General features: G+C 72.5%; 56 protein-coding genes, 4 tRNA genes and 3 pseudogenes (1 of these 63 running past the window's edge). 23 read left to right on the top strand and 40 right to left on the bottom strand.

What is annotated here, in order from left to right; all coding sequences use genetic code 11:
- Together DRB89_RS28730 and DRB89_RS28725 are read right to left on the bottom strand one after the other, a co-directional pair.
- Positions 1-2,257 carry the 5' portion of a DEAD/DEAH box helicase gene (locus DRB89_RS28730; protein WP_239516374.1) on the bottom strand. It extends 185 nt beyond the left edge of the window, so the window shows 2,257 of its 2,442 coding nt (coding positions 1-2,257); the start codon lies at positions 2,255-2,257; its stop codon lies off the left edge, out of view.
- A 123-nt stretch (positions 2,258-2,380) separates the two neighbouring features.
- Positions 2,381-2,767 (bottom strand): annotated as a pseudogene (locus DRB89_RS28725) (CAP domain-containing protein); the annotation flags it as partial.
- 92 nt (positions 2,768-2,859) lie between these two features.
- Here DRB89_RS28725 and DRB89_RS28720 point away from each other — a divergent pair.
- Positions 2,860-4,098, top strand: a pseudogene (locus tag DRB89_RS28720) (export associated protein); the annotation flags it as partial.
- 277 nt (positions 4,099-4,375) lie between these two features.
- Positions 4,376-5,359 carry a TerC/Alx family metal homeostasis membrane protein gene (locus DRB89_RS28715; RefSeq protein ID WP_112451225.1) on the top strand — a complete coding sequence of 328 codons (984 nt, stop codon included), beginning with the start codon at positions 4,376-4,378 and terminating at the stop codon, positions 5,357-5,359.
- 22 nt (positions 5,360-5,381) lie between these two features.
- On the opposite strand, the gene DRB89_RS28710 is transcribed toward DRB89_RS28715, so the two are convergent.
- From DRB89_RS28710 to DRB89_RS28700, 3 genes are all read right to left on the bottom strand, one after another.
- Positions 5,382-6,692: an MFS transporter gene (locus DRB89_RS28710; RefSeq protein ID WP_112451226.1), complete on the bottom strand. Its 1,311-nt coding sequence runs from the start codon at positions 6,690-6,692 to the stop codon at positions 5,382-5,384.
- Positions 6,693-6,856: 164 nt separating this feature from the next.
- Positions 6,857-7,513 carry an MBL fold metallo-hydrolase gene (locus DRB89_RS28705; protein ID WP_112451227.1) on the bottom strand — a complete coding sequence of 219 codons (657 nt, stop codon included), beginning with the start codon at positions 7,511-7,513 and terminating at the stop codon, positions 6,857-6,859.
- A 10-nt stretch (positions 7,514-7,523) separates the two neighbouring features.
- The gene (locus DRB89_RS28700; RefSeq protein ID WP_112451228.1) at positions 7,524-8,225 is read right to left on the bottom strand and encodes a maleylpyruvate isomerase family mycothiol-dependent enzyme; all 702 of its coding nucleotides are present in this window, start codon (positions 8,223-8,225) and stop codon (positions 7,524-7,526) included.
- 188 nt (positions 8,226-8,413) lie between these two features.
- Between DRB89_RS28700 and uvrA the strand changes: the two genes are divergently transcribed.
- Complete coding sequence (uvrA, locus tag DRB89_RS28695) at positions 8,414-11,407, top strand: excinuclease ABC subunit UvrA (protein ID WP_112451229.1); 2,994 nt, start codon at positions 8,414-8,416, stop codon at positions 11,405-11,407.
- A gap of 79 nt (positions 11,408-11,486) precedes the next feature.
- Here the strand turns inward: uvrA and DRB89_RS28690 are convergent, their stop codons facing one another.
- On the bottom strand, positions 11,487-12,134 hold the full coding sequence (locus DRB89_RS28690; RefSeq protein ID WP_112451230.1) for an NAD(P)H-binding protein: 648 nt from the start codon (positions 12,132-12,134) through the stop codon (positions 11,487-11,489).
- 70 nt (positions 12,135-12,204) lie between these two features.
- Here DRB89_RS28690 and DRB89_RS28685 point away from each other — a divergent pair, with 70 nt between their 5' ends.
- Entirely contained in the window at positions 12,205-12,810 is a 606-nt protein-coding gene (locus DRB89_RS28685) for a TetR/AcrR family transcriptional regulator (RefSeq protein ID WP_112451231.1), read from the top strand.
- On the opposite strand, the gene DRB89_RS28680 is transcribed toward DRB89_RS28685, so the two are convergent.
- A complete protein-coding gene (locus DRB89_RS28680; protein WP_112451232.1) occupies positions 12,800-13,708 on the bottom strand; it encodes a carbohydrate kinase in 909 nt (302 codons plus the stop codon). The genes DRB89_RS28685 and DRB89_RS28680 overlap by 11 nt on opposite strands.
- 75 nt (positions 13,709-13,783) lie before the next feature.
- Between DRB89_RS28680 and DRB89_RS28675 the strand changes: the two genes are divergently transcribed.
- Positions 13,784-14,218: a Rieske (2Fe-2S) protein gene (locus DRB89_RS28675; RefSeq protein ID WP_112451233.1), complete on the top strand. Its 435-nt coding sequence runs from the start codon at positions 13,784-13,786 to the stop codon at positions 14,216-14,218.
- Between the two features lie 99 nt (positions 14,219-14,317).
- Here DRB89_RS28675 and DRB89_RS28670 read toward each other — a convergent pair whose 3' ends face one another.
- Positions 14,318-15,271 (bottom strand): hypothetical protein, encoded by a 954-nt coding sequence (locus DRB89_RS28670; protein WP_112451234.1) that lies wholly within the window; start codon positions 15,269-15,271, stop codon positions 14,318-14,320.
- Between the two features lie 239 nt (positions 15,272-15,510).
- On the opposite strand from DRB89_RS28670, the gene DRB89_RS28665 reads away from it, so the two are divergent.
- Together DRB89_RS28665 and DRB89_RS28660 are read left to right on the top strand one after the other, a co-directional pair.
- Complete coding sequence (locus DRB89_RS28665) at positions 15,511-16,176, top strand: papain-like cysteine protease family protein (RefSeq protein ID WP_112451235.1); 666 nt, start codon at positions 15,511-15,513, stop codon at positions 16,174-16,176.
- A gap of 4 nt (positions 16,177-16,180) precedes the next feature.
- The gene (locus DRB89_RS28660) at positions 16,181-16,984 is read left to right on the top strand and encodes a hypothetical protein (protein ID WP_112451236.1); all 804 of its coding nucleotides are present in this window, start codon (positions 16,181-16,183) and stop codon (positions 16,982-16,984) included.
- A 202-nt stretch (positions 16,985-17,186) separates the two neighbouring features.
- Here the strand turns inward: DRB89_RS28660 and DRB89_RS28655 are convergent, their stop codons facing one another.
- The 5 genes from DRB89_RS28655 to DRB89_RS28635 all read right to left on the bottom strand — a co-directional run bounded on the left by DRB89_RS28655 (position 17,187) and on the right by DRB89_RS28635 (position 24,074).
- Positions 17,187-18,470 (bottom strand): arginine deiminase, encoded by a 1,284-nt coding sequence (locus tag DRB89_RS28655; protein ID WP_239516373.1) that lies wholly within the window; start codon positions 18,468-18,470, stop codon positions 17,187-17,189.
- Positions 18,471-18,563: 93 nt separating this feature from the next.
- Positions 18,564-19,031, bottom strand: coding sequence for a hypothetical protein (locus DRB89_RS28650; RefSeq protein ID WP_239516372.1), 468 nt, complete (start codon positions 19,029-19,031; stop codon positions 18,564-18,566).
- A 178-nt stretch (positions 19,032-19,209) separates the two neighbouring features.
- Positions 19,210-21,843: a polynucleotide kinase-phosphatase gene (locus DRB89_RS28645; RefSeq protein WP_112450548.1), complete on the bottom strand. Its 2,634-nt coding sequence runs from the start codon at positions 21,841-21,843 to the stop codon at positions 19,210-19,212.
- On the bottom strand, positions 21,840-23,336 hold the full coding sequence (locus DRB89_RS28640; RefSeq protein ID WP_162688766.1) for a 3' terminal RNA ribose 2'-O-methyltransferase Hen1: 1,497 nt from the start codon (positions 23,334-23,336) through the stop codon (positions 21,840-21,842). Before DRB89_RS28640 ends, DRB89_RS28645 begins: the two co-directional genes overlap by 4 nt.
- Positions 23,337-23,432: 96 nt before the next feature.
- Entirely contained in the window at positions 23,433-24,074 is a 642-nt protein-coding gene (locus DRB89_RS28635; RefSeq protein WP_112450546.1) for a MerR family transcriptional regulator, read from the bottom strand.
- A gap of 83 nt (positions 24,075-24,157) precedes the next feature.
- Between DRB89_RS28635 and DRB89_RS28630 the strand changes: the two genes are divergently transcribed.
- Positions 24,158-24,664, top strand: a complete 507-nt coding sequence (locus tag DRB89_RS28630) for a DUF4188 domain-containing protein (protein ID WP_112450545.1) — start codon at positions 24,158-24,160, stop codon at positions 24,662-24,664.
- A gap of 67 nt (positions 24,665-24,731) precedes the next feature.
- Here DRB89_RS28630 and mmuM read toward each other — a convergent pair whose 3' ends face one another.
- Together mmuM and DRB89_RS28620 are read right to left on the bottom strand one after the other, a co-directional pair.
- On the bottom strand, positions 24,732-25,685 hold the full coding sequence (mmuM, locus tag DRB89_RS28625; protein ID WP_112450544.1) for a homocysteine S-methyltransferase: 954 nt from the start codon (positions 25,683-25,685) through the stop codon (positions 24,732-24,734).
- Between the two features lie 16 nt (positions 25,686-25,701).
- A pseudogene (locus DRB89_RS28620) lies at positions 25,702-26,380 on the bottom strand (LLM class flavin-dependent oxidoreductase); the annotation flags it as partial.
- Between the two features lie 170 nt (positions 26,381-26,550).
- Here DRB89_RS28620 and DRB89_RS43220 point away from each other — a divergent pair.
- Positions 26,551-26,706 (top strand): hypothetical protein, encoded by a 156-nt coding sequence (locus DRB89_RS43220; RefSeq protein ID WP_162688765.1) that lies wholly within the window; start codon positions 26,551-26,553, stop codon positions 26,704-26,706.
- A 658-nt stretch (positions 26,707-27,364) separates the two neighbouring features.
- Here DRB89_RS43220 and DRB89_RS43215 read toward each other — a convergent pair.
- Positions 27,365-27,517, bottom strand: a complete 153-nt coding sequence (locus tag DRB89_RS43215) for a hypothetical protein (RefSeq protein ID WP_162688409.1) — start codon at positions 27,515-27,517, stop codon at positions 27,365-27,367.
- Positions 27,518-27,718: 201 nt separating this feature from the next.
- Between DRB89_RS43215 and DRB89_RS28605 the strand changes: the two genes are divergently transcribed.
- A complete protein-coding gene (locus DRB89_RS28605; protein ID WP_112450543.1) occupies positions 27,719-27,907 on the top strand; it encodes a hypothetical protein in 189 nt (62 codons plus the stop codon).
- 203 nt (positions 27,908-28,110) lie between these two features.
- On the opposite strand, the gene DRB89_RS28600 is transcribed toward DRB89_RS28605, so the two are convergent.
- The 4 genes from DRB89_RS28600 to DRB89_RS28585 form a co-directional block, all read right to left on the bottom strand.
- The gene (locus tag DRB89_RS28600; RefSeq protein ID WP_112450542.1) at positions 28,111-28,596 is read right to left on the bottom strand and encodes a DUF6099 family protein; all 486 of its coding nucleotides are present in this window, start codon (positions 28,594-28,596) and stop codon (positions 28,111-28,113) included.
- A 123-nt stretch (positions 28,597-28,719) separates the two neighbouring features.
- Positions 28,720-29,061, bottom strand: coding sequence for a nucleotide pyrophosphohydrolase (locus tag DRB89_RS28595; protein ID WP_239516878.1), 342 nt, complete (start codon positions 29,059-29,061; stop codon positions 28,720-28,722).
- 140 nt (positions 29,062-29,201) lie between these two features.
- Positions 29,202-30,395, bottom strand: a complete 1,194-nt coding sequence (locus DRB89_RS28590; protein WP_239516877.1) for an ATP-binding protein — start codon at positions 30,393-30,395, stop codon at positions 29,202-29,204.
- 124 nt (positions 30,396-30,519) lie between these two features.
- Positions 30,520-30,915 (bottom strand): cell division protein SepF, encoded by a 396-nt coding sequence (locus DRB89_RS28585; protein ID WP_030154409.1) that lies wholly within the window; start codon positions 30,913-30,915, stop codon positions 30,520-30,522.
- Positions 30,916-31,120: 205 nt separating this feature from the next.
- On the opposite strand from DRB89_RS28585, the gene DRB89_RS28580 reads away from it, so the two are divergent.
- Positions 31,121-31,864: a DUF2470 domain-containing protein gene (locus DRB89_RS28580; protein WP_112450539.1), complete on the top strand. Its 744-nt coding sequence runs from the start codon at positions 31,121-31,123 to the stop codon at positions 31,862-31,864.
- Positions 31,865-32,028: 164 nt separating this feature from the next.
- On the opposite strand, the gene DRB89_RS28575 is transcribed toward DRB89_RS28580, so the two are convergent.
- The gene (locus DRB89_RS28575; RefSeq protein ID WP_112453767.1) at positions 32,029-32,223 is read right to left on the bottom strand and encodes a hypothetical protein; all 195 of its coding nucleotides are present in this window, start codon (positions 32,221-32,223) and stop codon (positions 32,029-32,031) included.
- 129 nt (positions 32,224-32,352) lie between these two features.
- Between DRB89_RS28575 and DRB89_RS28570 the strand changes: the two genes are divergently transcribed.
- Both DRB89_RS28570 and DRB89_RS28565 read left to right on the top strand, forming a co-directional pair.
- Complete coding sequence (locus tag DRB89_RS28570) at positions 32,353-33,024, top strand: helix-turn-helix transcriptional regulator (protein WP_112451001.1); 672 nt, start codon at positions 32,353-32,355, stop codon at positions 33,022-33,024.
- Entirely contained in the window at positions 33,021-34,559 is a 1,539-nt protein-coding gene (locus DRB89_RS28565) for a site-specific integrase (RefSeq protein ID WP_112451002.1), read from the top strand. The genes DRB89_RS28570 and DRB89_RS28565 overlap by 4 nt, the downstream gene beginning before the upstream one ends.
- A 432-nt stretch (positions 34,560-34,991) precedes the next feature.
- Here the strand turns inward: DRB89_RS28565 and DRB89_RS43210 are convergent, their stop codons facing one another.
- Positions 34,992-35,249 carry a hypothetical protein gene (locus DRB89_RS43210; RefSeq protein WP_162688764.1) on the bottom strand — a complete coding sequence of 86 codons (258 nt, stop codon included), beginning with the start codon at positions 35,247-35,249 and terminating at the stop codon, positions 34,992-34,994.
- Positions 35,250-35,557: 308 nt separating this feature from the next.
- On the opposite strand from DRB89_RS43210, the gene DRB89_RS28555 reads away from it, so the two are divergent.
- A complete protein-coding gene (locus tag DRB89_RS28555; RefSeq protein WP_112451004.1) occupies positions 35,558-36,436 on the top strand; it encodes a helix-turn-helix transcriptional regulator in 879 nt (292 codons plus the stop codon).
- Here DRB89_RS28555 and DRB89_RS44990 read toward each other — a convergent pair whose 3' ends face one another.
- The 7 genes from DRB89_RS44990 to DRB89_RS28525 form a co-directional block, all read right to left on the bottom strand.
- Positions 36,437-36,607 carry a helix-turn-helix domain-containing protein gene (locus tag DRB89_RS44990; protein WP_239516371.1) on the bottom strand — a complete coding sequence of 57 codons (171 nt, stop codon included), beginning with the start codon at positions 36,605-36,607 and terminating at the stop codon, positions 36,437-36,439.
- 314 nt (positions 36,608-36,921) lie between these two features.
- Positions 36,922-36,994 (bottom strand) — tRNA-Lys (locus DRB89_RS28545).
- 93 nt (positions 36,995-37,087) lie between these two features.
- Positions 37,088-39,247, bottom strand: coding sequence for a hypothetical protein (locus DRB89_RS28540; protein WP_112451005.1), 2,160 nt, complete (start codon positions 39,245-39,247; stop codon positions 37,088-37,090).
- Positions 39,248-39,592: 345 nt separating this feature from the next.
- Positions 39,593-42,013, bottom strand: a complete 2,421-nt coding sequence (locus DRB89_RS28535) for a DEAD/DEAH box helicase (protein ID WP_112451006.1) — start codon at positions 42,011-42,013, stop codon at positions 39,593-39,595.
- A gap of 259 nt (positions 42,014-42,272) precedes the next feature.
- Positions 42,273-42,836 carry a hypothetical protein gene (locus DRB89_RS43205; RefSeq protein WP_162688763.1) on the bottom strand — a complete coding sequence of 188 codons (564 nt, stop codon included), beginning with the start codon at positions 42,834-42,836 and terminating at the stop codon, positions 42,273-42,275.
- A 191-nt stretch (positions 42,837-43,027) separates the two neighbouring features.
- Positions 43,028-43,402: a CrcB family protein gene (locus DRB89_RS28530; protein ID WP_112451007.1), complete on the bottom strand. Its 375-nt coding sequence runs from the start codon at positions 43,400-43,402 to the stop codon at positions 43,028-43,030.
- Positions 43,399-43,890, bottom strand: a complete 492-nt coding sequence (locus DRB89_RS28525) for a CrcB family protein (protein ID WP_112451008.1) — start codon at positions 43,888-43,890, stop codon at positions 43,399-43,401. The genes DRB89_RS28530 and DRB89_RS28525 overlap by 4 nt, the downstream gene beginning before the upstream one ends.
- Positions 43,891-43,982: 92 nt before the next feature.
- Between DRB89_RS28525 and DRB89_RS28520 the strand changes: the two genes are divergently transcribed.
- From DRB89_RS28520 to DRB89_RS28505, 4 genes are all read left to right on the top strand, one after another.
- Positions 43,983-44,333: a metallopeptidase family protein gene (locus DRB89_RS28520; RefSeq protein ID WP_112451009.1), complete on the top strand. Its 351-nt coding sequence runs from the start codon at positions 43,983-43,985 to the stop codon at positions 44,331-44,333.
- A gap of 109 nt (positions 44,334-44,442) precedes the next feature.
- Positions 44,443-44,515: transfer RNA gene (locus DRB89_RS28515), tRNA-Glu, on the top strand.
- Positions 44,516-44,554: 39 nt separating this feature from the next.
- A tRNA-Asp gene (locus DRB89_RS28510) sits at positions 44,555-44,628 on the top strand.
- Positions 44,629-44,650: 22 nt separating this feature from the next.
- Positions 44,651-44,724, top strand: a tRNA-Phe gene (locus DRB89_RS28505).
- 48 nt (positions 44,725-44,772) lie between these two features.
- On the opposite strand, the gene DRB89_RS28500 is transcribed toward DRB89_RS28505, so the two are convergent.
- The 3 genes from DRB89_RS28500 to DRB89_RS28490 form a co-directional block, all read right to left on the bottom strand.
- The gene (locus DRB89_RS28500; protein WP_112451010.1) at positions 44,773-45,612 is read right to left on the bottom strand and encodes a cytochrome c biogenesis CcdA family protein; all 840 of its coding nucleotides are present in this window, start codon (positions 45,610-45,612) and stop codon (positions 44,773-44,775) included.
- Complete coding sequence (locus DRB89_RS28495) at positions 45,609-46,367, bottom strand: DsbA family protein (RefSeq protein WP_112451011.1); 759 nt, start codon at positions 46,365-46,367, stop codon at positions 45,609-45,611. The genes DRB89_RS28500 and DRB89_RS28495 overlap by 4 nt, the downstream gene beginning before the upstream one ends.
- A gap of 64 nt (positions 46,368-46,431) precedes the next feature.
- On the bottom strand, positions 46,432-46,884 hold the full coding sequence (locus tag DRB89_RS28490) for an ATP-binding protein (RefSeq protein ID WP_239516370.1): 453 nt from the start codon (positions 46,882-46,884) through the stop codon (positions 46,432-46,434).
- Between the two features lie 299 nt (positions 46,885-47,183).
- Between DRB89_RS28490 and DRB89_RS28485 the strand changes: the two genes are divergently transcribed.
- Complete coding sequence (locus tag DRB89_RS28485; protein ID WP_204357836.1) at positions 47,184-48,128, top strand: YhjD/YihY/BrkB family envelope integrity protein; 945 nt, start codon at positions 47,184-47,186, stop codon at positions 48,126-48,128.
- Here DRB89_RS28485 and DRB89_RS28480 read toward each other — a convergent pair.
- Complete coding sequence (locus DRB89_RS28480) at positions 48,092-48,457, bottom strand: PRC-barrel domain-containing protein (protein ID WP_112451091.1); 366 nt, start codon at positions 48,455-48,457, stop codon at positions 48,092-48,094. The genes DRB89_RS28485 and DRB89_RS28480 overlap by 37 nt on opposite strands.
- Positions 48,458-48,579: 122 nt before the next feature.
- Positions 48,580-49,095 carry a hemerythrin domain-containing protein gene (locus tag DRB89_RS28475; RefSeq protein WP_112451090.1) on the bottom strand — a complete coding sequence of 172 codons (516 nt, stop codon included), beginning with the start codon at positions 49,093-49,095 and terminating at the stop codon, positions 48,580-48,582.
- Between the two features lie 162 nt (positions 49,096-49,257).
- Between DRB89_RS28475 and DRB89_RS28470 the strand changes: the two genes are divergently transcribed.
- Positions 49,258-49,800 carry a hypothetical protein gene (locus tag DRB89_RS28470; protein WP_112451089.1) on the top strand — a complete coding sequence of 181 codons (543 nt, stop codon included), beginning with the start codon at positions 49,258-49,260 and terminating at the stop codon, positions 49,798-49,800.
- A 1-nt stretch (position 49,801) separates the two neighbouring features.
- The gene (locus DRB89_RS28465) at positions 49,802-50,368 is read left to right on the top strand and encodes a hypothetical protein (protein WP_112451088.1); all 567 of its coding nucleotides are present in this window, start codon (positions 49,802-49,804) and stop codon (positions 50,366-50,368) included.
- A gap of 96 nt (positions 50,369-50,464) precedes the next feature.
- On the opposite strand, the gene DRB89_RS28460 is transcribed toward DRB89_RS28465, so the two are convergent.
- Entirely contained in the window at positions 50,465-50,644 is a 180-nt protein-coding gene (locus tag DRB89_RS28460; protein WP_112451087.1) for a CsbD family protein, read from the bottom strand.
- 237 nt (positions 50,645-50,881) lie between these two features.
- Here DRB89_RS28460 and DRB89_RS28455 point away from each other — a divergent pair, with 237 nt between their 5' ends.
- Complete coding sequence (locus DRB89_RS28455; RefSeq protein WP_112451086.1) at positions 50,882-51,223, top strand: SH3 domain-containing protein; 342 nt, start codon at positions 50,882-50,884, stop codon at positions 51,221-51,223.
- 99 nt (positions 51,224-51,322) lie between these two features.
- Here DRB89_RS28455 and DRB89_RS28450 read toward each other — a convergent pair whose 3' ends face one another.
- From DRB89_RS28450 to DRB89_RS28435, 5 genes are all read right to left on the bottom strand, one after another.
- Positions 51,323-51,619: a WhiB family transcriptional regulator gene (locus DRB89_RS28450; RefSeq protein ID WP_275432030.1), complete on the bottom strand. Its 297-nt coding sequence runs from the start codon at positions 51,617-51,619 to the stop codon at positions 51,323-51,325.
- Between the two features lie 115 nt (positions 51,620-51,734).
- Positions 51,735-52,664, bottom strand: a complete 930-nt coding sequence (locus DRB89_RS28445; protein ID WP_112451084.1) for a SigB/SigF/SigG family RNA polymerase sigma factor — start codon at positions 52,662-52,664, stop codon at positions 51,735-51,737.
- Positions 52,665-52,833: 169 nt separating this feature from the next.
- The gene (locus DRB89_RS28440) at positions 52,834-53,058 is read right to left on the bottom strand and encodes a hypothetical protein (protein WP_112451083.1); all 225 of its coding nucleotides are present in this window, start codon (positions 53,056-53,058) and stop codon (positions 52,834-52,836) included.
- Between the two features lie 184 nt (positions 53,059-53,242).
- Complete coding sequence (locus tag DRB89_RS44985) at positions 53,243-53,470, bottom strand: hypothetical protein (protein ID WP_239516369.1); 228 nt, start codon at positions 53,468-53,470, stop codon at positions 53,243-53,245.
- Entirely contained in the window at positions 53,445-53,915 is a 471-nt protein-coding gene (locus DRB89_RS28435) for an FAD-dependent oxidoreductase (protein WP_239516368.1), read from the bottom strand. The genes DRB89_RS44985 and DRB89_RS28435 overlap by 26 nt, the downstream gene beginning before the upstream one ends.
- Positions 53,916-54,075: 160 nt before the next feature.
- On the opposite strand from DRB89_RS28435, the gene DRB89_RS28430 reads away from it, so the two are divergent.
- Entirely contained in the window at positions 54,076-54,258 is a 183-nt protein-coding gene (locus DRB89_RS28430) for a hypothetical protein (protein ID WP_112451082.1), read from the top strand.
- Positions 54,259-54,311 lie beyond the last annotated feature (53 nt).

Below are 54,311 nucleotides of genomic sequence, written 5' to 3'. Positions count from 1 at the left end.
CCGCCTCCAGGTGGGCCGCCCACGCGGCTCCATGGCCGACGCGCTTCCTCGGCCGGTCCGCACCCTCGGCCGGGACCACCCCGAGCGTGTGCTCCAGCAGCCAGCGCTGGGTCCACGCGAGGCGTTCCCACGCGTGGCGCTGCCCGCGCAGCCACACCCCGAGGTCCTCGCCCTGGACGACGGCCTCCCCGGGACCCGACGGGAGCCGGCCGCCCGCGTCCAGGTGGACCCGGGCCAGGTGGAAGGCCCGCTGCCAGGAGATCGGCCAGGCCGGGCACCAGGACGCGTCGATGGCCTCCAAGGCCTCCCGGCGCTCCTCGGGCAGGGTGCCCGGCCCCTCCCGGCGTGCCGCCGCACGCTGGTTCTTGACCCACACCCCGACCGGGGCGCCGTGCCAGACGGCGTCCACCGGGGGCAGCAGGTGCCCGTGTTCGGCCGCCCAGCCGCCCGCCGCCGCGAGCCCCTCCTCGAAGGCCACGTCGAAGTGGCTCCACACCATGCCCAGCGCGTCGAGCTGCGCCGTCCGCTCCCTGCCCAGCGCCCCGCGCCGGTACGTGCGCCGCACGTCCGCGATCCACTGGCCGAGCGGGAACCGGGCGAGCCCGGGCGGCCACGGCTCGCCGCCCTCCCCGGCCTCCGCCCCCGCGGGGACCTTGAACACGAACGGCACCTTCAGGTCCCCGGCCCGGCCGGCGTAGATCCGGGCCGCCTCCACCCCCCGGCGCCAGTGTTCGTGCTCCGGGTGCAGCACCCGCAGCCGGATGAAGGCCGCCAGCAGCGCCGGGTCGCGCGGGGTGGAGAAGCTCAGCAGGGACTCCGCGCCGCTGCGCAGCCCGGAGCCGAGCGTCTGGCCCGCGGCTCCCCGCGCCCCGGGCCGGCTCGGCGCCTGCGGCTGCGCCAGGGACTCGACGAGCCGGGTGTCGTGCGCCCGCAGCGCCTCCAGCAGCCGCGCGAGGTCCCCGTACGCCCGTGAGGTCAGCATCGTCTCGGGGGACTCGCCCGGCCCCAGCAGCACCGGCACCACCAGGGAGGCGATCTTGCCCTCCCCGGGCCGGATGCGCAGCGCCCGGCCGACGGCCTGGACCAGATCGGGCATCGAGCCCCGTACGTCCGCCCAGTAGACCGAGTCGCACTCCTTGGTGTCCACGCCCTCGCCCAGCACCCGGACACTGCCGAGGAACGCCTTGTCCGCGACCCGGTCGTCCGCGAAGGCGCCCAGCACCCGCCGCCGGTGCGCCGCCGTGTGCTGCCCGCACAGCCAGTCCGCCCAGACGGTACGGGGGTACACCGGCCGCGGGTCCCAGCTCGTGGCGCGCAGCCGCGCGGCCACCGCCGGGAGCCCCGCCGCGAACGCCTCGGCCTCCTTGGTCAGGTGGTGGAAGACGAGCGTGCGCCGGAAGCCCTGCTCCACGGCCGCCTTGACCAGCGCCGTCTGCAGCGCGGCGAGCCGTACCCCGCGCACCGCGTCGGAGCGCCCGTCCGGGCCGAGCAGGACCGCCGCCTGGAAATCCGGATCGCTGACGTCCACGCAGACCACCCGGTACGGCGCGCAGATCCCCCGGTCGATGGCCTCCGCCAGGGTCAGGGTGTGGCAGCGCGCGCCGAAGGGGCCGTCGGCGTCGTCCTCCATCGAGGCCACGAGATCGCCGCGGCCGCGCGCCTTGTCCTCGTCCGCCTCCTCGCCGTCCTGCCAGACCCGGGGCGTGGCCGTCATGTACAGCCGGCGCACGGCCGGGATCCGGGTGTTGTCGTGCACCACCGCCCACGGCTTGCCGATCCGCCCGGACGTCCGGTGCGCCTCGTCGACGACGATCAGGTCCCAGCCCGGCAGCCCCTCCCGGTGCGCGCGCTCCACGGTGCCGAGGCCCAGGGAGGCGTACGTGGCGAACACCGTCACCCGGTCGAAGGACGGGCCCGCCCAGTCGGCGAGTTCGGCCGGATCCGTGGTGGTCGGCACCCCCGCGTCCTCGCCGCGCAGCGAGCACACGGCCAGGGCGCGCCCGGTCCGGCCGCCCTCGCGCCAGGCCGCCGCGGTCTGTACGAGCAGGTCGAGGGAGGGCACCAGTACGAGGACCCGGCCGGCCCGCAGTTCCTCGGCCGTGTGCACGGCCACCAGCGACTTGCCGGAGCCCGTCGCCATGATGACCTGGGTCCGCAGCCCCGTGTGCGGCACCCGGCGCCCGGCCGGCAGGTCGAGCGCCCGCACTGCGGCGTCGACGGCCTCGCGCTGGTGCGGACGGAGCTTCTGCCTGGCCACGCGCATCACCTCCCCCGTGATCTGCCCGTTCGCTTCCAGCACCTATCTTGCCCCGATTTTGAACCAGGTTGGGGAGATCGCGTACGTGGTGTGCGGACGGGCGGGGGAGCCTCGGCCCAGGTGCTACATCCGGGCTCCGAAGTTCTGCGTCCACCACGGTCCGCCGGGGCCCTGGTGGATGCCCACGCCGATGTCCTTGAAGGAGCAGTTGAGGATGTTCTCGCGGTGCCCCTGGCTCTTCATCCAGGAGTCCATGACCTGCGCCGGGGTCTGCTGGCCCTTGGCTATGTTCTCCCCGTAGGTGGACCAGCGGTATCCGGCGGCGGTCGTCCGCTTGCCCGGGTCGGCCCCGTCCGGGTTGGAGTGCGAGAAGAAGTTCCGCCGGGCCATGTCGTCGGAGTGGCCCTGCGCGGCCGCGCGCAGCTGCGGGTCGTCCTTGAGGGGGCCGCAGCCGGCCGCCGCGCGCTCGGAGTTGACCAGCGCGATGACCTGGGCGGCGGTGCCGCTCGGCGGGGCCGGGGCGGGGGCCTTGGGCTGGGCTGTCTCTGGGCTCGGAGATGTGTATAAGAACCAGGCACTACGCGGGCCCGCCCGACGACACCGCGGGCGGCCCGCCCACCATCAGCTACGCCCACCCGCGCCGCCGCACCAGCACCGAACCGCCCGAGCCCGCGCCGCGCCCGGCGGCGCCGCCCGCGCCCGGCGAGCGGCCGCGCCCCGTCGCCGGGGACGCGAGCGGCTGGTCCATGGAGGAGCGGTTCTACAACCAGGTCTGGGGCATGTTCGAGGACCTGGCGCGCTCGGTCGCCGCCTACCGGGGCGCCGTCGAGTTCGCCGACTCCCGGATGGACCGCGAGCTCGACGAGGCGCTGTCCGACCCCCGCCACCGCCTCGGCGGCTCCGGCAACGCCGCCCGGGACGCCGCCCGGGCCCGCCGCGAGGAGCTGGTCGCCCAGGCGCAGGCCGTCCTCGACCGGGACCTCGTCCAGCTCACCGCCGAGACCGAGGTGGTCGAGCCCGCGCTGCCGGCCGCGTACGCCCGCTGGGACAACCCGGTCTGGCACGCCCACGCCGTGCCCTCCGAGAGCCCGCTGGCCCTGCGCCTCGGCGACCTCCACCTGCCCGAGCGGCCCGACCTGCGCATTCCCATGCTGGTCCGGGTCCCGCTGGAGCGCGGCCTGTGGATCGACAACGGGCGCACCGGCTCCGAGGCCGCCATGACCATGGACACCGACCGGCTGCGCCGGGCCGCCATGGACATGGCCGTCGCGCACGCGGCGCGGCTGCTCGCCGCCCATCCCGCCGACCGGTTCGCCGTCCACGTCATCGACGCGGCCGGGGCCGGAGCGGCCTCGCTGGCTCCGCTGGTGCGCGCCGGGGTGCTGGCCGGCCCGCCGGCCGCCGGGGCCGCCGGGGTCACCGAGACCCTGGAGCGGCTGACCCGGCGCGTGGACCTCGTACAGATGGCGGTGCGGGCCGGGGCTCCGGAGGACCTGCCGCCCGATGTGGACACGTCCGACCAGCTGCTGGTCGTGCACGACTTCCCGCACGGGTTCGACGACCGGGCCGTCACCCGTTTGCGCTACCTTGCCGATGAGGGTCCGGCGGTCGGCGTGCACCTGCTGATGGTCGCGGACCGTGACGAGGCCTCGGCCTACGGGCCGCTGCTCGATCCGCTGTGGCGCTCGCTGATGCGGCTGTCGCCGGTGCCGGACAACCACCTCGCCGATCCGTGGGTCCACCACGCCTGGACCTTCGAGCCGGACCTGCCCCCGCAGGGCAGCAGGGTCCTTGACCAGGCACTGGAGCGGGTCGCGGCGGCCAGGCGGGCCGCCCGGTAGCGGCCGGGGAGGCCGTGCGGCGGCCCGCCGCACGGCCCCGGATGACCGGCAGCTGACCAGTTCTTGGCGTTCCCTTTACCTTGTGGGTCCATCCCGGGTACCCTGGTGACTGCGGAGGGGAGTATTCCTGCTTTCCTGCTACGGCGTGCCCGTCAATACGGACAGCAATCAGTCCCGGGGCGCCGGCCCGTGGCCTCCTGGCCGTCCGGGTGGAAGAGACCTCCGGCAGCGATGACGCTGACAAAGTGCTGAGCCATCTGCCGGAGGCGTGTAAGTAGTGGATGTTTCGTTGAACCTCTGGGTGCTGACCATTCTCGGTCTGTGCATCCTCATCGGCGCCGATTTCTTCATCGGCCGCAAGCCCCACGACGTTTCCATGAAGGAAGCCGGCATCTGGACGGTCGTCTGGATCGCCCTCGCCGGACTCTTCGGTCTCGGCCTGCTCTTCTTCGGTCACGGCCAGGCCTCTCAGGAGTTCTTCGCCGGCTTCATCACCGAGAAGTCCCTGAGCGTGGACAACCTGTTCGTCTTCGTCCTGATCATGGCGAAGTTCGCGGTCCCCTCGCAGCTCCAGCAGCGCGTTCTGCTGGTGGGCGTACTGATCGCCCTCGTCCTGCGCGCGATCTTCATCGCCGCCGGCGCCGCGATCATCACCAACTTCTCGTGGGTCTTCTACATCTTCGGCGCGTTCCTCATCTACACCGCGTGGAAGCTGATCCAGGAAGCCCGCAAGGACGAGGAGGAGGAAGAGTTCGAGGAGAACCGCCTCCTCAAGTCGATCGAGAAGAAGTTCGGCGTCGCCGACCGCTACCACGGCACGAAGCTCTTCATCCGGAACAACGGCAAGCGCATCCTGACCCCGCTGATGGTCGTCATGCTCGCCATCGGCACGACCGACGTGCTGTTCGCCCTGGACTCGATCCCCGCGATCTTCGGCCTCACCCAGGACCCGTACATCGTCTTCACCGCCAACGCCTTCGCCCTGATGGGTCTGCGCCAGCTGTACTTCCTCATCGGCGGCCTGCTCAAGAAGCTGGTCCACCTCAGCTACGGCCTGTCCGTCATCCTCGGCTTCATCGGCATCAAGCTCGTGCTGCACGCCCTGCACGAGTCGGGCCTGCACGTCCCGCAGATCTCCATCCCGGTCTCCCTGGGCGTCATCTGCGGAGTGCTGGTGATCACCACGATCACCAGCCTGATCGCCTCGAAGAAGCAGGCGGCGGCCGAGGCCGCCGCCGACTCGCAGAGCATCGACGCCTAAGGGCGCCGGAAGGGCCCGAGGGCTACACGGGGGCGGCCGCTTCGGCCGCCCCCGCTGGTGTTTTCGCGCCCGCCCGCCGGCGCACGACCAAGGGGTTCGTCTCCGGCAGCAGCGCGAAGCAGACCAGCGAGACCGAGGCGATCGCCGTCAGGTACACCGCGACGGCCCACGGCGGGCCCGAGCCGTCCGCCAGGGCCGTCGCCGCGATCGGGGTCAGCGCGCCGCCCAGGACCCCGCCCAGGTTGTAGCCGACGGCCGCGCCCGTGCAGCGGATCCGCGGGGGGTACAGCTCCGGCAGGTACGCGCCCACCACGGCGAACATCGTCACCATGCCGAGCAGGGCGCCGAGCAGCCCCAGCGTCATCAGCAGCGGGTCCGCCGTGCGCAGCAGCGCCACGAACGGGAACATCCACAGCACGCAGGCCGTGCAGCCCGCCAGGCACAGGGGCCGCCGGCCGTAGCGGTCGCCGAGCAGCGCCACCGCCGGGGTGGCCAGGCCCTTGACCGCGACGGCCGCCATGATGCAGGCCAGCATCACCGTGCGGTGCACCCCGAGGTGCTCGGTGGCGTAGGCGAGGGACCAGGTGGTGACCGCGTAGAAGACGGCGTACCCCACGGCCAGCGCCCCGCCGGTCAGCAGGAGCAGCCGCCAGTGGCCCCGTACGACCTCGGCCAGCGGGGCGTCCGCCCGGTGGCCGGTCTCGGCGAGGGCGCGGAACTGCGGGGTCTCCTCCACCGAGCGGCGCAGCCACAGCCCGGCCAGCGCCAGCACCCCCGCGCCCCAGAAGGGCACCCGCCAGCCCCAGGCGGCGAACTGCGCGTCGCTCAGCGTGCCCGACAGGGTCAGCATCAGGCCGTTGGCCAGCAGGAACCCCACCGCCGGGCCCATCTGCGGGAAGCTCGACCACAGCCCGCGCCGCCCCTCGGGGGCGTGCTCGGCGGTCAGCAGGACCGCGCCTCCCCACTCGCCGCCGAGGCCGAAGCCCTGGAGGAAGCGCAGGACGACCAGCAGGATCGGTGCGGCCACCCCGATCGAGGCGTACGAGGGCACGCAGCCCACCGCCACCGTGGCGAGGCCGGTCAGCAGCAGGGAGCCGAGCAGCACCGGGCGGCGGCCGTGGCGGTCGCCGATGTGGCCGAAGACGGCGGATCCCAGGGGGCGGGCGAGGAAGCCGACGCCGAAGGTGCCGAAGGCGGCGAGGGTGGCGGCGAGCGGCGAGAAGGACGGGAAGAAGAGCGGGCCGAGCACCAGGGCGGCGGCGGTGCCGTAGACGAAGAAGTCGTAGAACTCGATGGCGGTGCCGGCCAGGGAGGCCGAGGCGAGCCGGAGCATCGAGGGGCGCGGGGGCGGGGAGGGGTCCTGTTGCATGGTGCAGCAATTACCCCGCCCCGCGACCTCAGGACGTACGTTCGGCCATCATCGACCGGAAGGAGTGCCGTGCGGCGTGAGGTTGACGGATTCGGCGCTGGCCGCCGGATCTCCGCCGGGCGCCCGTGCTACCAGCCGCGCTCGCGCCATTCGGCGAGGTGCGGCCGCTCCGCGCCGATCGTGGTGTCGTTCCCGTGGCCCGGGTAGACCCACGCCTCGTCCGGCAGCTCAGCGAAGAGCTTGTGCTCCACGTCGTCGACGAGCTGGACGAAGGCCTTCGGGTCGCCCCAGGTGTTGCCGACACCGCCCGGGAAGAGGCAGTCGCCGGTGAACACGTGCGGGTGCCCGTGCGGGTCGTCGTAGACCAGCGCGATCGATCCGGGAGTGTGGCCGACCAGGTGGCGGGCGGTCAGCGTGACCCGTCCGACCGTGATCGTGTCCCCGTCGGCGACGAGCACGTCGGTCGCCACCGGGATGCCCTCCGCGTCGAGGGCGCCCGCGTACGTCCGCGCGCCGGTCGCCCCGACCACCTCCGCGAGCGCGCCCCAGTGGTCGCCGTGCTGGTGCGTGGTGACCACGGAGGCGATGCCGCCGTCGCCGATCAGGCTGAGCAGGGTCTGCGGCTCCGCGGCCGCGTCGATCAGCAGCTGCTCGTCCGTGGCCCGGCAGCGCAGCAGGTAGGCGTTGTTGCTCATGCCGCCCACCGCGACTTTGGAAATCATCAGGTCCGAGAGTTCGTGCACGTCGGCCGGACCGCCGACCTTGACCGCTCCGCTGTACGTCATGCAGGCAATCCTAGAGCGGAGGGAGTTCGGGCAGGCCGTCGCCGGCCAGGACGGCGAGGTGGGCGCCCTGCAGGCCGCGCCCGGCGAGCCAGCCGAGCAGTTCGGCGCGGGGGCCGGCCAGGGTGACGGGCGAGCCCTCGGTGCCGCCGGTGTGCCAGACGGGTCCCGTGCCCTCGTACCCGAGCCACAGGGTGACCGGCGGGACGTCCGGGCGTCCCGACCAGCGGTCGGCGAGGAAGGCGATCTCGCGCTCGGCGAACTCGTCCGGAAGATCGTGCAGCTCGTAGCCGATGTTCAGGTCCACGTGGTGCAGCTCGACCTCGATCAGGCGGCGGAAGGGGACGCGGGCCGCGGTGTCGGTGACGCCGTTGCGCAGCTCCACCGTGCGGGTCCAGTCCTGCGGGAGCTCGGCGACGGCCTCCCAGGCGGCGGCGGAATTCCGGACGTCCTCGAGCTGTTCAAGGAGGGGCCGGCCGAAGTCGCGCTCGATGTCGGCCTCGCGGCTCTCGGCGCTCTCGTACATCGGGCGGCCCTCGAAGACGTTCACCAGGGCGTCGGCGTTGCGGGCGAGGTGGGCCAGGATGTGGCCGCGGGTCCAGCCGGGGAGATGTGACTCTTCGGCCAGGGCGGCGTTGTCCAGCTTCGCGGCCGCGGTCAGCAGCCGGTCCGTGGCCTCACGTACAGATCGCAGGTCGTGCACATGATCAATCATGCGGACGAGCCTAGTCCTTCGAGGGTCTCAGCCACACGATCGGGTGAAGCGGTTGGCGGAGTGCCGGAAATCGAATGCACGTGCTATACGCTCGGAGTCCAGTCTCCAAGTCCATCGCAGAGGCGCCCCCCAATACCCTGGGACGGGGGCCCCGTGCCCCCGCTCTCTCAAGAAAGGTGCGGACCGGCGTGACCGACCGTCTCATCGTTCGTGGCGCTCGCGAGCACAACCTCAAGAACGTCTCGCTCGACCTGCCCCGCGACTCACTCATCGTCTTCACCGGCCTCTCCGGTTCGGGCAAGTCCTCCCTGGCCTTCGACACGATCTTCGCCGAGGGCCAGCGCCGCTACGTCGAGTCGCTCTCCTCGTACGCCCGCCAGTTCCTCGGGCAGATGGACAAGCCCGATGTCGACTTCATCGAGGGCCTCTCCCCGGCCGTCTCCATCGACCAGAAGTCCACCTCGCGCAACCCGCGCTCCACCGTGGGCACCATCACCGAGGTCTACGACTACCTGCGCCTGCTCTTCGCCCGCATCGGCAAGCCCCACTGCCCCGAGTGCCGCCGGCCGATCTCGCGGCAGTCGCCGCAGGCGATCGTCGACAAGGTGCTCGCGCTGCCCGAGGGCAGCCGCTTCCAGGTGCTCTCGCCGCTGGTGCGCGAGCGCAAGGGCGAGTTCGTCGACCTCTTCGCCGACCTCCAGACCAAGGGCTACAGCCGGGCCCGGGTGGACGGGGAGACGATCCAGCTCTCCGAGCCGCCCACGCTGAAGAAGCAGGAGAAGCACACCATCGAGGTGGTCATCGACCGCCTCACCGTCAAGGAGGGCGCCAAGCGCCGCCTGACGGACTCCGTGGAGACCGCCCTCGGGCTGTCGAGCGGCATGGTGATCCTGGACTTCGTCGACCTCCCGGAGGACGACCCCGAGCGTGAGCGGATGTACTCCGAGCACCTCTACTGCCCGTACGACGACCTGTCCTTCGAGGAGCTGGAGCCGCGCTCCTTCTCCTTCAACTCGCCCTTCGGCGCCTGCCCCGAGTGCACCGGCATCGGTACGCGCATGGAGGTGGACCCGGAGCTGATCATTCCGGACGAGGACAAGTCCCTGGACGAGGGCGCGGTCTCGCCGTGGTCGCTCGGCCACACCAAGGACTACTTCCAGCGGCTGATCGGCGCGCTCGCCCAGGAGCTGGGCTTCCGCACCGACATCGCCTGGGCCGGGCTGCCGCTGCGCGCGAAGAAGGCCCTGCTGTACGGCCACAAGACGCAGATCGAGGTGCGCTACCGCAACAGGTACGGGCGCGAGCGCGCCTACACCACGGCCTTCGAGGGCGCGGTGCCGTTCGTCAAGCGGCGCCATTCGGAGTCCGAGAGCGACGCCAGCCGCGAGCGCTTCGAGGGCTACATGCGCGAGGTGCCCTGCCCCACCTGCCAGGGCACCCGGCTCAAGCCGATCGTGCTCGCGGTGACGGTGATGGACCGCTCCATCGCCGAGGTGGCCGCCATGTCGATCAGCGAGTGCGCGGACTTCCTCGGGCGGATGAAGCTCGACGCCCGCGACAAGAAGATCGCCGAGCGGGTCCTCAAGGAGGTCAACGAGCGGCTCCGCTTCCTCGTCGACGTCGGCCTGGACTACCTCTCCCTCAACCGCGCCGCCGGCACCCTCTCGGGTGGCGAGGCCCAGCGCATCCGCCTCGCCACCCAGATCGGCTCCGGCCTCGTGGGCGTGCTGTACGTGCTGGACGAGCCCTCCATCGGCCTCCACCAGCGGGACAACCACCGGCTGATCGAGACGCTCGTGCGGCTGCGGGACATGGGCAACACGCTCATCGTCGTCGAGCACGACGAGGACACCATCAAGGTGGCCGACTGGGTCGTGGACATCGGCCCGGGCGCCGGCGAGCACGGCGGCAAGGTCGTGCACAGCGGCTCGCTGAAGGATCTGCTGAAGAACCCCGAGTCGATCACCGGGCAGTACCTGTCCGGCAAGCGGTCCATCCCGCTCCCGGACGTGCGCCGCCCCGTGGACTCGGAGCGCCGGCTCACGGTCCACGGCGCCAAGGAGAACAACCTGCGGGACATCGACGTGTCCTTCCCGCTGGGCGTGCTCACGGCGGTCACGGGCGTGTCGGGCTCGGGCAAGTCCACGCTGGTCAACGACATCCTCTACACGCACCTGGCCCGCGAGCTCAACGGCGCGCGGTCGGTGCCGGGCCGGCACACGCGGGTGGACGGCGACGACCTCGTCGACAAGGTCGTGCACGTCGACCAGTCGCCGATCGGGCGGACCCCGCGGTCCAACCCGGCGACGTACACGGGTGTCTTCGACCACGTCCGCAAGCTCTTCGCGGAGACGATGGAGGCGAAGGTGCGCGGCTACCTGCCGGGCCGCTTCTCCTTCAACGTGAAGGGCGGCCGCTGCGAGAACTGCTCCGGCGACGGCACGATCAAGATCGAGATGAACTTCCTGCCGGACGTGTACGTCCCGTGCGAGGTCTGCCACGGGGACCGGTACAACCGGGAGACGCTGGAAGTCCACTACAAGGGCAAGTCCATCGCCGAGGTCCTGAACATGCCGATCGAGGAGGCCGCCGGATTCTTCGAGGCGGTTCCGACGATCTCGCGGCACTTGAAGACGCTGAACGAGGTGGGGCTGGGGTACGTGCGGCTCGGCCAGTCCGCGCCGACGCTGTCGGGCGGTGAGGCGCAGCGCGTCAAGCTGGCCTCGGAGCTCCAGAAGCGGTCGACCGGGCGCACGGTGTACGTCCTGGACGAGCCGACGACGGGTCTGCACTTCGAGGACATCTCGAAGCTGATCAAGGTGCTGTCGGGGCTGGTCGACAAGGGCAACACGGTGATCGTCATCGAGCACAACCTCGATGTCGTCAAGACGGCCGACTGGGTCGTCGACATGGGCCCCGAGGGCGGGTACGGCGGCGGTCTCGTCGTCGCGGAGGGCACTCCCGAGCAGATCGCGTCGGTGGGCGCGAGCCACACGGGCAAGTTCCTGCGGGACATCCTGGGGGCGGACCGGATCCTGGAGGCGTCGGCCCCCGAGCCGGCCCGTCCGGTGAAGAAGACGGCCGCGAAGAAGGCGGCCGCCAAGAAGACGGTCGCGAAGAAGGCGGCCGCCCCGGCGAAGAAGGCCGTCGCGAAGAAGGCCGCGCGGGCCCCCCGCGCGTGAACCCCGGCGGGGCTGGGAGATCCAGCCCCGCCGGCGTGCGGGGGAGCGGGAGGCTCCGCGCGGCGCTCCGGCCCCGGGACTACGCGGCCACGCCGATGGCGTGGTGGGACGTGGAGGGGTCCGACAGCGTCGTGAGGAGCGCGTCCGCGACGTCCGCGCGGGCGATGACCTTCCCGCCCGGGACGTTGGCGTCCACCGCCCGCCGGTACGTCCCCGTCCGCGGCCTGTTCAGCAGCCGCGGCGGCCGGATCACCGTCCACCGCGTGCCGCTGGCGGCGATCGCCGCCTCCATGACCGTGAGGTCCGCGTACAGGTCCCGCAGGAACCGTCGCAGCAGCGGGTAGACCAGCATCCGGGTGAGTGCCCCCTCCGCCCCGACCGGCCCCAGCGGGGCGGCGGAGACCGCCGACAGGCGGCTGACCCCCGCCCGGTCCATCGCGGAGACGATCGACCGCAGGGCCGGGCCCGCGACCGGGGCGAGCCGCGCCTGCTTGTTGTTCGCGGGGCCCAGTGCCGAAACCACCGCGTCCTGGCCCGCCAGCAGCGGGACCAGTGCGTCCTCGTCCGTGAGGTCCCGGACCACCGTCACCCGCAGCCGCTCGCGGTCCGCCACCGCCAGCCGCGCCGGGTCGCGGACGACCGCCGACACCTCGTGTCCCGCTTCGAGGGCTTGTCGGACGACCTCGTGGCCGATCCCGCCCGTGGCTCCGAACACCGTGATTCTCATCCTGGCTCCCGCATGGCTGAGAGAGGGTGGGTGAGTATTCACTCACCTCTGCTTCCGTTAGGGTGAGTGAATGCCCACCCCAAAGTCAAGCCGGCCCACCCCCGAGCGCCTGCTGGACGCCGCCGAGACCCTGATGCGCACCAGTGGGCTGGCCAACGCCACCACCAAGGCGATCGCCCGGGAGGCCGGCTGTTCGGAGGCCGCGCTCTACAAGTACTTCGCGAACAAGGAAGAGCTGTTCGTGCGCGTGCTGATGGAGCGCCGCACCAGCGCCGGGCCGATGATGGCCGCGCTCACCACCGATCCGGGGGAGCAGCCGGTCGAGGAGCGGCTGGCCGAGATCGCCCGGCACGCCTCGCTCTTCTACGCCGACGCCATGCCCATGGCGGCCTCGCTCTTCGCGGACCCGGTCCTGCTCACCCGCCACCGCGAGGGCGTACGGAGCATCGGCGCGGGCCCGCACATCGTGCTGGAGGCCCTGGTCGGCCACCTGCTGCGCGAACACGAACGGGGCCGGCTGCGCCCCGACGCCGATCCGCGGGCCGCCGCCGCGCTGCTGCTCGGCGCCTGCTTCCAGCGGGCCTTCTTCCTGCACTTCTCCGGCCCCGACACCGTCGACCCCGTCGAGGACTTCGCCCCCGCCCTGGCGCGGACGGTGTGGGCCGCTATCCGCTGAGGTCGGACGCGTACGGGGGCTCCGCGCCCGCCCGGGAGCAGGTCAGCGCGGCCGCCCGGGCGGCGTAGGCCAGCACCTCGGGCCAGTCCGCCGCGCCGGGACCGGTCGCACCGGGACCGGCCGCGCCGCTCGCGCCGCCCGAAAGCCGGTGCAGCAGCGCCGCGTTCACGGTGTCGCCCGCGCCGATCGTGTCCACCACCGCGACCCGGTGCGCGGGCGCCGAGTACTCCCGGCCCTCCCGGGTCCACACCGTCAGGCCCCCCGCACCCCGGGTGAGCACCACCGCCGAGGGGCCCGCCGCCAGCCAGTCGCCGACCCGGCCGCCCAGCCACGCCGCGTCCTCCTCCGACAGCTTCAGCACGCCCACGTACGGCAGCCAGGACAGGAAGCGGGCCCGGTAGGCCGCCGGATCGGCGATCAGCGCGGGCCGGATGTTGGGGTCGAGCAGGGTCAGCAGCCCGCGCCCGGACTCCCGGCGCAGCAGGGCCTCGTAGGCGCTCGCCCCCGGCTCCAGCACCAGCGAGCAGGTGCCGAGCGCGAGGGCCCGTACCCCCGCCGGCAGCGCGGGCGGCAGGCGGAACAGCCGGTCGGCCGTGCCCTCGACGTAGAAGCGGTACGCCGCCGAGCCGTCCGGGGCCAGCGAGGGAACCGCCAGCGTGGTCGGCTCCGGCCCGCGCTGGACCAGCGAGAGGTCCACGCCGGCCGCGTCCAGCCCCGCGAGCAGCGAGGCGCCGAAGCCGTCCGTCGAGACCCGGGAGCAGAAGGCGACCTCCGCGCCGAGCCGGCCCAGCGCGAGCGCGGTGTTGTACGGTCCGCCGCCCGGCCGGGGCAGCAGGGCGCCCGGCGGCTCCGCCGTGGGCACCAGGTCGATCAGGGCTTCTCCACCTACGACGATCACGCGGGGGAAGGTATCCCATCGGGCGCCGGTATCGTCGGGTGGACCCAGCCGAACCAGCACCCCCGGGAGCACCGCATGTCCGCCGCCTCGTCGCCCGCCGCCCGCCGTACCGTCCTCAAGGGCGCCGCAGCGATCGTCGGGGCCGCCGGTGCGGGTGCGGCGCTCACGGCCTGCTCCACCGAGTCCAACAGCGGCGGCGGTTCCCCCGCGGTCCCGGCCGAGGCCGTCGAGCTGGGCGCGGCGGCCGATGTGCCGGTCGGCGGCGCGAAGCTGTTCCGGGAGAAGAAGATCCTGGTCAGCTGCGCGGAAGCGGGACAGTACAAGGCCTTCAGCGCCCAGTGCACCCACGCGGGCTGCGTGCTGGACAAGATCGTCGAGGGTCAGGGGAACTGCCCCTGCCACGGCAGCCGCTTCGACGCGGCCACGGGCAAGGTGCTGCGCGGCCCGGCGACCGACCCGCTGCCGGAGGTCCCGGTGAAGTCCGAGGGCGGCAAGCTCATCGCGGGCTGACCCGGGCTGACCCGGGCTGACCCGGGCTGACCCGGGCTGACCCGGGCTGACCCGGGCTGACCCGGGCGGGCCCGGGCGGGCCCGGCGGCGGGCTCAGGCTCACTCCCAGTCCCAGGCGATGCCCAGGACTCCGCGGTGGACTCCCTGTTCCACCAGGTGCACGGCCCGGTGCGGGCCGCTCGGGTTCAGGTCCGCGAGCCTCCCGCGCGGCGCGTTCGGCCCGCTGCGGGTGAAGCGCCGGCAGCGCACCGGCAGCGCGGCCTCGTCGAAGCGGACCTGGAGCACGTACTGCCCGCCCGTGTAGCTGAAGCCCCGCACGTACTCGGCGCTGCGCCCGCCCGTGCCGTCCTCGAAGCCGTAGCCGAAGACGTAGGTGTCCCCGGCGCGCAGCCGGGCGTCGAAGAGCAGCTCGGCGACGACCACCCCGCCTTCGGGATGGCGTCTGATCCGCCCGGTCCGGCAGTTCTCGTCGGCCCGCACCCTGATCCGCGCCGGATCGCAGCCCGGGTCGCCGTGGTGGACGGCCACGTAGCGGTCGACCCCGTCGCGGTGGGCCCGTACGACGTGCTGCGACTCGCGGCCCAGCAGCTCCCCGGCGGGCCCGATCCGCACCCGCTCGTGGTGGCCGACGGTGTGCAGGCCGCCGTCGGCGGGCAGCTCCATGCCGGCCAGCATCGCCTCCACGGCCGCGCCCACGCTGAACAGCGCCCGGTACGAACGCGCCGGCGGCCGGGTGGTCTCGGGGGCGGCGGGGTCCGGCGCGGCCAGCAGCCGCAGCAGGGTCCCCCCGGGCAGTTCGAGGATCTGCTCCAGGGCCCGTACGGCCTTGAGGGACTCGGCGCGGCGCGGCCGCCGGGCGCCCTGCTGCCAGTAACTGAGGCTGGTGACCCCGAGCTTGATGCCGCGGGCGGCGAGCCGTTGCTGCACCCGGTGCAGGGGCAGCCCGCGGGCGGTGAGGGCGGCGCGGAGCGCGAGGTGGAAGGGCCCGGTGCGCAGCAGGCGCGGCAGGTCGAGGGCGCTGTCTGAGAACGTGCTGTCCGCGCTCGACCGCATGGCGGTTCCTCCTGTGAACATTCACGCGACGAGGTGCGGGCGGCCTCGCGGGCGATGTCCGGGGCCGGGGTGCGTCCAGGTCGACCGACAGCGGACGTTCACACTTCGGCCCCACCGTTCACACCGCGATGTCACGCCGTATTGAAGCGTGTTGACCTGTTCCCGACAACACCCTGATGCTCCTCCTCAGCGTCCGGACGCGCTCCTCCACCCCCACTCCCCACCTCGGGAGGAACGCGATGCGCAACCGAAACCGGCGGCTTTCCCTCGCCGCCTTCGTCACCGCCCTGCTCCTCGCCCTGTCCACCGGCACCGCCACCGCCGTCGTTGCCGCCACCGGTACGGGCTCCGCCACCACCACCACCACCGCGACCGCCACCACCCGGGCGGCCGCCGCCGACGTGACCGCCGAGAACGCGGCCCTGGCGAACAAGCGGCTCAACATCACCATGCAGGCACAGCAGAAGACCAACTGGTGCTGGGCCGCCGCCGGCAACACCATCGCCACCTGGTTCGGCCGCACCTACACCCAGAACCAGTTCTGCAACGCCGCCTTCAACCGCCAGCAGGGCTACGACTGCCCCAACAACCAGGCCAACCTCGCCAACGTGCAGACCGCCCTGCGCTGGGCCGGCATCAACTCCGGCTCCTACGTCAACGGCTGGCTGCAGTACTCCACCGTGCAGAGCGAGATCAACGCCAACCGCCCGGTGGAGACCCGCATCCAGTGGTCCAACGGCGGCGGCCACATGCACGTCGTCTACGGCTACGACACCGCGAACAGTTGGGTCTACTGGGGCGACCCGTGGCCTTCCAGCGACCGCTACAACTGGGCCTCGCACGCCTGGTACGTGGACAACAGCACCTTCTCCTGGACCCACTCGCTCTACCGGATCGGGGCGTGACCTCATGAATCCTCGCCTCGCTGCCGCGGTCGTCGTCTCGACCGCCCTGCTCGCCCTGGCCCCCACCCAGGCGGGCGCCACCCCCGTGCCGCAGCCCCAGAGCGCCACGGCCGAGAACCGGGCCGCCGCCGCACGGGCGGCCGCGGCCCCCGACACGCTCGCCACCCTGTCCCGCTTCTTCGCCCGTGAGGGCAAGGTGTCGCTGACGGCCGCGCAGCCCCGCATCGAGGGCGAGGCCATGGCCGTCCACCACCTCTCCCCGGAATTCGTCGCCGGGAGGCCGGGCGCGGGCGTGGCCCGGCTGGAGTTCCTCGCCAGCAGGGCCGTCTCCTCCGACGGCCAGCAGGCCGCCCTGTGGACCGCGAAGACCGAGGCGGGCTGGCAGGTGGTGAACATCGCCACCGGCGACGACGAGTTCCGCTATGCCGGGCTCGGCGCGGCGAAACTGCCCGGCGGGACCGTGTTCCGGGAACCCCAGATCGACGCCTGGTACGTGGCCGGCGGCGAGCGCGTGCTGCCGCTGGACGAGGACGCGGTGGCCGCGGTCGGCGCCGGGGGCACGAGCCTGGCCGCCTACCGGGCCCGGGTCGTCAAGGCGTACGGGGACAAGCTCCCCGGGTCCGCCTACGCCAAGTCCGGGAAGGCCGGCGGCTTCGCCCCCACGGAAGCCGCGGCCGGGTCCGGCGGGACGCGAGGACCACTGCCGGCCGGGGCCGGGGCCGGAGCCGTGGCTCTGGCGATGGCGCTGGGCGCGGGCGGCCTGCTGGCCGTCCGCCGCTCCCGGCGGCAGCGGGTGGTGCGGGCGTAGCCACCCGAGGGGCCCCGGCCGCTGCCAGGCGGCCGGGGCCTGCGGGGCGGTCCGGGCCCGCCCCGGTCCGGGCCCGCCCCGGGCCGCCCCGCCCCGGACCGCCCCGGGCTCCTTTCCGCGCGCGGCCCCACCGTCGCCTACCACGGGCTGCCCGGCGTACGCGAGCGCGACCTGGCCCTGCACGGGGGCGTTGTCATCGCGCTCATGCGCCGCCACAGACACGGCCACCCCCCCCCGCCACGGACCATCCGTGATACGGGAACGTGCAAGGCCGGGCCGACGCCCTACCAGACCTCGGGTGCCCCTCGAATATGTGTATAAGAGGCAGGCCCGGGATCTCGATCACCTCGATGCCTTCCTTGCGCAGGTGGGTGTTGGTCGTGACGTTGCGCTCGTAGGCGACGACCACGCCCGGCTCCACCGCCAGCACGTTGCAGCCGTCGTCCCACTGCTCGCGCTCGGCCGCGTGGACGTCCTGGGTCGCCGTGAGCACCCGGATCGAGTCCAGCCCGAGGGCCGCGGCGACGGCCCGGTGCATGTGCTCGGGCGGATGGTCCGTGACCTTCAGATCGCTCAGCCCCCCGCCCGGCTCGATCGTGTAGGAGCGCAGCATGCCCAGGCCCGCGTACTGGGTGAACGTGTCCGCGTCGACCATCGTCATCACCGTGTCCAGGTGCATGAACGCCCGGCTCTTCGGCATGTCGAGCGCCACGATCGTGGTCGCCGACCCGGCGGCGAACAGCCCGCGCGCCAGCATCTCCACCGCCTGCGGGGTGGTCCGCTCGCTCATCCCGATCAGCACGGCGCCGTTGCCGATCACCAGCACGTCGCCGCCCTCGATGGTGGAGGGGTAGTCGGCCTGTCCCTGCGACCAGGTGTGGAAGGGCCCGGAACCGGTGAAGAGCGGATGGTGCTTGTAGATGGCCTCGAAGTGCACGGTCTCGCGCTGCCGGGCCGGCCAGCGCATCGCGTTGATGGACACCCCGTCGTAGATCCAGGCCGAGGTGTCGCGGGTGAACAGGTGGTTGGGCAGCGGGCCCAGCAGGAAGCCGTCCAGTCCCAGCGCGTGGAAGCGGACCGACACCGGCTCCGCGTGCCGCTCCAGGAACTCCCGCTTGGTCATCCCGCCGACCAGCGCCTCCGCCAGAGCGGCGGAGTCCAGCCCGTCGAAGACCGCCCGCAGGTGGTCGGTGGCGAGCGGACCGTACTCCTTCTCGTCGAAGACCCGGTCCAGTACGAGGTGCCTCGCCTCCGGGATGTCCAGGGCCTCGCGCAGCAGGTCCCCGAAGAGGTGGACCGCGACGCCCCGGTCGCGCAGTACGTCGGCGAAGCCGTCGTGCTCCTGGCGCGCCCGGCGCACCCACAGCACGTCGTCGAAGAGCAGCGCGTCCTTGTTGCTCGGTGTGAGCCGCTTCAGCTCCAGGTCGGGCCGGTGGAGGATGACGCGGCGGAGCCGCCCGGTCTCGGAATCGACATGGAATCCCATGCCGTACACGTTCTCAGACCGGGCGGCCTTTTGACGTGGCGTCGGCTCAGCGGGTCAGGTACCACCGGGCCGGCGCCGCCCGCGCCGGCCGCCTCAGCGCAGGCCGAGGAGCGCCTGCGGGGCACCCGTGAGCTCCGGGGCGATCACGCCCAGCGCGGGGGGAGTCACGTTCGGCAGCCCGTAGTTGGACCCGTCGGGCATCGTCAGCGGGGAGCCGACGAGCAGTCCCGGCGTACGGGTGCGCATGGTGGTCGCGGGCGCGTCCACCGAACCCTCGCCGTCCGTCTCGGGCTTGCCGGCCAGGTTCGGCACCGGGGAGGTGACGAGGGTGCTGCCGAGCTCGGTGCCGATCGGGACCGCCGGGAGGAGCGGAGTCGGCAGCATGTCGCCGGTGTGGTGCACGGGCACCTGGGGAGCCCCGACGACCGGCACCGGGACTCCGGTGGCCACGTGCGGGACGTCCACGCCGAGCGTGGTGCGCACGGCGTCCAGGGGGACACCCACCGGCACCGCGTCGGCCACGGCCGGGGTGGCCGCGCCGGCCGCGGCCATACAGGTCATGAGTGCCGCAATGCTTCCGCGCGCGGTCATCTTCATAGGTGACGTTCCGTCCTTCCAGGGTCGCGGACATTCCGCTGCCCTGGATGAACGATCCCGCCGGTGGTTTTCCCGGAGTTCTCCGCGAAAGTTCCCCCATACGACCTAATGACCGGCCGTACGGGGGCCCTTCCTTGACGCGTCAGAGCCGCGGGTCCACCGGCTCCGACTCCAGCGCGAGGACCGCGAAGACCGCCTCGTGGACCCGCCACAGCGGCTCCTGCGCCGCCAGCCGGTCCAGCGCCTCCAGCCCGAGCGCGTACTCGCGCAGGGCGAGGGAGCGCTTGTGCCCGAGGTGGCGCTGGCGCAGCCGCTCCAGGTGGTCCGGGCGCGTGTACTCCGGGCCGTAGATGATCCGCAGGTACTCCTGCCCGCGCACCTTGACCCCGGGCTGGACCAGGCGGCCCTTGCCGTCCTTGGCGTACGCCTGGAGCGGCTTGACCACCATGCCCTCGCCGCCGGCGGCCGTCAGCTCCAGCCACCAGTCGGTGCCCGCCCGCAGCGAGGCCTCGTCGGCCGTGTCGACCAGGATCCGGCCGGTGCGGCGCAGCAGCCCGGTGGCGGACGCCTCGTCGGCGGCGACGAGCCGGTCCAGCCAGAACAGCTGCTCGTCGTGGGGCACGGCCGCCAGCGAGCGCCCGGCCGAGGCCAGCAGCTGGAACGGGGCGAACCGTACGCCGTCGAGCCCGTCGGTGGTCCAGCAGTAGCGCCGGTAGGCGTCGGTGAACTTCGCCGCGTCGGCGGCGCGTCCGTGCTGGCGCTCCAGGAGCTCGGCGGTGTCGACGCCCCGGGCGCCGGCCGCCGCCAGGGCGGCCAGGGCGTCCGGGAAGACGGCGGCCGAGGCCGCGCCCACGGCGGCGTACTGGCTGCGCAGCAGGCCGCCGGACTTCAGCGACCAGGGCAGCAGCTCGCCGTCGATGAGCAGCCAGTCGGTGTCCAGCTCCTCCCACAGGCCGGCGTCGGTGATCGCCGCGCGGAGCCGGGCGAGAACCTCCTCGGTGACCTCGGCCTCCTTGAAGAAGGGCCGCCCGGTACGGGTGTAGACGGACCCGGTGGGGCCTCCCCCACAGCCTTCGGCGTGGGAGGTACCCCCGACCCCGAAGCGCTCGCGGGCCGCGTCGGCGTCCTTGCAGACCAGCACGGTGGCGCGGGAACCCATGTGCTTCTCCTCGCACACGACCTGGGCGATGCCGTCCTTGCGGTACTGCTCGAAGGCCTCGGCCGGGTGCTCCAGATAGCCGGCCTCCTTCGAGGTGGCGGTCGGCGCCATGGTCGGCGGCAGGTACGGCACCAGCCGCGGGTCCACGGCGAATCGGCTCATGACCTCCAGGGCCGCCGCCGCGTTCTCCTCGCGGACGTTGACGTTGCCCAGGTGCCGGGTCTCGACGATCCGGCGGCCGCTGACGTCGGCCAGGTCGAGCGGACGCCCACCCCCAGACTCCGTCCGGGGGGACCCCCATGGCCCGCCCGGCGCCTCGGTGGCGAGCGGCTTGACCGGCTCGTACCAGACCTTCTCGGCCGGTACGTCGACCAGTTCGCGCTCGGGCCAGCGCAGGGCGGTCATCTTGCCGCCGAAGACGGCTCCGGTGTCCAGGCAGATGGTGTTGTTGATCCAGGCGGTGTTCGGGACCGGGGTGTGGCCGTAGACCACGACGGCCTTGCCCCGGTAGTCCTCGGCCCACGGGTAGCGCACGGGCAGGCCGAACTCGTCGGTCTCGCCCGTGGTCTCCCCGTACAGCGCGTGCGAGCGCACCCGGCCGGAGGTGCGGCCGTGGTACTTCTCGGGCAGCCCGGCGTGGCAGACCACGAGCTTCCCGCCGTCGAGGACGTAGTGGCTGACCAGGCCCCTGATGAAGGCGCGGACCTCCTCGACGAACTCCTCCGGCTCCTCGGCGAGCTGTGCGATGGTCTCGGCGAGGCCGTGGGTCCGCTGGACCTTGGACCCCTTGAGGTGGCGGCCGAGCTTGTTCTCGTGGTTCCCGGGCACGCACAGGGCGTTGCCGGAGCCGACCATGCCCATCACGCGGCGCAGCACGCCGGGGCTGTCCGGGCCGCGGTCGACGAGGTCGCCGACGAAGACGGCGGTACGGCCCTCGGGGTGGGCCCCGTCCTCGTAGCCGAGCTTGGCGAGCAGGGTCTCCAGCTCGGAGGAACAGCCGTGGATGTCACCGATGATGTCGAAGGGGCCGGTGAGGTGGGTGAGGTCGTTGAATCGCTTCTCCAGGACCACCTCGGCCGACTCGGCCTCCTCCGGCGTACGCAGTACGTGCACCTTGCGGAAGCCCTCGCGCTCCAGGCCGCGCAGCGAGCGGCGCAGGTCCCGGCGGTGGCGCTGGATGACGGCGCGGGGCAGCTTGGCCCGCTCGGGGCGGCCCGCGTTGCGCTCCGCGCAGACCTCCTCGGGCATGTCGAGGACGATCGCGATGGGCAGGACGTCGTGCTCGCGGGCGAGCTGGACCAGCTGCCGGCGGGACTCCGCCTGGACGCTGGTGGCGTCGATCACGGTGAGGCGGCCGGCGGCGAGGCGCTTGCCCGCGATGTAGTGCAGGACCGCGAAGGCGTCCTTGCTGGCGCCCTGGTCGTTCTCGTCGTCGGCGACCAGGCCCCGGCAGTAGTCGGAGGAGATCACCTCGGTGGGCTTGAAGTGGGCGCGGGCGAAGGTGGACTTGCCCGAGCCGGTGGCCCCGATCAGGACGACGAGGGACAGGTCGGTGACGGGAAGTACGCGTCCCCGGGTGGTGGGGGTGTCGGTGTCGACGGCGATGTCGGTGGTCATGCTGCCTCGCCCTCCTTCGGGGTGTCGGTGGTGTCAGCGGTGCCGGTGGTCAGGGTGAAGACGGCCATCTGGGTCGGCGGCCCCACCTCGGGGTCGTCGTCGCCGACGGGGACGTACGCGACGGAGTAGCCGTGCCGGTCGGCGACCTGGCCGGCCCAGGCCCGGAACTCCTCGCGGGTCCACTCGAAGCGGTGGTCGCCGTGCCGGACGTGCCCGGCGGGCAGCGTCTCCCAGCGGACGTTGTACTCGACGTTCGGCGTGGTCACGAGGACCGTGCGGGGGCGGGCCGAGCCGAACACCGCGTACTCCAGGGCGGGCAGCCGCTCCAGGTCCAGGTGCTCGATGACCTCGCTGAGCACGGCCGCGTCGTAGCCCGCGAGCCGCTTGTCGGTGTACGCGAGCGAGCCCTGCGTCAGGCGGACGCGGGAGCTCTGCCGCTCCCCCATCCGCTCGAGGCGCAGCCGCTTGGCGGCGAGGTTCAGCGCCCGGATGGACACGTCCACGCCGACGATCTCGGTGTACGCCGGATCCTTCAGCAGCGCCTGCACCAGCTGGCCCTGGCCGCAGCCCAGGTCCAGGACGCGGGCGGCCCCGGCGGAGCGCAGCGCGGCGAGGATCGCCTCGCGACGCCGCACCGCGAGCGGTACCGTCCGCTCCGCCGCCGCATCGTCCTCATCGGCCTCTCCGACCGCGTTGTCGAGCTCCTCGACCTCGCTGCCGTCGGCCTCGGCGAGGCGGACCAGCTCCAGGCGCTCCAGGGCGTCCTGCGTCAGCCGCTTGTGCCGGGCCAGGTAGCGGGAGGTGATCAGCCCGCTCTCGGGGTGCCCGGCGAGCCAGCCCTCTCCGGCCCGCAGCAGCTTGTCCACCTCGTCGGCGGCGATCCAGTAGTGCTTGGCGTCGTCCAGGACGGGCAGCAGGACGTACAGGCCGCGCAGCGCGTCGGAGAGGCGCAGCTCGCCCTCCAGGACCAGGCGCACGTACCGGGAGTCGCCCCACTCGGGGAACGTCTCGTCGAGCGGGACCGGCGTGACCGAGACCGTGGCCCAGCCGAGCGGGCCGAACAGCCTGCGCACGAGGTCCGCGCCACCCCGGGCGGGCAGGGCCGGGATCTCGACGCGCAGCGGGCGGACCTCGTCCACCAGCTCCGGCCTGGCGGTGCACTGACCGGCCAGCGCACTGCGGAACACACCGCTCAGCGCGACGGCCAGCAGCGAGGAGGCGGCGTACGGACGGTCGTTGACGTACTGCGCGAGCGCCGCGTCGGGCGTACCGCCCCGGCCCTTGCCCTGGCCGCGCCGCACGAGCGCGACGGGATCCACCTCCAGGAGCAGGCCCGCCGTGCACCGCTCGGCCGTGGCTTCGGGGTAGAAGACGTGGGCGGTGCCGTGGGAGGTGGAGAACGACTGCGCCTTGCCGGGATGCTTGTGCAGCAGGAAGCCCAGGTCGGTGGCGGGTCGTTCGGGGGAACCGGTGGTGGATATCGTCAGGAACACGCTGCCGATTCTCCCTGGCCACAGGGGCTGACCGCGCCCCATTTTCGCCCGGCCCGCCGCCCGCCGCCCCGCCCGCCGCCGCCGGCCCGGCCGGCGTCAGAGCCCGTAGCGCCGGGCCGACTCCTCCTCCTGCGCCAGCCGGTGCAGGGCCTTGAGCACCGGCTGGAACAGGACGGCCGCCGCCACCACGGCCTCCACCTTCTCCGACTCCGAGGGGTAGGTGTCCACGAAGTCCAGGTCGCGCACGGCCGCCCGGTACATGAGCTCGGCGTACGGGGCCATCAGCTCGGCGTCCCACGGATAGCCGAGGCGCACGAGCGAGGCCACGGACACCACCAGCGACCGGTGGACGGGCGACAGGTCGCCCAACTCCCGGGCCGTCGACCAGCCCAGCGTCTCCAGCAGCCGGTCCACCTCGCGGCGCGCGCGGGCCACCGCCTCGTCCTCCTCGTCCGGGTCGGGCCCCTGCGGCAGCGCCCACAGCGCGGCGCCCATCCGGATCGTCCGGCCCAGGCTCTCGTCGTCGACGTGCGCGAGCACCTCCCGGGCCTTCGCCACCGGTATCCCGCCGACCTGGATCAGCGCGCGGACCAGCCGCAGCCGCCGCAGGTGCTCCTCGCCGTACTCGGCGGTCGTCGCGGTGACCCGGTGCCCGGGCGCCAGCAGCCCCTCGCGCAGGTAGTACTTGATCGTCGCGGTCGAGACGCCACTGCGTTCGCTCAACTCCGCCAGCCGCATCTCTTGAACCTTCCCTTGGAGAGTGCCACTATCCAACCGTGCACGGACAGTGCCGCTATCCAACCAGGAGATCGGGAGGCAGAGTGTCCGCGAAGCCGTTACCGGGCCACACCACCGCGGCCGCCGAGGGCGACGTCGTCGTCCTGCTGATCGGCATGCGCATCAACCACTTCTGGGCCGTGCACCACTGGGTGCCGGTCCTGCTCGCCATGCCGCGCATGCTCCGCGAGCTGGCCGGGGACAGGGGCCGGGGACTGCTCGGCCACGTCCTGCTCACCGGTTCGCCGCGCACGTACTACGTGGTCCAGTACTGGGAGTCCAAGGAGAAGCTCTACGCCTACGCCGCGGCCCCGGACATGTTCCACCACCGGGTCTGGGCGATCGTCAACCGCAAGGAGCGCGCCGGCAAGGTCCGCGGCCACGTGGGCCTGTGGCACGAGTCGTACATCGCGCCCGAGGGCTCGTACGAGTCGATCTACGCCGACATGCCTCCCTACGGGCTGGGCGCGGCCACCGGGGTGCTCCCCATCGAAGCCCGCGGCCGCCGGGCGGCCGCCCGCTTCGCCCACCGTTCGAACCCGGCGGCGTAGCTCCCGGGCGGGCTCCGGCTCCCGGCTCGGCTCAGGCTCCCGGCTCGACTCCGGCTCCCGGCTCGGCTCAGGCCCGCTCGGGCCGGCTCGGGGGCGCGGGGGACGTGAGGGCGGCGAGGGCCGCGATGCGGTGCGGGCCGATCCGGCAGCAGCCGCCGACGAGGCGGGCCCCGGCCCGCAGCCAGTCGGCCGTGGGCCAGGGCGGCTCGGCGGCCGGGGACCGCCAGGACCCGGTCGCGGGTTCCCAGACCGAGCCGTCGTTCGGGTAGGCCACCAGCGGCTTCCCCGTGACGTCCGCCGCCGCTTCGAGCGCCGGCAGCACCTCCCCGGGCGCGCAGCAGTTGACGCCGACCGCGATGACCTGCGGGGACCCGGCGGCCAGGGCGAAGGCCTCGGCCTGCGACCCGCCGGCCCGGGTCAGGCCGTCCGCCACGGTGTAGCTCAGCCACGCACGGGCACCCGTCTCCTCGAGGACCGCGAGCAGGGCGCGCGCCTCGACGGCGTCCGGGATCGTCTCCAGCGCCAGTACGTCCGGCCCCTCGGCCAGCAGCGCCTCGACGCGGGGGCGGTGGAAGTCCGCCAGCTCCCGCACGCTCAGCCCGTACCGGCCGCGGTACTCGGAGCCGTCCGCCAGCACCGCCCCGTACGGGCCCACGGACGCGGCGACCCACACCTCGCGGTCCGCCTCCCGCGCCGCCCGGACGGCGAGGCGCACGCTGCGGCGCAGCAGGGCCGTGGTGCGCTCCGGGCCATAGCCGTGGCGGGCGAAGGCGGCGTAGCCCACCTGGTAGCTCGCGGTGATCAGCACCTGCGCGCCCGCCCGCGCGTACGCGGCGTGCGCGGCCGCCACCTGCTCGGGCCGCTCGGCGAGCACGCGGCCCGTCCACAGGCCGCCGGACAGGTCGCAGCCCTGGGCGGCGAGCTGGTTGCTCAGCCCGCCGTCCAGAATCACGGCGCCGGGGCCGGGGCCGGGGCCCTGGCCGGCCAGGGCCTCGGCGAGCGGGCGGGACGCGCGGGGCACGGCTGACGCTCCCGTCTCAGCCGAGCTGGGACAGGACCCGGGCCGAGATCAGCTCCAGGTGGTCCAGGTCGCCGAGGTCGAGCAGGTGGAGGTAGAGGCGCGAGGAGCCCACCGCCCCGTAGGCGCCGATCCGCTCCACGACCTCGGCCGGGGAGCCCGCCAGGCCGATGGCCTTGAGCTCGTCCACGTCGCGGCCGATGGCGGCGGCCCGCCGGGCCACCTCGGCGTCGTCCTTGCCCACGCACACGACGAGGCCGTTGGAGCAGACGAGGTCGTCGGCCTTGCGGCCGGCCTCCTCGGCGGCCGCACGGACCCGGCCGAACTGGCGCTCGCTGTCCGCGATCGAGGCGAACGGCATGTTGAACTCGTCGGCGTCCTGCGCGGCGAGGCGCGGCGTGCGCTTCGCGCCGTGGCCGCCGATCAGGACGGGGATCTTCTCCTGGGCCGGCTTGGGCAGCGCCGGGGAGTTCTCCACCTGGTAGTGGACTCCCTGGTAGCCGAAGCTGGAGCCGGCCTCGGTGGCCCACAGGCCGGTGAGGACGCCGGGCAGCCGGAAGGTGCCGGCGGTCATCAGCGTGCCCAGCCGGATGCGCTTGGTCTCGCGGGGCCAGGCCGGCCAGCGTGATCCAGGCGTCGGTGGGGCCGGGCAGGCCGTCGGCCGAGCCCATGCGCAGGTAGTGGTCGGATCGGAAGAACCAGTCTGGTTGCTCCCCACAACGTATCGCCATCCTTGGCTGGAGAGGTGGCCTTGTATCCAGTCTGCGCCTGAACGGCCCGTCGGGGGCGTCTCTCGGTTTCGATCACATTCGCTGTGGTCGGGCCGAGCGCCCAGCACCGGCAGATGGAAACCGTCGGATGAGTCGCCGTGGGACTCGCCACCATCGGTGGCGTCAAGCATGTCGCGTCTTACGCGCTTGATCAGGTTCCGCCACTCAGCCAGAAGGCCAAGCGCGCCGTGCGATCGTTCCGCGACTTCATGGACGAATGCCGCCGTGACCGACAAGACGCGCAAGGCCTCTGAGACGTCGCCAAGCCCTGACGGGGCGTTGCCATGCCAGCGCCCCGTCAGTGCGACGTAGCGGCCGGTCCTGTAGATCTCCACGGCCGTACCGTCGGGGCGTCGGATGCGGCGTCCTGTCGGACGTCCGCACGGCCCCAGATACGCAGTCCATCGCCGGACGGGGACACCTCTACGTTGGTGGTGCCCGCGTCGCGCACGATGGCGGCTGCCCACGGCGCCAGGCGGCCCGTAAGCGGGTTCAAGCAGTGGTCCAGGTCGATGCACACGATGTCGTCCTCGTCGCTGAGGACGAAGCCCAGACCGACGCCGGCCGTCGAAATGGCGGCCCCTGTCCGCGGGGACGTGCGCAAGCGCATTGGGTATGCGGTCCAGCCGTCGAAAGCGAAGGAATCCAACCTCCGTCTCCGGATCCATATCCCGTGATCTCACCCGTAGCAGTAAGTCCCGCAGGCGAGTGCCATGGTCAACCCTGCGGCGAGCGCGTAGTAGTACGTCCCCGTTGCCGGGTACGCCATTGATCTAGCCGTCGGTGAGCCCCCGGCAGGCTTCGAACCTGCGACATCTGGTTTTGGAGAGCGGCGCTCCGGCCATCTGAGTTACGGGGGCAGCGCAAAGCCCCAACTCAAACGAGCCGGGGCCGTCAGTTTGCAATGGAGTGTCAGCCGTCAGCGGATTCGGAGGCAGGCCGGCGAGGGATTTCCGTCAGCCGCTCTCCCCCTTCAACCGTCGGCATCTCAGTGGCCTTGGCGACGCTCAGGAGGGTGTCGTAGCTCGCGCCCTGCTGGGGCGCGGTGAAGATACGGAGATCCATGCCTCCGTCCTGCCCCTTCGACCCCGGCCGGGTGAATCTGGGTCAACCGGGCAATCCGCCGCCGCCCGCGCCAGTGACCAGCCCGGATGGGGATCGTTTGCTCGGACGGAGCCGGACCGCCCGGCCCGCGCGCCGGCGGCTTTCGCCGGTGCGTCGACCGCCCCCTTCCGCCTCGGAAGGGCCAGGGCCGAGGAGGCCGCCATGTCCCAGGAGTCCGCGCCGAAGGGTCTGCTGCAGCAGATGGAAGAGCTGATGGCGGCGCTGAACGCCGACCTCTCGCAGCTCGACGCCGACCTCCAGTCCTCCACGGACCGCAGCCCCGGCACGCCGCTGCCCCAGGGCGGCCGCACCCCGGAGAGCGAATACCGCCCGTCCCACCGGTCGTACTGACCGCACGGGTCCCGCCGCGCGCGGCGGGACCCCGCCCGACTCCGGCGCAGCACGGCCGACTCCGGTGCGGACCAGCCGACTCCGGCGCAGGCCACCCGACTCCGGTGCAGGCCGACCCAGTCCGGGGCAGTCCACCCGACTCCGGTGCAGGCCGACCCAGTCCGGGGCAGTCCGACCTGGCCCCGGGAGCCGTCCCGCGATCCTCAGGCCACGCCGGACGCGGAACCCCGCTCGCGCACGGTGAGCCGGCGCAGGATCGCCCGGACCCGGTCGCTCGACTCGTCGGCCGCGTCTATCGACTCTATGCACTGCCAGTACAGACCCTCGTCGTCCGTACCGCAGGCGACCCCGACCAGCGCTATGCCCACTTCGCCCAGGAGCGCCTGCAGACCCAGCAGAGCCTGGCGGACATCCGCCACGTGGCTCAACTGCGCGGCGCGCGGCGGGAGATCGGGTGCGTAGCCCTCTCCGCGCAGTGCCGCCCGGTCGAGCACCCCGCAGCCTCTGCCCCCCGCTTCACCCAGCCCCCGTGCCTCCGATCTCAGCTCCGGCGGCCCCGTGACCGCCAGCCAGCTCCCTATGCCCTGCGCGAGGGCCTGCGCCTGCCAGGCCTCGCCCACGATGTCCCACGCAGCCCCACTCTGTGCCAGCGCGTGCCGGCCGGCTGCGATCAGCCGTACCGCGTCCATATGCCGTCCCCCGTCCGCACGACATCTCGCCGTTCTCACCACTACCCAGAGTGAGGGCAACGGGCCGGTAAAGCCAGGGGTATTCGGAAATTGTGGACACAAACATGGTTGTGGATAACGCCATCACTCCGAAGAGTGACCGTCTGCCACGGGAGGGGCCGGAACGGGAAACCGCAGTTCGTTCCGCTCGATCTTCGCGGCGAGCGCATCCAGCACGTCGACCCCGAGGACCTCACAGAACTGCAGGAGATAGGCCAGCACATCAGCCACCTCATCGGCCACTCTGTGTGCGTTCTCCGGCTTCTCCATGACCGCGGCCGACTGTTCCGGCGTCAGCCACTGGAAGATCTCGACCAGTTCGGCCACCTCCACGCTCAGCGCCACCGCCAGGTTCTTGGGCGTGTGGTACGGCTCCCAGCCGCGCGCCGCCGCGAAGTCGGCGAGCCGCCGCTGCAGCCGGTCGATCCGCTCCTCGGGCCGCCCGGCGGGCCGTTCCGCGGCGGGCCGTTCCTCGACGGGCCGTTCCGCAGCGGGCCGTTCCTCGACGGGCCGTTCCGCAGCGGGCCGTTCCGCGGCGGGCCCGGCAGAGGTGTCAGGTTCTTCGCTCATGCGCCCAGGTCTACCACCGAGACGCCCCCGACCCCCCGGGCGGCCTCCGCGCACGCCTCGCCCGCCGTCGCGGTCAGCCGGACCTGCCCGCGCCCGCAGGCCAGTACCGCCAGCCGCAGCAGTTCGGCGCTCTGCCGCCGGTCCAGGTCCCGGTCGAAGCCGTCGGCGAGCACGGCCAGCGCCTGCCGTGCGGACAGCAGTTCGGCGGCCGGGTCCATGGCCAGCACCCCGGGACCGGTCAGCAGCACCAGCGCGAGGGCCAGGAAGCGGAGTTCGCCCGCGCCGAGCCGGGCCAGCTCGGTGGCGGGCCGGTCGGAGCCGCGGTCGAGCAGGCCGGTGACCGGGCCGCCCTCGGGGGCCCGTACGTCCAGCCCGGCCACCCCTCCCGCACACCCGGTCCGAGCGGCCTCGGTCAGCAGCCCGTAGCGCGTGCCGCACTCCGCCCGGGTCCGGCGCAGTACGTCGGCCAGGTTGGCGCAGTCGCCCAGCAGCCGACCCTCCCCGGGCGGCACCGGCTCCCGCATCCGCTCCGGACGCGGATCGCAGGGGAACACCGAGCGCAGCGCGACCACCACCTGCTCGGCGGCGGCCAGCACCCGGCGCTGCCCCTCCGTGGCGCCGGCCACGCGCAGCGGCAGCAGCGCGGTGCCGAGCCGGTCGTCGGGGAGCGGGGCCCTGGTGACCCCGATGGCTCCGCCGGTCAGCCAGGCCGCCTGGACGGACCGCCGTCCGGGGTCGCGCAGGGCGGTGCCGAGCAGGATCTGGCCGTCCGCCGAGAGGCGTTCGCCGACGATCCTCAGCGCGGGCTCCGCCTGGACGGCGAGGTCGAGGCGGACCGGCCCGGCGGGGCCGTCGACCGTGCAGCCGATCCGGAACCCCCTGCGCCGCTCGGCGTCGGGCACCGCCCGGTCGGGGATCCGGGCCCGCGGCTCGGGGAACACCTCTTCGAGGGTGGCCCCGGAAGCCAGCGCGGCCAGTGCCGCGTACGCCTCCAGCACCTGCGACTTGCCGCTCCCGCTCGGCCCGGTGAACACCGTGATCGGCCCCAGCGCGAACCGGGCCGCCCGGTGCACCCCGTAGGCGGAGAGCCGTAACTCCGTGACGACGGGCCGCAAGTGCGGCGCCCCGACGGAAACGACGGAAGCGAAGGAAGCGACGGGCGCGGCAGAAGGTGCGGGAGCGGCGGGCATGGCGGAAGCCGGGGGCACGACGGAAGCGGCGGCCGGGGCCGGGGCAGGCGGGGTCATGCGCGGGACGGTACGGCCCGCGGGACCCCCCTGGGGTCCGGCGAACCGTTCCGCCCACGGGACCTTCCTACGATCGGGGGACGGCCGCGGCCGCGATCCCCTCCACCTCGGTGCCCACGGGCGCCAGCAGGAAGACGTTCCGGTCGACCCGGTGCATCCCGCTGCCCAGCCCGAAGACCACTCCGCTGCTGAAGTCCAGGATCCGCTTGGCCACTTCGCCGTCCGCGCCCGTGAGGTCCAGCAGCACCGGGATCTGCGCGATCAGGTACTCCGCCACCTCCCGCGCGTCCGCGAAGACCTGGACCCGGATCACCACGAAGCGCCGCTGCTCCGCCGCGGACGCCCCCGGCGCCGTGGGGATCGTGCGGTGGTCCACCCGCGAGGGCCACTCGTTGCGACTGCGCAGCGGGACCACCTGCGCGAGTCCCTCCCACTGCTCGTCGGTGACGTCGTACCTGCTCACCGGGCCGCCCCGGCCCTGCGCTTCATGTGCATCCCCCCATCCTCTCGCGTTTCACCCGTTCAGCCCAACACCGACACGAGCCGTCCGGGACCGCCGCTTCGACTACCCACCACTACACGGATAAGTTAGGTTAGGCTTGCCTAAGTCAATGCGCACCGCATCGCCACTCGCACTCGCACTCGCACTCGGGACGACGGAGATCCACATGCACCTGCCCATGCCCACCGACGCCGAGCGGGTCCGGTCCATCCTGGCCGCCGCCCATTCCATGACCGTCGTCACCGACGGGCTGCGATCGGAGATCCGCCACCTCGACGGCACCGACCCGCTCGGCCGCCTCCACCTGCACCCCGCCGAGCCGGGCGCCCGCTCCGAGCACCGGCCCGCGATCCGCATGGAGTTCACCGACATCGCCCCCACCCCCGTACGGGACCGCGTGCGCGCCCGCGTCACCCTGCTCGGGCGCCTGCTCACCCCCTACTCCGACGAGGGTGCCGACTCCACCTGCGTGGAATTCGGCCAGGCCGTCCTCCAGACCTCGGACGGCACCCGCTCGTACGTCGGCCTCGAGGAGCTGGACGCGGCCTGCCCCGACCCCCTCGCCCCGTACGAGGCCGGCATGCTCACCCACCTCCTGGACGACCACGCCGAGCTCGTCAACCTCCTGCTGCGCCTGGTCGGGCCGCAGCCCGCCCACCGGTCCGAGCCGTCCGGCCGAGCCGACGGCCGCTCCGGCGACCGCGCCGACCAGTCCGCCCTCCTGCGCGCGCTGCCGGTCGCCATGGACCGCTACGGGATCACCCTGCGGCTGGAGGAGCGCCGCGGCGACCGCGACGTACGGCTCCCCTTCCCCTCCCCCCTCGACGACGTGGAGCAGTCCGGGGCGCAGATCCAGGCCCTGTTCAGCGCCGCCCGCCGCCGCTCGCACCGCAACACCCTCCCCGCCTGAGCCGTGACGGGGGCCGCCTGTGGCGTTGGCCCGCCAGGCGTTTCGCCCTCGCTCGCAGGCAGTCAGCTGCGGCGGGGGAAGACGAACAGTACGTCCGACCCCGGGCACAGTCCAGCGTTTCTGTGTCAGCTCCGCGCAGAATCGTCTGTTAACGTGCCGCCCCCTCAAGCGGCCAGACCGAGCAGGTCCAGCAGGTCGGCGGTCACCACTCGGTAGGCGTTGCCCATCCGCAGCACCTTGCACGGGTACTGACCTCGCTTCGCCAGCTCGTACCCCTTGCTCCGCCCGAGACCCAGAGCACGGTTGCCCGTGTCCAGGTCAACGGCCACGGGAAGGGCCATCAGCTCCTCCCGGCCCATCCCCTTCACCCGGCTTGCGATCCTTTCGTCGCGCACGAGGCGCTCCTCTCGTCACAGCCCACGGCGAACACGTCATCGCGTCCGGCTCCAGGCGTATGACTTTCACGGTAAGAAAGTTATTGTGTCTGCATGACACAACATCGCTTGGATGATGAAGACGAGGACGACTTCCCGGAATGGGTCGACCGGATCAAGAACAACGTCGCCGGCGAAGTCCGCCGGCGGAGGAAGGAGATGGGATGGAGCGCGCAGCGGCTGGCAGAGCGATGCGAGGAGCTCGGCCACCCCATCCCGCGCAACGTGATCGCCAACCTGGAATCAGGCCGCCGGGCCAACCTGCCCCTGGTCGACGTCATGATCCTGGCCGCCGCCCTGTATACGTCCCCGATCTGCCTGATCTTCCCCATCGGCTACGTCGAGGAGACCCAGGAACTTCCCTTCAGCCACCCCATCTCGACCTGGGACGCCATGCGGATGTTCACCGGTGAGGAACCGGGCTACTACTCCGATGCCGGGCTGATCCCCGACTTCAACCGCCACGCCAGCCTGGTCCGCACCATCGAGGCCGCCCTGCGCGAAGCGGAACGGGCCGGTTTCGCCGCTGAGACGGCGGCCAACCCCGCCCAGCGCGAGGAAGCCGAACGCAAGAGGGACAGCTACAACGCACAGGTCAAAGAGGCCACCTGGCAACTCCAGATGGTCCGCGGACAGATCCGCGACGAAGCCGCCACCCCGCCAGAACTGCCACCAGCACTCGCCGACATCGACCCACCCGACACCGACGAAGAGGACGCCATTTGAAGGGCTCCACCCACCGCCGCTGCTACTGCCGCGACCCGAAGACCGGCAAGCCGCTCGGCAAGACGTGCCCCAAGCTCTCCAGCCGCAAGCACGGCTCCTACTCCGTACGCCAGGAACTCCCGCCCCGCGAGGACGGCACCCGCCGCTCCTTCAACCGCGCCGGGTACGAGAGCCTGAAGGCGGCGCAGGCCGATCTGGACTTCGTACGTGCTCTCCTGGGCATACCGGCGGCGGACGACCCCGAGAGCGTCGCCAGCGTCGCGGCGCTCCTGGAGCAAGTGGCCGATGAGAAGGCGCCGCTCCCTGACGTCGAGGAGACCCGACGCCGGCTGCGGGCCGGAACCTCTCTCCTCGGGTCGATCACCGTCGGCGAATGGCTGGACCGCTGGCTCGCGTCGAAGAAGACGCGCAAGACCACGACGAACGGCTACGCCTCCCACATCCGCGTCCACCTCCGGCCCCGCATCGGGCACCTCCGCCTCGACCGGCTGAACGTCGCCCACTTGGTCGAGATGTTCGACGCCCTTGCCGATGCCAACGAGGCGATCGAGGCCCACAACCTGGCCCGGCGTGAGCAGATCGCCCGCTGCAAGCCGAGCAAGGCCGGCAGGCCGGTCGCGGCCGAGCGGGCGCTCCTGGCCGCCGAGCGGGCCAAGCTCGCCGCGATGGAGCCCTTCCGGAAGCCCACCGGGCCCGCGACCCGGCAGAGCATCCGCCGCACCCTGCGGGCGGCGCTGAACGGGGCGATACGCCAACAGCTCATCATCTTCAACCCGGCGTCCCACGTGGAGCTGGAGTCCGGCAAGCGCCCGAAGCCCCTGCTGTGGACGGACGCCCGCGTGGCCCGGTGGCGCCTCACCGGCGAGAAGCCCTCCCCCGTCATGGTCTGGACCCCGGCCCAGTTCGGCGCCTTCCTCGACGAGGCCGAGGGCGACCGGCTGTACGCCTTCTTCCACCTCTCCGGCACACGCGGTCTGCGGCGCGGCGAGTGCGTCGGCCAGGAGTGGTCCGACGTCGACCTGGAGGGCGGGCAGATCACGCCGGCCAAGGAGATCGTGGTGGACGGCTGGGACCCGTACGAGTCCGCGCCGAAGACGGACGGCAGCGCCAGCACCATCGCGCTGGACAGCCTGAACGTGACCGCCCTGCGTGAGCACCGGGTACGCCAGCTCGCGGAGCGGGAGAAGTGGGGCCCGGCCTGGCAGGACACAGGCAAGGTCTTCACCCAGGAGGACGGCTCCTGGCTCCACCCCGAGACCGCCTCGGAGACCTTCCGGCAGATCCTGGCCCGCACGGACCTGCCGCCGATCACCCTTCGTGATCTACGCCACGTCGCGGCCACCCTCACCCACGGCGGTGGCGGCGACCTCCACACGATCAAGGAGACGCTCCGGCACTCCACGATCACGCTGACCTCGGACACGTACACGAGCCTGCTCCCGGAAGTCGACCAGGCAGCCGCCGAAGCGGCGGCCCGGCTGGTACCTCGCACCCGCTCGGAGAAGGCCTCGGAAACAAGCCAGGCCACACCCTGAGGAAAACCGCGCAGCATTGCTCTCGTGGAAATCGAGAGCAACCCGTCCATCACGCTGATCACGCCGGACCGCGCTGCAGCGTGCACGGCCTTCACCCGGTCAAGGCGGCGTTGCATCCGAACTATGCCGGCCGGAGTGGTGGTACCGGCTGGGGCTGGGCGAGGCTCAGCGTGGTGTGCCTGTGGCGCCGCACCTGTTGGGGTTAGGCGCCACAAAGGGGATGCATGGTCTATCGGTCCTGTTCGGCCGGGTACGCGAACTTCGTCGTCTGCGAGAAGCACATGCGCGATCCGCTCCAGCACGGCCTGAAGCGGACGGGACTCTCGACACGGATCGACCGCCGCCCCGCGGATACCGTAGTGGCCATCGAACAAGCACTGGGGACACCGTCAGTCCCCATGTCGGCCGACGCGAGATTGTCAGCGGAGAGGCTCAGCGGGAGGGCACGTTTTCGTACAGCTGCTGGCGCAGGTTCAGAAGGGCGTTGGTGTTGGCTACCGCCGCGAGTTTGGCGAGCAGGTCCCGGATCAGCGGATGGTCGCCGTCGCGTACGGCCTCGACGATTTGGTCGATGAGTTGGCGGACGTGGAGGTCGATCGCTGTGGGGTCGGCCGGGGCCCCACCATGACCGGACGACCCCGCCGCGTGTGACGGCCCGGCGCTCGCTCCGGTACCCGGCGTTGCCGTCACTCGTCCTCCAACGCTGCCCGGTCGGCGGAGGTTACCGGGCGCATGATGTCCGCGGTGGTCACGGCGGCTTCGCCGTAACGGCGTGAGGTTTGCCTCGGGTGACCGGCCTGAGTCGACCTCTCCGCGCACGGGGCTTTAGACAAGTAAGCGGTCTTTTCCGGCAGATAGGTGGAAGATCCCGGCATCTGGGTGAACCCAGCTCGGGTTGTGCACGCGGCTGCGTTCGCGCGCGATGACACTCGCCAGCGGGGCCCGGCCGTGGCCATTTCCTGTGACTGGTACACAGTCCCGACCGGAGGTAGACCGAGGTGGCGGTGAACGGGAACCCGACCGTCCGACGGCGTCGGCTGGGCGCGGAGCTGCGCCGGCTGCGTCTGGCCAGTGGCCTGACCAGTACGCAGGTGGCCGAACACCTGTTGATTTCCCAGCCCAAGATCAGCCACCTGGAGAACGGCCGCCGCGCCATCAAGCCTCGTGATGTACGGGACCTGTGCGCCCTCTACCAAGTCACCGACCCGCACGTCGTCGACTCGTTGATGCAGATGGCCACGGAAGCGGACCGGCAGGGCTGGTGGGTCGCCTGCGGGGAGGTCCCGTACGCCGTCTACATCGGCTTGGAGTCGGCAGCCGCTTCCATCCGCTCCTACGAGCCCCTGGTGATCCCGGGCCTGCTGCAAACTCCTGCCTACGCGGCTGCGGTCGTCGCGGAAACGATCCCTCTGGCCACCCCTGAACAGATCGCCGTGCGCAGTGAGGTCCGGCTGCGTCGTCAGTCCCGGGCCCACCACCCGGCCAGGTCTGTGCGCTTATGGGCCGTGCTGGACGAATCCGCTCTGCGCCGCGTGGTCGGCAGCCCCAGGATCATGCGGGAACAGCTTGAGTTCCTGAACCACATCGGCGCACAGCCGCACATCACCGTGCAGGTCCTCCCGCACGAGGCGGGAGCCCATCCGGGCATCTCGGGACAGTTCTCCATCCTCGACTTCCCCGACGCCGCCACGGGGACGGTGTATCTGGAGCGTTTCACCAGCGACCTCTACCTGGAGAAACCATCCGACGTACGGCAGTTCAGCACCATGTACGACCACCTTCAGGCGCAGGCCCTGAGCCCGGAGTGCACCCGCCAGTTCATTGCCCGCGCTGCCAAGGAGCTGCTGGCCGCCGGATCGCTGTGCGGCCGGTCGTGATCACCGCACCGGCCGCAAACCACTGCGTTCTATTGGGCTCGCGGCCGGTGGCGATGGCTTCGGCGTAGGCGGCGAGGGTGCGTAGAGGGTGGAGCGGCCGACGCCGAGGTGCTTGACGATGGCGGTGACGGACTCCTTGGCGTCGCGGCGGCGGAGGGCGACGGCGAGCATGTCGCCGTCGATGGCGGGCGGCCGGCCAGCCGCCGTGGTTGCCGTTGGCCGCGGCGGTGTCCAGGCCGATCAGAGTCCGCTCGTGGATGAACTCCCGCTCGACCTCCACCATCGCGGCGAAGACCACCGACATCCGTCTGTCGTTCGACACCCCAGCAAGCCCACGTCGTAGCGCTGAATGACGCCCCGTCCCGGGCCGTCCGCTCACGCATCGCTCACGCACAGGCCCGGAAACGACTGAGCGCCCCACCCGGCCGGAACCGGGTGAGGCGCTCAGTAGCAGGTCAGAGGACGTGTCCCCCGCCTGTGAGCAGTAGGCCATGTCGGACTCGAACCGACAACCAACGGATTAAAAGTCCGCTGCTCTGCCAATTGAGCTAATGGCCCTCGGCTTGCTCCCCCCAGAGCATAGCCCGAGAGGGCCGGACCACCGATCGCATATCGGCGGTCCGGCCCGGGGATGTCGGCGGTGCTCCCCGCTCAGCCACCGGGGCGTACGACCACGGCGCCCGAGGCGGTCACCGTGAGCGGGCCGGAGAGCGCCAGTTCGGCCCCCTGCCCGTCCGCGGGCCGGGCCTTCAGCGTCCAGGTGTACCCGCCCTTGGGCAGGGTGATGCCGGAGGAGTCCTTGCCGTCCGTCCTGGGCCGCAGCAGCCCGCGCACCTCACCGCCGTTGATGGTGCGCACGACCTTGCCCGTGGCGTTGTCGGTCAGCGTCATCGCCCAGGAGGCGGCCGGCTTCGACAGCCAGAACCGCGGCTCCCAGCGCTTGGTGTACCCGGACAGCCAGGGCCCGGACGCCGCGACGTCCTGGTCGATGACCGCCAGCGGGGAGGCCTTGCCCGTGATCCCCACGATGTGGACGGCCTGGTCCGGGTCGAGGTAGGCGAACTTGCCGCCGAAGGGATCGAGGGCGAACTCGTTCTCGAAGAGGTCCCGTCCGGGGGCGAACTCCCGTACCGCCTTGCCGGAACGCAGGTTGTAGACCTCGCCCTTGTCCCGCACGACGTACCCGTCACCGAGCCGGACCCCGCTGAAGGGGGCCGCATCGGGCAGCAGGACCCGCTTCCGGGTCGGCACGTGGTACCCGGCGGCCGCAACACCCGTTTCCGCGCAGGACGAGTAGAACCACTCCGCGGTGACCTGGAGTACACGCGGGCGGCAGCCCGCGCCCAGGTCCACGCGCCGGGTCACCTTCCCGGTCCTCAGGTCCCTCCCGGCCACGACGCCCTTGTCGCCCTCGGGCTGCCACAGCACGCTGCCCCACAGGGCAGCGACACCGGTGTGCTCCAGGCCGGACAGCATCTTGCCCGTGTCGATGTCGGCCACGTACTGCAGACGCCCGGAGGGGTCCCCCAGGGCCGTGAACAGGACGTAGCGGCCCGAGGCAGTGATGATGTGCTGCTCGAACAGCCCCTCGCCGCCCTGGAGAACCACCTTGCGCGTGGCACCGCCTGGGCGGGCGTCCTTGACGAACAGTGCGCCCGATCCCTTGCGAGGGGGATCGAAGGCCACGATCCGCCCGTCGCCGGTGGGCGAACCGCCCTGGCCGGTGATGTCGATGTCGCCCGTGCAGGGCGGCTCGGCCCATGCGCCGCCGTCGCAGCTCCAGTCGGGGGTCTGGGGCACGGACGGGGGCCCCGAGACGGAAGCCTTGAAGCCCAGGAGAGCCGTACCGTCGCCGTTGCTCTGGCCGAAGCTGAGTACCCCCTGGGCGAAGGCGAGGTCCCGCCGGCTGACGGCCGGCTTCTGCGGTATGTCCAGCACCTTCGTGGCCCGGGGAATGTCCTGGGCATCGAGTGCGATGCGGTGGATGCCCCAGTGGGCGGCATCGGAACCGCCCTCGACGTACACGTTGCCGTCGGAACCGGCGACGCTCTGGGACCCGACCGAGGGCAGCACGGTCCGCACGGCTCCGCCGTCGCCCGGAACGGCCCGGCCCCCCGTGATCAGCCAGTCGCCCAACAGGTGCCCGTCCTTCGTCCCTTCGATGGAACCGAGGGGGAGCACGCTGAGGTCGGACCTGGACAGCAGGGACCGGCCGGCGTTGTGCGGCGACAAGAGGATCCGGTCCGGGCCGAGCGTGGCGCGGTAGTACGAGTTCTCGCTCCCCTTGGGGAGCGGGATCGGGCGCATCGTCGCCGTGGCGTAGTCGACCAGCCCGATCCGGACCCGGCCCGCCCCGTCCACGTAGGTGATCACCGCGCCCTTGTCGTCGGCGGCCTGGGGCCGCACCGTCCCCTCCGACCAGGCGCGCACCACCTCCGTCGTCTTCACGACGATGTCCTTGCGCGGTTCGTTCTCCCGCCCGATCAAGTGCAGGCTCAGCTGTCCGTCCGCGCGCGGCTCGGTCGCGAGCACCTGGGTGGGCGAGACGGTGCCCACCCACATCCGGCCGGCCGCGGGCGTCAGCGTCTCGGACTTGCCCGTCGCGTAGTCGTGGATCCTGACCGGACCGGCGGTCTGGGTGCCGAGGGGTTTGCGGTACTCGCACGCCTGCGTGTCACCGAACAGGATCGTCCAGGATCCCGGTACGTCGCAGTCCCGCCACGTGTCCTCCCGGCCGTCCTGGAGGCTCTTCCAGACGAGGCCGCCGCCATCGCCCCGGTTCTTCCATGAGCAGTCCGGTGCCGGCCGCATAGAGCAACCGCTGCACCGGCTCCTTGCCCTTCGGCGCCACCAGCGTCGCCTCGCCCCCCGGCGGTACCGCCTTGCCTGTCGCCGTCGCCGGTACGGCGCCCAGTGCGGCCAGCGCGCCGGTCAGCGCGAGCGCCGCCAGCGTGCGCGCGCGTGCGCGTGTTCGTTTCATGATTCCGCCCCCAGAACGCGGGGGCCCCACAGCAGCGGTGTTCCACCGGCTTTGCCGTGCCCCCCACTGCAAAGTCCCGGGAGCGTAGCAAGAACGCGGACAGGGCCCTTACGACGGGTGTCGTAAGGGCCCTGTCAGGCACTCAGCCGCTCAGTTCAGCGGCTGCGGCTCGCTGATCAGTCGTTGCGCTTCCAGCGGGGCTTGTCGTCGCGGCGGCCGAAGGAGGAGCCACCGGTCGAGCCGGAGCCGGAGGGGCGGTTGTCGTCGCGGCGGCCGTACGGACGGTCGCCGCCCGAGGGGCGGTCGTCGCGGCGGAAGCCGCCGCCGGTGGGGCGGTCGTCGCGGCGGAAGCTGCCACCGGTCGGACGGTCGCCACCGGAGCGGAAGCCACCACCGGAGGGACGGTCGCCACCGCGGTCGTCACGGTTGAAACCACCCGAGGGGCGGTCGTCGCGGCGGAAGCCACCACCGGTCGGACGGTCGCCACCGCGGTCGTCACGGTTGAAACCACCCGAGGGGCGGTCGTCGCGGCGGAAGCCACCACCGGTCGGACGGTCACCGCCGGAGCGGAAGCCACCACCGGAGGGACGGTCACCGCCGGAGCGGAAGCCACCACCGGACGGACGGTCACCGCCGGAGCGGAAGCCACCACCGGACGGACGGTCACCGCCGGAGCGGAAGCCACCACCGGACGGACGGTCACCGCCGGAGCGGAAGCCACCACCGGACGGACGGTCGCCACCGGAGCGGAAGCCGCCACGGTCGCCACCACGGTCGTCACGGTTGAAACCACCGGAGGGACGGTCACCGCCGGAGCGGAAGCCACCACCGGACGGACGGTCGCCACCGGAGCGGAAGCCGCCACGGTCGCCGCCACGGTCACCACGGTCGTCGCGACGGTTGTCGCGGCGCTCGTAGTTGCCGCGGTCGTCACGGCTCTGGAACGCGGGGCGCTCCTCGGCGACCGGCGCGGCCGCGGCGGCAGCCGCGACCTCGGCCTCGGCGGCCTCGGCCACCTCGGCGACAGCGGCCTCCGGGTCCTCGCCGCGCTCGCGCGCGGAGCGGGCGACCAGGCGGTCGGACTCCTCGCGCAGCTCGACGGCACGGCGCGACAGGCGCTCCAGCTGCTTGGTGAGGTCGGCGACCTCGCGCTCGGCCTGCTTCGCGGCGTTGTTCGCGGAGTCGGCCTGGACCTGCGTCAGCGAACGGGCACCGGTGATCTCGGCGACCTCGGGGTCGAAGGCGCCGACGCCCTGGACGATGTGGCGCGAGGCGTCGACGCCCGCGTCCTCCATCAGGCGGAAGATCTGGCGGCGCTGGTGCGGGAGCGCCAGCGACACGACGACACCGGACTTGCCGGCGCGGGCGGTACGGCCCGAGCGGTGCAGGTAGTCCTTGTGGTCACCGGCCGGGTCCACGTTCAGGACCAGGTCGATGCCGTCGACGTGGATGCCTCGGGCGGCGACGTCGGTCGCGACGAGCGCGTTGACGTAGCCGTCCTTGAAGTCCGCGAGGACGCGGGTACGGGCACCCTGCGTCATGCCGCCGTGCAGCGCGTCGGCCTTCACGCCGGCCTCGATGAGCTGCTCGGCGATGCGGTCGGCGCCCAGCTGGGTGCGGACGAAGATGATGGTGCGGCCCTTGCGGGCGGCGATGGCGGCCGTGACCGGCGCCTTGTCCTTCGGCTTCACGACGAGGACGTGGTGCGTCATGGTCGTGACGTTGCCCTGCGCGCTGTCGACCTCGTGCGTGACGGGGTTGGTCAGGTAGCGCTTGACCAGGGTGCCGATCTCGTTCTCCATGGTGGCGGAGAAGAGCATGCGCTGGCCGCCGCCGGGGATCTGGTCGAGCAGCTCGGTGACCTCGGGCAGGAAGCCCAGGTCGGCCATCTGGTCGGCCTCGTCGAGGACCGCGACCTGGACGTTCGCCAGGGAGCAGGCGCCGCGGTTGATGATGTCGCGCAGACGGCCCGGGGTGGCGACGAGGACGTCGACACCGCGCTCCAGGGCGAAGATCTGGTTGCTCATGGAGGTACCGCCGCAGACGACCTTCATCTTCAGGCCGAGCACGTCGCCGTAGGGCTGGAGGGCGTCCGCGACCTGCATCGCGAGCTCACGCGTCGGCGTCAGGATGATCGCGCGGGGCTTCTTCTTCTCGGTGTGGCCGCCGGCCAGCAGGGCCAGGGTCGGCAGACCGAAGGAGAGGGTCTTGCCGGAGCCGGTGCGGCCTCGGCCGAGGATGTCCTTGCCGGCCAGGGCGTCCGGGATGGTCGCGGCCTGGATCGGGAAGGGCGCGGTGACGCCGTTCTGGGCGAGCTTGCGCACGATCCCGTCCGGCAGACCGAGGTCGCCGAAGGTCAGGGTGGGCTCGGCGTCGGCGTCGTCCGCCTCAGCGTCGGCGTCGTCGTCGAGGTCGGTGGTGGAGTCCTCGAAGGACTCGCCGGACTCGCCGGTCGCCACGTCGGCCTCAAGGGCCTCGATGATCTCGTCGGCGACTACGGCCTCGATGGCCTCGGTGACCGCGAGGGTCTCGGCGTCGACGATCTCGTTGGAGTCGTTCTCGGGCATGACGGAACGGTCAGAACTGGAAATGGACATGCGAAATGCGAAACCTTCCGGAGTCTCGGCACGCGCCCAAACTCCGTGAATCGCAAATCGACCGCCTCAATGCGGTCAGCCACGGTTGGGGAGAGTACGCGCCACGCGGCGCTCTTCGGAGTCGGCGCCGGGCAATGGGATCAAACGATCTATAACCATACGCACCCTCCCCCGGGTCTGGCAAGTCTCCTCCCCAGAAGGGCCTCTGACCTGCACAAACGCAATCCGCCCCGGAGGAGCGCCACGGGCCGACGCAGCCCTACGACCCCCCGCCGGGCGCTCCGCTCGGCTCCTGCTGCGGAGGCTGCGTCGGCTGCGTCGGCGGTGTGGGATCCGTCACGGGCGGCGGTGAGACCGGCGGGGTCGGAGTCGGCGGCTCCGGGGTCGGGGAGCCCGGCTGCCCGCCCCCGGAGCCACCCGCTCCGCCCGAACCGGACCCGCCGGTCGGCGGCTGCTGGGGACCCTGCCCGCCCGCGCCGCCGCCCGGCCCGGCCGACGGCGAGGGGGCCCCGGGCGGACCCGCCGGTGCGCCCGGGCTGGGCGAGGCCCCGGTCGCGCCGGAGGCCTTGCCGGGCTCTCCCGGCCTGCCGTCCTGGTTCCCCGTACCGTCCTTGCCGCCGTGCCCGCCGCGCACGGTCCCGGCGCCCTTGCCGGACGAGGAGCCGCCGGACTTCCCGCCCTGGGCCCCCGCCGAGGAGGACGGCCCGGGCTGTGCGGCGTCGTCGCCGACGCTCATGCAGCCCGCCGTCGCCGCCACCGCGAGCGCGGCGACCGCCAGTCGCAGGGGGCGAAGGGAGCGCGGGGGGCGGAGGGAAGCGGACAACTGGCGCACGGGGCACCTCCGGAACGCAGGCAAAGGTCCGCGGTGAGCGGGTCAATGTGCCCAACTCCCTTTGCCCCGTAAGAGACACGCTCCAGCGGGGAGAAGGGCCCTGCACCACCGGGCCGGACACCGGGCCGGACACCGGGCCGGACACCGGGCCGGACACCGGGCCGACCGCCGGGCGGCCCGCCTCAGGCGAACAGCTGCCGCGCCACCTGGAAGCCGAGCGTGACCCCGCCCAGCCCGACCAGCACCGAGCCCGCCGCGTTCACCGCCGCGAGGAACCCCCAGCCCCGTTCCGCCAGCCGCAGCGTCTCGTACGAGAACGTCGAGTACGTGCTCAGCGCCCCGCACAGCCCCGCCCCCAGCAGCAGGCTCAGCCGCGAGGAGGCCGCGCCGTCCAGCACCGCCCCGGTCAGCGCGCCCAGCACCAGGCAGGCGGCCGCGTTCACCGTGAAGGTCCCCCAGGGGAAGACCGAGTCGTGCCGCGCCTGCACCGCGCGGTCGGCCAGATAGCGCAGCGGCGCGCCCACGGCCGCGCCGAGGACCACCATCAGCCAGTTCACCGGCGCCCCCGCGCCCGCGCCCCGCCGTCGCCCACCGCGCGGCGCGTCAGCCGGGCGGCCGCCCACACCGCGCCCAGCGCGCCGGCCACCGTGAGCCCGGCGTACGCCAGCGCGGTCCCGGCCTCACCGGCGTCGAGCAGCCGCGCGAAGTCCACCGCGTAGGTGGAGAAGGTGGTGAACCCGCCGAGCACCCCGACCCCCGCGAAGGGCCGTACGAGGGGGTGCGCCGACCGGCCGCCCTCGCTGATCAGCACCATGAGCACGCCGATGAGCGCGCAGCCCGCCACGTTCACCCAGAAGGTCCCCCACGGGAAGCCCCCGGGCCCGGCCGGCCACAGCAGCGCGACCCCGTACCGCGCCGAGGCGCCCACGGCTCCGCCGGCCGCCACGGCCGCCAGCACCCGGCCCCGCGGTTCGGCGCGCTGCGCCGGGACGTGGAGGTCGACGTCCGGGTCGATGGCCTCGGAGCCCTCCGGCGGCCGGGTCATCCCCGGGCCGCTTCGCATGTCGCCACCGGGCCATTCTCGCCCGTCGTGTCGCGACCCGCCTCGATCGGCCGCCGACACGGGAGAATGACCACGTGCTGGAGATGACGCGAGACGCGTTCGAAGAGCTGGTGGCCGAAGCCCTGGACTCGATCCCCGAGGAGCTGACCCGGGTCATGGACAACGTGGCCGTGTTCGTGGAGGACGAACCCGCCGCGGACGACCCCGACCTGCTCGGCCTCTACGAGGGGACCCCGCTCACCGAGCGCGGCGAGTGGTACGCCGGGGTCCTGCCCGACCGGATCTCGATCTACATGGGCCCGACCCTGCGCATGTGCGAGACCCCCGAAGAAGTCGTCCACGAGGTGGCCGTGACCGTGGTCCACGAGATCGCCCACCACTTCGGCATCGACGACGAGCGGCTCCACGAACTCGGCTGGGGGTGACGCTGGCGCGACCCGCGGGCGGCCCCGGAAACCGTTTTGGCGATCCCCGCCGGGATCCCATATGCTTCTCACGTCCCCGACGCGCTGGAAAGCGCCCGGCGGGCCTTTAGCCCTCATCGTCTAGTGGCCCAGGACGCCGCCCTTTCAAGGCGGTAGCACGGGTTCGAATCCCGTTGGGGGTACGCATTACCGTGTGCGAGACTTGTGCTCGCACATTGCAAGGACCTGTGGAGCAGTTGGTTAGCTCGCCACCCTGTCAAGGTGGAGGTCGCGGGTTCAAGTCCCGTCAGGTTCGCTGAAGCCGGAAACGGTTTCGTGGCTGGGTAGCTCAGTTGGTACGAGCGATCGCCTGAAAAGCGATAGGTCGCCGGTTCGACCCCGGCCCCAGCCACTGGATACGAAGAAGGCCCCGTCCATCGGACGGGGCCTTCTTCGTCGTTCACTCCCCTTCGGCGCCGACCGTCCGCGCCCGCCGGCGCCACTGCGCCAGTCCCGCACCGGCCGCCACCAGCGCGACCGGCCCGAGCAGCATCCAGTCCGGGACCCCGTCCGCGACGGACCGCACCCACTGCTCCACCGCGAACGAGTCGTCCACGTCCAGCAGCCCCGGCAGCGCGCTCGCCCCGTCGAAGACCAGGAACATCGCGCCGAGCACGATGAAGAACAGCCCCGAGGCGAGCGAGGTCGTGTGCAGCTCGAAGCGGCCGGCCGAGAAGGCCCGGCCGCGCAGCCAGCGCCGCCGGCCCAGGTCGAAGCGCTCCCAGAGCAGCGCCAGCGCGAACAGGGGCACGGCCATGCCCAGCGCGTACACCGCGAGCAGCAGGCCCCCGTAGACCGGGCTGCCGCTGACCGCCGCCACCGTGAGGACGCTGCCGAGGATGGGGCCCGCGCAGAAGCCGGCCAGCCCGTAGACCGCGCCCAGCGCGTACACCGACAGGGCGGTGGTCGGCCGGATCCTCCCCGAGAGCTCCGAGATCCGCTTCGGGGCGAAGCCGAGGCCGAGGATCTGCGCGAGCCCGAGCGCGATGATCAGCCAGCCGCCGAAGAGCACGAGCCCGTCGCGGTTGCCGTGGAAGAACCGCCCGGCGTACGAACCGGCCGCCCCCAGCGGTACGAGGGTGCTCGCGAGGCCCGCGTAGAAGATCCCGGTGCGCGCCAGCAGCCTCGACGCGGAGTCGATCGAGTAGGCGAAGAACGCGGGCAGGAGCAGGGCGCTGCACGGGCTGAGCAGCGCGAGGAGGCCGCCCAGCAGGGCGGCCAGGTATCCGATGCCGTTCACTTCGCGGCCGCCTGCGCCTGCGCCTTGGCCCGGGCGATGGCCGCGGCGAAGGCGTCCGCCGGCTGGGCTCCCGCGATGGGCTGCCCGTTGACCAGGAAGGACGGGGTGGAGGTGACCCCGATGCGGTAACCCTCCTCCTGGTCCTTGGCGAGCGCGGCGGCGGCCTGCTCCCCCGCCATGTCCTTCTTGAACCGCTCGAGGTCCGGTACGCCGGCCTCGCGGGCCAGCTCGGCGAGCCGCTCCCCGCCGAAGCCCTTCTCCTTCGCCCCCTCGGCGTACGCGGCCGCGTGGAACTGCTGGAAGCGGTCCTGCTGCCCCGCCGCCCAGGCGGCCTTGGCGGCGGCCTCGGAGTCGGCGCCGAAGATCGGGAAGTTGCGCCACTCGATGCGCAGGGTGCCGTCCTCGACGTACTTCTTCACCAGCTCGGGCTCGGTGTCGCGGGCGAACTTGCCGCAGTAGCCGCACTTGAAGTCGGAGTACTCGATCAGCACCACGGGGGCGTCGGCGCGGCCGACGGCGAGCTTGTCGCCGGACTCGCGGCGGGCCAGCGCCTTGAGCTGCGCGGCGGGATCGGCGGAGGAGCCGGCCTCGGGCGCGGAGGCGGAAGAGGACCGGGCGCGGGTGTTCTCGGGCGCGGTGGCCTGCCAGGAGGCGAGGCCGAGGGTGACGGCGGCGACGGCGACACCGGCGGAGATCAGCAGGGGCTTGCGGCGGGAGGAGGAAGAGGAGGAGGAGGAAGAAGGGGAAGGGGACATGCGGGAGCTCCAGAGCTGTACGGGAAGCGGTCTCTTAGACACATCTGACGCTGCGATCGACCTGCTACGTGTCGCGACCGGCTTGCACTGCAGGGGGTGGGGGCCGGGGCGCGGCCGGGGCCGTGGCGGCGGTCTCGATCTCCGCCCAGACGACCTTCCCGGTGTCATGGGGGTAGGCGCCCCACCGGTCGGAGAGCAGCCGCACGATGTGCAGGCCGTGGCCTCCCGGGACGCCCGGCCGGCGTGCGGCCCGGGGGCACGGCAGCGCCGTCGCTCCGTCGAGCACGTCGATGCGCAAGGTCTCCTCGGCGGCGGTCAGCACGAGCTCGTGGCAGCCGTTCGCGTGCAGGGCCGCGTTGGTCACCAGCTCGGACACGACGAGCAGGGCGTCCTCGGCGCTCTCGTGGCGGTCCCACCCCCAGTCCCGCAGGGCCTTGCGGGTGAAGTCACGGCCCTTGCCGACCGGGCCCCGGACACCGCTCAGGGCGAGTCGGCGGCACTGGCCCCTGACCGGCACTCCTCCACCGCGAGGATCCCCGGTGGCTGATCCCGTCGTGTTCACTGTCGCCTCACCTGGCTGTCGGCTGTGCTCCGTCGGACGGAGCCGGGCGGCTCCGTCCGCGGAGCACCCGGGCCGGCCGTCGCGCGGCCGCCGTCCTCGGTCTCGCGTATGCCCGCGCTGATCGCCCGGACACGCGGACACCGCCATCCGCGTCGCGTCGGCTTCCCGGGGACCGGTTGCGACGGGCCTGCGGGGCTCCGCGGTGGAACCCCGTCGACCAGCGCTCTACCGTGGAAGCATCGGTTGGAGCGGCCATGCGCGACACCTCGTCTTCGGCCCGCCCGCTGTCGCCCCTCGGACGGGTGCGCAGCACGGTCCGCCGTGCGCGGGCCGGCCGCCGCTGGGTGCACGTCCGGGACCTGGACCTGTGGCAGCGCTCCCTCGGGTTCGCCGCACTGGGCTTCCTGACGCTCGTACCCCTGCTGATCGTCGTGTCCGCGGCGGACACCCGCGGCGGGCAGGGGTTCGCCCAATGGCTGGGAGACGGGCTCGGCGTATCGCCGGCCGCCCGGGCGGAGATCGAGCGGCTCTTCGCCCTGCCCGGCCAGGCGTGGCGGACCACGACGGCGTTCGGACTGGCCCTGCTCGCCGTCTTCGGCCTGTCCTTCGCCACCATGCTGCAGGGCGGCTACGAGAACGTGTGGGGGCTGGCTCCGTCCCGCTGGTGGGCGCGCTGGCGGCACGTGCTGTGGCTCGGCGTACTGGTCGGGGTCCTCTACCTGTCGGCGATCACCCCGCCGTGGCGCGAGTCCCCGGCACGCGGCTTCGTCACCGTGACGGTCGGCACCCTCTTCTTCTGGTGGTCCCAGCGGCTGCTGCTCGGCGGCCGGGTGCCGTGGAGCGGCCTGCTGCCCGGAGCGGCGGCCACCATGGCCGGACTGCTGGGGCTGCGGCTCTTCTCCCGGCTCGTCTTCTCACCGATGATCGCGTCCAGCGCCGTCACCTACGGGCCCTTCGGCACCGTCCTCGTCCTCCAGGCCTGGCTCGTCGGGATCGGCGTCGTCGTGTTCGGGGGCGCGCTCGCCGGCCGGCTGTTCCACGACGAGCTGCTGCGCCGGAGAACGCCGCCGGACCCCGGCCGATCGGAAACGGGCACGGGCACGGGGATGGGCACGGCAACGGGCCCGGACTCGTCGAGTCCGGGCCCGCCGCCTGCGCCGGGTCAGATGATGCGGCCGCCGAAACCACCGACGGAATAGTAGGTCCCGATCTCCTGGCGGTAGCCGACGTCGTCGAGGTGCTTGTCGCGGTGGAATTCCGGAGCGCTCTTGATCTGCTCCTTGGTGCTGTGGACGTAGACCGTCTCCTCCTCCACGTCGATCCGGATCACGGTGCTCGCCGGGAGCAGGACCTCCTTGCCGAAGATCCAGACTCCGGTGTCCACGACCAGGTATGCGTCACCGGCCTCGTCGGAGTGCTTGTCGACCTTGCCGATGCTGCCGTCGGTCGCCTCGACCTTGTACCCGGTCAGATCGGACCCGCCCAGGTGGCCGGCATTCGACTGGTAGCTCCACACATGCTCAGTCACGCGAAAACAACTCCTTCGCCAGACGGGGGACGGCGGGAACTTCCGTGCCGTCCCTCTCTTTTGATGTCGTACGCGGCACTGTTCGCGCCCCGCTCCGACTCGACTGCCCCTCCCCCGGCGCTTCATGCACCCCGTACGACCGCGCGCACGTTCTCGATGCCGCCGCAGCCGGCCGAGAGGTGCCGCTCCCGCTCCCGCAGGAAGGCCGCCCCGAGCTCGGCCCTCCGCTCGTCCGGGACGTTCTCCCGGGCGCCGTTGAGGATGGTCCGCTCCTCCTCGTCGAGGTGGTGGGAGACCGCCTTGACCAGGTCCTCCAGGCGGGCGTCCCACTCATCGGAACCGACCTCGGAGGCCTCGGCCACCTCGAGCAGCGCCAGCAGGGCCTCGTTGCCCTCGGCGTGCTCCTCGGCTCCGTGCTCGACCTCCTCGTTGTCGACGTCCTTGAACCTCTTCAGCGCGCCGTACACCTCGGACTCCTCGGCCTCGCCGTGCGCGACGAGCAGCGCGGAGAACGTGGCGAGGGCGTCCGCCCGGTCCGCCTCCACACTGCGCATCCGGCGGAACAGGTCCTCCATGGTGCGGTGGTCCTTGAGGATCAACGCGACGACGTCCTGGTTCTCGTGCTTGTCCGCGGCCATGCCGGGTCCCTCCGGTGCTGTCGGTTTCACGTCGCCCGGCGCCTGCTCGATGGCGGTGGGTTCAAACCCCGGGGACCGCGCACGCACCCGTTCGGGTTTGAACTCTCCGCCACCGAGCAGGCGCGTCAACCGAGACCACGAGCCCCCGAACGGAGGCCAGAGATGTCAACCAATGCACTGACAGCCGTCATCGTCGTGGCGGCGGTCGTCGTGATCGCGGTGACCGCACTGCTGTGGGCACTGGCGCGCCGACGCCACCTGCGAGAACGGTTCGGGCCGGAGTACGAGCGCACCGTCGAGGAACGGGGCGGCACACGGGCCGCCGAGCGGGACCTGCGCGACCGCGAGGAGCGGCACGACCGGCTCGACATCAAGGAGCTGTCGCCCGAGCGCCGGCACCGGTACGCGGACGAGTGGACCGGTGTGCAGCAGCGCTTCGTGGACCGGCCGGAGCGTTCCGTGGCCGAGGCCGACGAGCTGGTGACCCGGCTGATGGGTGAACGCGGCTATCCCACCGAGGGGTACCGCGGACAGCTGCGGGACCTGTCCGTGGAGCACGGCCGCACGCTGGAGGAGTACCGGGCCGCCCATGCGGCCAAGGTGCGCGGCGGTGCGGGAGAGGCGACGACCGAGGAGCTGCGCGGGGCGATGGTGCACTACCGCACCCTGTTCGAGGAGCTGCTCGCCGACCAGAGGAGCCGATGACATGCGCAAGGGCGAAGAGAGCGAGGTACGGGCGGCATCGTCCGATCCCGTCCTGACGACGGAGGACCTCGCACGGCCCGCGCGGCCCGCGCCGCCCGCGCCGCCCGCGCCGCCCGCGCCGACGGCGGCGCCCGCGCCCGCCGACTGGTCCGTCGACGGGTCCGTCGAGGGGTCCGGCGACAGGTCCGCTGACGGGCCCTTCGAGAGGTCCGTCGACAGGTCCGCTGACGAGCCCGTCGAGAGGTCCGTCGACCGGCCCGTCGGCGTCCCGGAGCCGGATCGGGCGGCCAAGGACGAGGAGGAGCCGCTGCTGGGCTCTGCGGAGGCGGAGCGCTACCGGACCGCGTGGGGCGAGATCCAGGGCCGGTTCGTGGACGATCCGCGCGAGGCGGTCCGCTCGGCGGACACCCTGGTGGCGGAGGTCATGCAGAGGTTCGCGGGCACCCTTTCCGAACACCGCGGCGGGCTGGAGAAGCAGTGGGACCGCGGTGAGCAGGTGGCCACCGAAGACCTGCGGCAGGCCCTGCGCGCCTACCGTTCACTGGTCGACCGGCTGCTGGCCACCTGAGTTCCCGCTCCGGGCGGAAGCCGGAGCAGGAGAAGGCCGGCCGGGCTCGCGGATCCACTGCGAGCCCGGCCGGCCTTCTGCCGCGCGCGAAGCCGTTCAGGACTTGCGCGTGGCCTTCTTCATCTTGTCCGCGGCCTTCGAGGTCATCTCCTCGGCCTTGCCGCCCATCCGCTCGGCCGCGCCTTCCGCCTGCATGCCCTTGTCGTCCATGGCACTGCCGGCGGTCTCCTTGATCTTGCCCTTGACCTGCTTGGCCTTGCCCTTCGCCTTGCTCATGACGGGGTGGTCCTTCCTAGAGGGGGGTACTGACCACCCTGCTTCCGTGGTGGGCATCCCGCAATTCGTGGAACTCCCCGTGCCGTGACCGGACGCGGACCCGGGCCGCTGGGCCATCCGGTGCAACGGGGGGCGTGTTCCCTCCGGGCAGCCGCCCGGGCGGTGGATAGTCGTCCGGGTGGTGGGCTGCACGGGCCGCCGGCCCCGCGCCCAGGCGACACAGGGAGAGTGGATCCGATGGTGAAGAAGGCATTGCTGACGTACGCCTTGGCGGCCGGAGTGCTGATCGGGCCGCTCGGCACGGCCGGCTGGGCGGCCGACGGCCGCGGCAGCGGGCACGCGGCCGAGTCCCGGCCCGTGGGTGTGGTGGAGTCCCGCACGGCGCTCAACGTCCGCGAGAAGCCGACCGTGTACTCGGACGTGGTGAAGAAGCTGCACCCGAACGCCCGCGTGCTCCTCTCGTGCCAGAAGCGAGGGGGCTGGGTGGACGGCAATCCGGTGTGGTACCGCCTGCACGGCTCGAAGGGCTGGGTGTCGGCCCGCTACGTCCACAACCTCCAGCCGGTCCGACCCTGCTAGTGCTGTGACCTGGTACACGGCTACGGGAACGGGCGCGGCCCCAGAAGCATGGCCGCGCCCGTTCCCGTAGCCGTAGCCGTTCTCCACGGCCGCCGGGGCTCAAGCGGTGGAGGGCAGCGTCGGCCTCTCCCCCGCCCGGGCACGGAGGGGGCGCCTCTCGCGCTCGGTGAGACCACCCCAGATCCCGAACGGCTCGGCCACCTCAAGCGCGTGCCGCAGGCAGTCGCGCTGCACCGGGCACAGCGCGCACACCTCCTTGGCCGCCGCGGCCCGAAGCTCGCGGTCCGGACCATGCTCACCCGCGGGGTGGAAGAAGAGGCGCGAGCCCAGTTCCCTGCAGGCGGCCTCCTCCTGCCACAGCCAGTGGTGCTCGGCACGGCCGGGCAGACGGGACACGTTTCCCACCTCGGAACCTCCATCGGGTACGGACCGGATGCGAAGCCCGGTCGCCCCTCGTCTGACCCCGAGAACGCGGCTCAAACGGCCGGACGGAGATCGCGGTGCGGCGCGATCACGTGCGCGCCGGTTCCGGTTCGGGGTCCCGCGCGGGTGCCGGAGCCCGCTCCCGGCCTTCGTCCGCCGGGACTTCGTCGTCCGCGAGCAGTCCGGCGCGCAGCGTCCGCATGATCCGGCTCAGCAGGCGCGAAACCTGCATCTGGGAGATGCCCAGGCGCTCGCCTATCGCGTCCTGGGTCAGCTCGTCGCCGTAGCGCAACGAGAGGATCAGCCGGTCGCGGTCGCCGAGGGCGGCCAGGAGCGGCTTGAGCGCCTCCAGGCATTCGATGCGCTCGTACGCCTCCTCGTCCAGGCCCAGCGAGCGGGTCAGCGGGGTCGAATGCTCGTCCTCGCCGGCCGGCGCGTCGAGTGAGCGCGCCGTGTATCCGCTCGCCGCCCGGCGCCCCTCCGCCAGCTCGGCGTCCGTGATGCCGAGCTCCTGCGTGAGCTCCCGCTCGGTCGGCTGGCGCCCGAGCCGCTGCTCCAGCACGTCCCCCGTCTTCGCGATGTCGAGCCGGAGCTCCTGGAGCCGCCGCGGGACCCGCACGGCCCAGCTGGTGTCGCGGAGGAAGCGCTTGATCTCACCGGTGATGGTGGGCAGCGCGAACGTCGCGAACTGCACCCCGCGCTCCACGTCGTAGCGGTTGATGGCCTTGATCAGGCCCACCGTGCCGACCTGGACGATGTCCTCCAGGGGTTCGCTGCGGCCGCGGAAGCGGCGGGCGGCGTACTTCACCAGGCTGAGGTTGAGCTCGACGAGGGTGTTGCGCACGTACGAGTACTCCCGTGTGCCCTCCTGCAGCCCGTGCAGGCGCCGGAAGAGCGCGACGGACAGGGTGCGCGCCTCGTCGGTGCCCAGATGGAGCAGGTCCTCCGGGGTGGCGTGCCCGTCCGCGAGGGACTCGGCGGTACGGGCGTGGAGCGTTCGAGCGGGAATGGTCGGCATGAGCTTCCTCCGACGGGTTCGGGCCGGCCTGCGGGCTCGGCGTGGACCGTCGCGCTCTTTCCAAAGGGGTATACCCACTCAAACGGTCCACGCACCATCGATCGACGGGCCGGTCACCAGGTGTGGCGGCCCGCGTACGGTGTGCGTACGGGGCGCGTCCGCCGCGGGGTCACGCCCGCCGGGACCGCCGGGCGAGCAGGGCGGCGGCCAGTACGCCGGCGGCCGTGATCAGGGCGGTGCGGTGGGTCCGCGCCACCGCGGCGGCCCGACCGGTCTTCCCCTTCGCCAGCGCTTCGACCGTCCGGACCATGTCCTCCCGGGTGCGGGCGGCGTGCCCGCGGAGCGCCCGCGCGCCGGATATGGACTTCTTTCCGAATAACTCTGCCGTCGTCATCGAATTTCCCTCTTCCTCCGTCGGTTCGTTTCACCCGGCCGGATTTACGGAGCCGGGACGGCCGTCGATCGATGGAGGTGAGCAGATTCCCCGCTGCGTCACGGCGTCCATCCCGGCACCGGTCCGCATGCCCCCGATGCCGCGGTTCACCCGCACCGGCCGACTTCCCCTGCGGGGACCGGATTCACGGACCGCCCACGAGGTCGAGGAGCGCTTTCTCGACGAGCTCGGTCGGCGCCGGGTGGATCCAGTACGGGGAACGGGCGAGGGTGGCCGCGTCGATGCCCAGGGTCATCGCCAGGACGAGGGGCTGGATGAGGGTGGCGGCCTGTGGGCCCATGATGTGCGCACCGAGCAGGCGGCCGGTGCCGCGTTCGGCGAGCACCTTACAGAAGCCGGTGGTGTCCTCCATGGGGGGGGACCACCGGCCGGCCGCCTGCGGCGATGACGATCTGCCGGGCGCCGATGTCGACGGCGCCGTCCGCGAGGTCGATCCGCAGCTCCCGGGGGCCCGTGAACCGCGCCGTGCCCTCGTACACGGTGACCCGGTCCGCCTCCAGCCGCCCGCGGCGGCCCTCCTCGCGCTCGGCGTCCAGGCGCCCGAACACCCGGTCACGCATCGCGCGCCAGCGCACGCGGGCCGGCTCCGCGTCCACGTCGTACGTGCCGGCCTCGCCGACGGTATGGGCCACCTCCGCGACGTAGGCGTACATCTTGCTCGGGATGCACCCCGCGTTCAGACAGGTTCCGCCGAACCACCTCTCCTCGACGATGGCCACGTCGAGGCCGGCGAACGAATCGTCGATGACGGCGTTGCCGGATCCCGCACCGATGACGACAAGATCGTGCTGACGCATCACGCCAGGCTACGAGGCCGGGCGGGACCCGGCCCGTCGGGCGCGGCGGCGACCGGCCGGCGGCCCCGTACGAGATGCGCCGGGAGACGGGGCCCGGTGGCGGCTCATGTTCCCGCCCGCACGGGGCACACGGCGGTCACCGACAGAAAGGGGTCCGACCATGCTGGCCATCGTCGCCGCAGTGCTCTTCTTCATCGCGTTCCTGATCAACGCGGCCCACATAGCCACCAACGACGTGCTGAGCTCCACCAACTTCATGCTGATCGGTCTCGTCGCGCTCGCCCTGCACGTCGCCGGGGTCGGCGCCGGGCGGACGGGCCGCGGGTGGGGTCGCAGACGCTGACCGCGGCGGAGCGCGGCGCGGACCCGAGCGAAGCCGAAGGGCGCCGCACGAAG

Source organism: Streptomyces sp. ICC4, assembly GCF_003287915.1.
GTDB classification, from domain to species: Bacteria; Actinomycetota; Actinomycetes; order Streptomycetales; family Streptomycetaceae; genus Streptomyces; species Streptomyces tritrimontium.
This window is presented reverse-complemented; position numbering and strand designations above follow the sequence as displayed.

Bases quoted from the DNA above. Each gene is read 5' to 3' on its own strand.
- DRB89_RS28700 (WP_112451228.1), bottom strand. From the start codon at position 8,225: ATGATTGATCATGTGCACGACCTGCGATCTGTACGTGAGGCCACGGAC.
- DRB89_RS28665 (WP_112451235.1), top strand. From the start codon at position 15,511: ATGCGCAACCGAAACCGGCGGCTTTCCCTCGCCGCCTTCGTCACCGCC.
- DRB89_RS28580 (WP_112450539.1), top strand. From the start codon at position 31,121: ATGCACCTGCCCATGCCCACCGACGCCGAGCGGGTCCGGTCCATCCTG.
- DRB89_RS28685 (WP_112451231.1), top strand. From the start codon at position 12,205: ATGCCCACCCCAAAGTCAAGCCGGCCCACCCCCGAGCGCCTGCTGGAC.
- DRB89_RS28670 (WP_112451234.1), bottom strand. From the start codon at position 15,271: ATGCGGTCGAGCGCGGACAGCACGTTCTCAGACAGCGCCCTCGACCTG.
- DRB89_RS28495 (WP_112451011.1), bottom strand. From the start codon at position 46,367: ATGTCCCCTTCCCCTTCTTCCTCCTCCTCCTCTTCCTCCTCCCGCCGC.
- DRB89_RS28435 (WP_239516368.1), bottom strand. From the start codon at position 53,915: ATGCGTCAGCACGATCTTGTCGTCATCGGTGCGGGATCCGGCAACGCC.
- DRB89_RS28525 (WP_112451008.1), bottom strand. From the start codon at position 43,890: ATGACCCGGCCGCCGGAGGGCTCCGAGGCCATCGACCCGGACGTCGAC.
- DRB89_RS28485 (WP_204357836.1), top strand. From the start codon at position 47,184: ATGCGCGACACCTCGTCTTCGGCCCGCCCGCTGTCGCCCCTCGGACGG.
- DRB89_RS28575 (WP_112453767.1), bottom strand. From the start codon at position 32,223: ATGGGCCGGGAGGAGCTGATGGCCCTTCCCGTGGCCGTTGACCTGGAC.
- DRB89_RS28440 (WP_112451083.1), bottom strand. From the start codon at position 53,058: ATGACGACGGCAGAGTTATTCGGAAAGAAGTCCATATCCGGCGCGCGG.
- DRB89_RS28445 (WP_112451084.1), bottom strand. From the start codon at position 52,664: ATGCCGACCATTCCCGCTCGAACGCTCCACGCCCGTACCGCCGAGTCC.
- DRB89_RS28460 (WP_112451087.1), bottom strand. From the start codon at position 50,644: ATGAGCAAGGCGAAGGGCAAGGCCAAGCAGGTCAAGGGCAAGATCAAG.
- DRB89_RS28455 (WP_112451086.1), top strand. From the start codon at position 50,882: ATGGTGAAGAAGGCATTGCTGACGTACGCCTTGGCGGCCGGAGTGCTG.
- DRB89_RS43215 (WP_162688409.1), bottom strand. From the start codon at position 27,517: ATGGATCTCCGTATCTTCACCGCGCCCCAGCAGGGCGCGAGCTACGAC.
- DRB89_RS28570 (WP_112451001.1), top strand. From the start codon at position 32,353: ATGACACAACATCGCTTGGATGATGAAGACGAGGACGACTTCCCGGAA.
- DRB89_RS28710 (WP_112451226.1), bottom strand. From the start codon at position 6,692: ATGCTCCGGCTCGCCTCGGCCTCCCTGGCCGGCACCGCCATCGAGTTC.
- DRB89_RS28635 (WP_112450546.1), bottom strand. From the start codon at position 24,074: ATGCGGCTGGCGGAGTTGAGCGAACGCAGTGGCGTCTCGACCGCGACG.
- DRB89_RS44985 (WP_239516369.1), bottom strand. From the start codon at position 53,470: ATGGAGGACACCACCGGCTTCTGTAAGGTGCTCGCCGAACGCGGCACC.
- DRB89_RS28540 (WP_112451005.1), bottom strand. From the start codon at position 39,247: ATGCGGCCGGCACCGGACTGCTCATGGAAGAACCGGGGCGATGGCGGC.
- DRB89_RS28465 (WP_112451088.1), top strand. From the start codon at position 49,802: ATGCGCAAGGGCGAAGAGAGCGAGGTACGGGCGGCATCGTCCGATCCC.
- DRB89_RS28590 (WP_239516877.1), bottom strand. From the start codon at position 30,395: ATGCCCGCCGCTCCCGCACCTTCTGCCGCGCCCGTCGCTTCCTTCGCT.
- DRB89_RS28600 (WP_112450542.1), bottom strand. From the start codon at position 28,596: ATGGACGCGGTACGGCTGATCGCAGCCGGCCGGCACGCGCTGGCACAG.
- DRB89_RS28660 (WP_112451236.1), top strand. From the start codon at position 16,181: ATGAATCCTCGCCTCGCTGCCGCGGTCGTCGTCTCGACCGCCCTGCTC.
- DRB89_RS44990 (WP_239516371.1), bottom strand. From the start codon at position 36,607: ATGCTCGCCGTCGCCCTCCGCCGCCGCGACGCCAAGGAGTCCGTCACC.
- DRB89_RS28705 (WP_112451227.1), bottom strand. From the start codon at position 7,513: ATGACGTACAGCGGAGCGGTCAAGGTCGGCGGTCCGGCCGACGTGCAC.
- DRB89_RS28470 (WP_112451089.1), top strand. From the start codon at position 49,258: ATGTCAACCAATGCACTGACAGCCGTCATCGTCGTGGCGGCGGTCGTC.
- DRB89_RS28430 (WP_112451082.1), top strand. From the start codon at position 54,076: ATGCTGGCCATCGTCGCCGCAGTGCTCTTCTTCATCGCGTTCCTGATC.
- DRB89_RS28605 (WP_112450543.1), top strand. From the start codon at position 27,719: ATGTCCCAGGAGTCCGCGCCGAAGGGTCTGCTGCAGCAGATGGAAGAG.
- DRB89_RS28535 (WP_112451006.1), bottom strand. From the start codon at position 42,013: ATGTCCATTTCCAGTTCTGACCGTTCCGTCATGCCCGAGAACGACTCC.
- DRB89_RS28475 (WP_112451090.1), bottom strand. From the start codon at position 49,095: ATGGCCGCGGACAAGCACGAGAACCAGGACGTCGTCGCGTTGATCCTC.
- DRB89_RS28645 (WP_112450548.1), bottom strand. From the start codon at position 21,843: ATGACCACCGACATCGCCGTCGACACCGACACCCCCACCACCCGGGGA.
- DRB89_RS28650 (WP_239516372.1), bottom strand. From the start codon at position 19,031: ATGACCTGTATGGCCGCGGCCGGCGCGGCCACCCCGGCCGTGGCCGAC.
- DRB89_RS28690 (WP_112451230.1), bottom strand. From the start codon at position 12,134: ATGAGAATCACGGTGTTCGGAGCCACGGGCGGGATCGGCCACGAGGTC.
- DRB89_RS28675 (WP_112451233.1), top strand. From the start codon at position 13,784: ATGTCCGCCGCCTCGTCGCCCGCCGCCCGCCGTACCGTCCTCAAGGGC.
- DRB89_RS28655 (WP_239516373.1), bottom strand. From the start codon at position 18,470: ATGGGATTCCATGTCGATTCCGAGACCGGGCGGCTCCGCCGCGTCATC.